Origin of the sequence: Metabacillus bambusae, from assembly GCF_017497975.1 — a bacterium.
GTDB classification, from domain to species: Bacteria; Bacillota; Bacilli; order Bacillales; family Bacillaceae; genus Metabacillus; species Metabacillus bambusae.
Genome location: NZ_JAGDEL010000034.1, coordinates 1 through 55,865, shown reverse-complemented (window position 1 = coordinate 55,865; position 55,865 = coordinate 1). Strand labels below are relative to the sequence as shown.

Annotated in this window: 48 protein-coding genes and 2 pseudogenes; 13 read left to right on the top strand and 37 right to left on the bottom strand. The window is 36.0% G+C overall.

All coding sequences use genetic code 11. From position 1 onward, the window contains the following. Window positions 1–106: 106 nt before the first annotated feature. On the bottom strand, window positions 107–814 hold the full coding sequence (locus I7822_RS27165) for a flavin-containing monooxygenase (RefSeq protein WP_207982180.1): 708 nt from the start codon (window positions 812–814) through the stop codon (window positions 107–109). Window positions 815–1,115: 301 nt separating this feature from the next. Here I7822_RS27165 and I7822_RS27160 point away from each other — a divergent pair, with 301 nt between their 5' ends. Both I7822_RS27160 and I7822_RS27155 read left to right on the top strand, forming a co-directional pair. Then, window positions 1,116–1,709, top strand: a complete 594-nt coding sequence (locus I7822_RS27160) for a DUF4352 domain-containing protein (protein WP_207982179.1) — start codon at window positions 1,116–1,118, stop codon at window positions 1,707–1,709. A gap of 635 nt (window positions 1,710–2,344) precedes the next feature. Next, window positions 2,345–2,890 (top strand): DUF420 domain-containing protein, encoded by a 546-nt coding sequence (locus tag I7822_RS27155; protein WP_207982178.1) that lies wholly within the window; start codon window positions 2,345–2,347, stop codon window positions 2,888–2,890. A gap of 298 nt (window positions 2,891–3,188) precedes the next feature. Here the strand turns inward: I7822_RS27155 and I7822_RS27150 are convergent, their stop codons facing one another. Both I7822_RS27150 and I7822_RS27145 read right to left on the bottom strand, forming a co-directional pair. Further along, window positions 3,189–4,076 (bottom strand): sugar phosphate isomerase/epimerase family protein, encoded by an 888-nt coding sequence (locus I7822_RS27150; protein WP_207982177.1) that lies wholly within the window; start codon window positions 4,074–4,076, stop codon window positions 3,189–3,191. A 24-nt stretch (window positions 4,077–4,100) separates the two neighbouring features. Further along, on the bottom strand, window positions 4,101–4,907 hold the full coding sequence (locus I7822_RS27145) for a phytanoyl-CoA dioxygenase family protein (protein WP_243459709.1): 807 nt from the start codon (window positions 4,905–4,907) through the stop codon (window positions 4,101–4,103). A 56-nt stretch (window positions 4,908–4,963) separates the two neighbouring features. Here I7822_RS27145 and I7822_RS27140 point away from each other — a divergent pair, with 56 nt between their 5' ends. Then, window positions 4,964–5,818: a helix-turn-helix domain-containing protein gene (locus I7822_RS27140; protein ID WP_207982175.1), complete on the top strand. Its 855-nt coding sequence runs from the start codon at window positions 4,964–4,966 to the stop codon at window positions 5,816–5,818. A gap of 207 nt (window positions 5,819–6,025) precedes the next feature. Here I7822_RS27140 and I7822_RS27135 read toward each other — a convergent pair whose 3' ends face one another. Next, window positions 6,026–6,352 carry a GNAT family N-acetyltransferase gene (locus tag I7822_RS27135; protein WP_307847902.1) on the bottom strand — a complete coding sequence of 109 codons (327 nt, stop codon included), beginning with the start codon at window positions 6,350–6,352 and terminating at the stop codon, window positions 6,026–6,028. Between the two features lie 271 nt (window positions 6,353–6,623). Here I7822_RS27135 and I7822_RS30860 point away from each other — a divergent pair, with 271 nt between their 5' ends. Then, window positions 6,624–6,857, top strand: coding sequence for a YczF family membrane protein (locus tag I7822_RS30860; protein WP_504739669.1), 234 nt, complete (start codon window positions 6,624–6,626; stop codon window positions 6,855–6,857). 16 nt (window positions 6,858–6,873) lie between these two features. Here I7822_RS30860 and I7822_RS27130 read toward each other — a convergent pair whose 3' ends face one another. The 7 genes from I7822_RS27130 to I7822_RS27100 all read right to left on the bottom strand — a co-directional run bounded on the left by I7822_RS27130 (window position 6,874) and on the right by I7822_RS27100 (window position 20,172). Beyond that, on the bottom strand, window positions 6,874–7,980 hold the full coding sequence (locus I7822_RS27130) for a GerAB/ArcD/ProY family transporter (protein WP_207982174.1): 1,107 nt from the start codon (window positions 7,978–7,980) through the stop codon (window positions 6,874–6,876). Between the two features lie 41 nt (window positions 7,981–8,021). Then, window positions 8,022–9,128, bottom strand: a complete 1,107-nt coding sequence (locus tag I7822_RS27125) for a GerAB/ArcD/ProY family transporter (RefSeq protein ID WP_207982173.1) — start codon at window positions 9,126–9,128, stop codon at window positions 8,022–8,024. Window positions 9,129–9,155: 27 nt separating this feature from the next. Further along, on the bottom strand, window positions 9,156–10,361 hold the full coding sequence (locus tag I7822_RS27120) for a Ger(x)C family spore germination protein (protein WP_207982172.1): 1,206 nt from the start codon (window positions 10,359–10,361) through the stop codon (window positions 9,156–9,158). Further along, entirely contained in the window at window positions 10,358–11,980 is a 1,623-nt protein-coding gene (locus I7822_RS27115; protein WP_207982171.1) for a spore germination protein, read from the bottom strand. The genes I7822_RS27120 and I7822_RS27115 overlap by 4 nt, the downstream gene beginning before the upstream one ends. Window positions 11,981–12,500: 520 nt before the next feature. After that, window positions 12,501–16,292: an S-layer protein gene (locus tag I7822_RS27110; RefSeq protein ID WP_207982170.1), complete on the bottom strand. Its 3,792-nt coding sequence runs from the start codon at window positions 16,290–16,292 to the stop codon at window positions 12,501–12,503. 897 nt (window positions 16,293–17,189) lie between these two features. Beyond that, complete coding sequence (locus tag I7822_RS27105; protein WP_207982169.1) at window positions 17,190–19,580, bottom strand: polyprenyl synthetase family protein; 2,391 nt, start codon at window positions 19,578–19,580, stop codon at window positions 17,190–17,192. Window positions 19,581–19,815: 235 nt separating this feature from the next. Further along, window positions 19,816–20,172, bottom strand: a complete 357-nt coding sequence (locus I7822_RS27100) for a winged helix-turn-helix transcriptional regulator (RefSeq protein WP_207982168.1) — start codon at window positions 20,170–20,172, stop codon at window positions 19,816–19,818. 126 nt (window positions 20,173–20,298) lie between these two features. On the opposite strand from I7822_RS27100, the gene I7822_RS27095 reads away from it, so the two are divergent. Continuing rightward, on the top strand, window positions 20,299–20,925 hold the full coding sequence (locus I7822_RS27095; protein WP_207982167.1) for a nitroreductase family protein: 627 nt from the start codon (window positions 20,299–20,301) through the stop codon (window positions 20,923–20,925). Window positions 20,926–21,168: 243 nt separating this feature from the next. On the opposite strand, the gene I7822_RS30065 is transcribed toward I7822_RS27095, so the two are convergent. Further along, the gene (locus I7822_RS30065; protein ID WP_243459708.1) at window positions 21,169–21,372 is read right to left on the bottom strand and encodes an SMI1/KNR4 family protein; all 204 of its coding nucleotides are present in this window, start codon (window positions 21,370–21,372) and stop codon (window positions 21,169–21,171) included. 284 nt (window positions 21,373–21,656) lie between these two features. Next, window positions 21,657–21,866: a T7SS effector LXG polymorphic toxin gene (locus I7822_RS27085; protein WP_207982166.1), complete on the bottom strand. Its 210-nt coding sequence runs from the start codon at window positions 21,864–21,866 to the stop codon at window positions 21,657–21,659. A gap of 365 nt (window positions 21,867–22,231) precedes the next feature. Here I7822_RS27085 and I7822_RS27080 point away from each other — a divergent pair, with 365 nt between their 5' ends. Next, window positions 22,232–22,696, top strand: coding sequence for a hypothetical protein (locus tag I7822_RS27080; RefSeq protein WP_207982165.1), 465 nt, complete (start codon window positions 22,232–22,234; stop codon window positions 22,694–22,696). A gap of 106 nt (window positions 22,697–22,802) precedes the next feature. Here I7822_RS27080 and I7822_RS27075 read toward each other — a convergent pair whose 3' ends face one another. From I7822_RS27075 to I7822_RS27060, 4 genes are all read right to left on the bottom strand, one after another. Continuing rightward, entirely contained in the window at window positions 22,803–23,450 is a 648-nt protein-coding gene (locus I7822_RS27075; protein ID WP_207982164.1) for a ThuA domain-containing protein, read from the bottom strand. Window positions 23,451–23,735: 285 nt separating this feature from the next. Beyond that, on the bottom strand, window positions 23,736–24,590 hold the full coding sequence (locus I7822_RS27070) for an HAD family hydrolase (RefSeq protein ID WP_207982163.1): 855 nt from the start codon (window positions 24,588–24,590) through the stop codon (window positions 23,736–23,738). 230 nt (window positions 24,591–24,820) lie between these two features. Further along, window positions 24,821–26,101: an MFS transporter gene (locus I7822_RS27065; protein WP_207982162.1), complete on the bottom strand. Its 1,281-nt coding sequence runs from the start codon at window positions 26,099–26,101 to the stop codon at window positions 24,821–24,823. A gap of 255 nt (window positions 26,102–26,356) precedes the next feature. After that, entirely contained in the window at window positions 26,357–27,358 is a 1,002-nt protein-coding gene (locus I7822_RS27060; RefSeq protein ID WP_207982161.1) for an LLM class flavin-dependent oxidoreductase, read from the bottom strand. Between the two features lie 535 nt (window positions 27,359–27,893). Between I7822_RS27060 and I7822_RS27055 the strand changes: the two genes are divergently transcribed. Beyond that, complete coding sequence (locus tag I7822_RS27055; RefSeq protein WP_207982160.1) at window positions 27,894–28,058, top strand: hypothetical protein; 165 nt, start codon at window positions 27,894–27,896, stop codon at window positions 28,056–28,058. Window positions 28,059–28,385: 327 nt separating this feature from the next. On the opposite strand, the gene I7822_RS27050 is transcribed toward I7822_RS27055, so the two are convergent. After that, window positions 28,386–28,619: a hypothetical protein gene (locus tag I7822_RS27050; protein WP_207982159.1), complete on the bottom strand. Its 234-nt coding sequence runs from the start codon at window positions 28,617–28,619 to the stop codon at window positions 28,386–28,388. A 486-nt stretch (window positions 28,620–29,105) separates the two neighbouring features. After that, a pseudogene (locus tag I7822_RS27045) lies at window positions 29,106–30,157 on the bottom strand (LLM class flavin-dependent oxidoreductase). 253 nt (window positions 30,158–30,410) lie between these two features. Between I7822_RS27045 and I7822_RS27040 the strand changes: the two are divergent. Further along, window positions 30,411–31,403, top strand: coding sequence for a glycoside hydrolase family 43 protein (locus I7822_RS27040; RefSeq protein ID WP_207982158.1), 993 nt, complete (start codon window positions 30,411–30,413; stop codon window positions 31,401–31,403). Between the two features lie 510 nt (window positions 31,404–31,913). Next, window positions 31,914–33,344 carry a Na+/H+ antiporter NhaC family protein gene (locus I7822_RS27035; protein ID WP_207982157.1) on the top strand — a complete coding sequence of 477 codons (1,431 nt, stop codon included), beginning with the start codon at window positions 31,914–31,916 and terminating at the stop codon, window positions 33,342–33,344. A 176-nt stretch (window positions 33,345–33,520) separates the two neighbouring features. Here I7822_RS27035 and I7822_RS27030 read toward each other — a convergent pair whose 3' ends face one another. From I7822_RS27030 to I7822_RS27000, 7 genes are all read right to left on the bottom strand, one after another. Then, complete coding sequence (locus tag I7822_RS27030) at window positions 33,521–34,168, bottom strand: DUF1266 domain-containing protein (RefSeq protein WP_207982156.1); 648 nt, start codon at window positions 34,166–34,168, stop codon at window positions 33,521–33,523. Between the two features lie 14 nt (window positions 34,169–34,182). Continuing rightward, window positions 34,183–35,685 (bottom strand): J domain-containing protein, encoded by a 1,503-nt coding sequence (locus I7822_RS27025; RefSeq protein WP_207982155.1) that lies wholly within the window; start codon window positions 35,683–35,685, stop codon window positions 34,183–34,185. Continuing rightward, complete coding sequence (locus I7822_RS27020; protein ID WP_207982154.1) at window positions 35,685–37,385, bottom strand: molecular chaperone HscC; 1,701 nt, start codon at window positions 37,383–37,385, stop codon at window positions 35,685–35,687. Before I7822_RS27020 ends, I7822_RS27025 begins: the two co-directional genes overlap by 1 nt. Before the next feature lie 343 nt (window positions 37,386–37,728). After that, window positions 37,729–38,568, bottom strand: a complete 840-nt coding sequence (pdxK, locus tag I7822_RS27015; protein WP_207982153.1) for a pyridoxine/pyridoxal/pyridoxamine kinase — start codon at window positions 38,566–38,568, stop codon at window positions 37,729–37,731. Between the two features lie 168 nt (window positions 38,569–38,736). Continuing rightward, on the bottom strand, window positions 38,737–39,288 hold the full coding sequence (locus I7822_RS27010; protein WP_207982152.1) for a hypothetical protein: 552 nt from the start codon (window positions 39,286–39,288) through the stop codon (window positions 38,737–38,739). A 139-nt stretch (window positions 39,289–39,427) separates the two neighbouring features. Beyond that, entirely contained in the window at window positions 39,428–39,775 is a 348-nt protein-coding gene (locus I7822_RS27005) for an ATP-binding protein (protein WP_307847901.1), read from the bottom strand. 108 nt (window positions 39,776–39,883) lie between these two features. Beyond that, entirely contained in the window at window positions 39,884–41,086 is a 1,203-nt protein-coding gene (locus tag I7822_RS27000; RefSeq protein ID WP_207982150.1) for a PAS domain S-box protein, read from the bottom strand. Between the two features lie 547 nt (window positions 41,087–41,633). Here I7822_RS27000 and I7822_RS26995 point away from each other — a divergent pair. Further along, window positions 41,634–42,500 carry a LysR family transcriptional regulator gene (locus I7822_RS26995; protein ID WP_207982149.1) on the top strand — a complete coding sequence of 289 codons (867 nt, stop codon included), beginning with the start codon at window positions 41,634–41,636 and terminating at the stop codon, window positions 42,498–42,500. 444 nt (window positions 42,501–42,944) lie between these two features. Here the strand turns inward: I7822_RS26995 and pckA are convergent, their stop codons facing one another. The 5 genes and pseudogenes from pckA to I7822_RS26970 form a co-directional block, all read right to left on the bottom strand. Next, window positions 42,945–44,531: a phosphoenolpyruvate carboxykinase (ATP) gene (gene pckA, locus I7822_RS26990; RefSeq protein WP_207982148.1), complete on the bottom strand. Its 1,587-nt coding sequence runs from the start codon at window positions 44,529–44,531 to the stop codon at window positions 42,945–42,947. Between the two features lie 310 nt (window positions 44,532–44,841). Then, window positions 44,842–45,870, bottom strand: coding sequence for a glyceraldehyde-3-phosphate dehydrogenase (locus I7822_RS26985; RefSeq protein WP_207982147.1), 1,029 nt, complete (start codon window positions 45,868–45,870; stop codon window positions 44,842–44,844). 344 nt (window positions 45,871–46,214) lie between these two features. Continuing rightward, window positions 46,215–46,430 (bottom strand): annotated as a pseudogene (locus tag I7822_RS26980) (acetate kinase); the annotation flags it as partial. A gap of 124 nt (window positions 46,431–46,554) precedes the next feature. Further along, window positions 46,555–46,737 carry a YolD-like family protein gene (locus I7822_RS26975; RefSeq protein ID WP_207982146.1) on the bottom strand — a complete coding sequence of 61 codons (183 nt, stop codon included), beginning with the start codon at window positions 46,735–46,737 and terminating at the stop codon, window positions 46,555–46,557. A 289-nt stretch (window positions 46,738–47,026) separates the two neighbouring features. Further along, window positions 47,027–48,370, bottom strand: a complete 1,344-nt coding sequence (locus I7822_RS26970) for a 2-hydroxycarboxylate transporter family protein (protein ID WP_207982145.1) — start codon at window positions 48,368–48,370, stop codon at window positions 47,027–47,029. A 398-nt stretch (window positions 48,371–48,768) separates the two neighbouring features. Between I7822_RS26970 and I7822_RS26965 the strand changes: the two genes are divergently transcribed. Continuing rightward, on the top strand, window positions 48,769–48,996 hold the full coding sequence (locus I7822_RS26965; protein WP_207982144.1) for a hypothetical protein: 228 nt from the start codon (window positions 48,769–48,771) through the stop codon (window positions 48,994–48,996). A 233-nt stretch (window positions 48,997–49,229) separates the two neighbouring features. On the opposite strand, the gene I7822_RS30060 is transcribed toward I7822_RS26965, so the two are convergent. Continuing rightward, window positions 49,230–49,349 carry a DUF402 domain-containing protein gene (locus I7822_RS30060; RefSeq protein WP_307847898.1) on the bottom strand — a complete coding sequence of 40 codons (120 nt, stop codon included), beginning with the start codon at window positions 49,347–49,349 and terminating at the stop codon, window positions 49,230–49,232. 157 nt (window positions 49,350–49,506) lie between these two features. On the opposite strand from I7822_RS30060, the gene I7822_RS26955 reads away from it, so the two are divergent. Further along, window positions 49,507–49,875, top strand: coding sequence for a CidA/LrgA family protein (locus I7822_RS26955; RefSeq protein ID WP_207982143.1), 369 nt, complete (start codon window positions 49,507–49,509; stop codon window positions 49,873–49,875). Then, on the top strand, window positions 49,872–50,567 hold the full coding sequence (locus I7822_RS26950) for an LrgB family protein (protein WP_207982142.1): 696 nt from the start codon (window positions 49,872–49,874) through the stop codon (window positions 50,565–50,567). Before I7822_RS26955 ends, I7822_RS26950 begins: the two co-directional genes overlap by 4 nt. Window positions 50,568–51,176: 609 nt before the next feature. Here I7822_RS26950 and I7822_RS26945 read toward each other — a convergent pair. The 5 genes from I7822_RS26945 to I7822_RS30355 form a co-directional block, all read right to left on the bottom strand. Beyond that, window positions 51,177–51,368: a YbxH family protein gene (locus tag I7822_RS26945; protein WP_207982141.1), complete on the bottom strand. Its 192-nt coding sequence runs from the start codon at window positions 51,366–51,368 to the stop codon at window positions 51,177–51,179. Between the two features lie 157 nt (window positions 51,369–51,525). Beyond that, a complete protein-coding gene (locus I7822_RS26940) occupies window positions 51,526–52,413 on the bottom strand; it encodes an RNA polymerase sigma-70 factor (RefSeq protein ID WP_207982140.1) in 888 nt (295 codons plus the stop codon). Window positions 52,414–52,427: 14 nt separating this feature from the next. Further along, the gene (locus I7822_RS26935) at window positions 52,428–53,726 is read right to left on the bottom strand and encodes a phytoene desaturase family protein (protein ID WP_207982139.1); all 1,299 of its coding nucleotides are present in this window, start codon (window positions 53,724–53,726) and stop codon (window positions 52,428–52,430) included. A gap of 326 nt (window positions 53,727–54,052) precedes the next feature. Continuing rightward, complete coding sequence (locus I7822_RS26930) at window positions 54,053–54,688, bottom strand: FMN-dependent NADH-azoreductase (protein ID WP_207982138.1); 636 nt, start codon at window positions 54,686–54,688, stop codon at window positions 54,053–54,055. Between the two features lie 421 nt (window positions 54,689–55,109). Beyond that, window positions 55,110–55,244 carry a hypothetical protein gene (locus I7822_RS30355; RefSeq protein ID WP_279382024.1) on the bottom strand — a complete coding sequence of 45 codons (135 nt, stop codon included), beginning with the start codon at window positions 55,242–55,244 and terminating at the stop codon, window positions 55,110–55,112. Window positions 55,245–55,865: the final 621 nt, after the last annotated feature.

Below are 55,865 nucleotides of genomic sequence, written 5' to 3'. Positions count from 1 at the left end.
AATTAATCGCTTTTAGCTTAATTTCTTTTGTATAGGTTGTTCTAATTTTCCCCATGAAAAAATCCCCTCCATAGAAGACAGTACAATCCTTTCTTTTTACTGTCCACTATAAGGGGATAATAACATTACCACGAATCCTTTTTCCGATAAATGATTCTGCAGTAGCATTTAATATCCCGAGTTTCTTGAACCACCAAAAAATACTCTTTCCAAAGAAAGATAAAGGTAGAAAACGAATTTCTTTGCTTATGGATAAATGCACCTCTCTCGAAGAAGAAAGCTCTACCGCAATTTGTGCACCAGAATTCCCTCCTCCAACTATAAGTGCATTTCCAGGTAGTAATTGGCTAGCATTTTTATATTCAGATGAATGAACTTGAAACACATTATTAGAAAGATTCCTTGAGATTAATGGAATGGAGGGTAATTGAAAAGGTCCAGTTGCAATGATAACCTGTTTTGAATGCAAGGTTTCTTTTTCCGTGATAATAATGAAGGTATTTTCTTGTTTTTCCAAAGATTGAACGTTCGTTTCCATTTGAATTGGTAACTCAAACGTCCTTGCATAAAGGTCCAAGTATTCAACAACTTCATTTTTAGTTGGAAACCCCTGAGGATCACCCTTTATTTGTAAACCAGGTAAAGAACTAAATTCTCTAATAGTAAATAATACTAAGGAATCATAACGATTCTTCCAAGTATCACCGATTTTCTTACTTTGATCTATTATTAAAAAGTTTTTCGTTTGCTTCAAAAGATGATATCCAATAGAAAGGCCAGCTTGACCTGCACCAATTATAATCACATCAAACATTTTTTATCTCCTTATACAATAAAAATGAATCAATTCTCTTAAAGATATACAATAACCATTTTAATCATTTAAAAAGGGATTTATATAGTAACATAAAAATATCCAATTAAATCCAATTCCTTAACTGTACCTATCATAACATGTTACTAATTTCTTCAGCTAACCCAATTTACTATAATTGTTTTATTATCTGCATAAATTATTGAAATTAATTAACAGCAAATTCTTAAATAATTTATTTCATTCCTGTAAAACCTATATGTAAGTCAAACATAATTCAAATTAGGAGTGTGACTTGAATATGGCAAAAGAAAGAATAAAGAAGCCTTTTTATAGACGTTGGTGGTTTTGGGCTATTGCGGTAATCTTGGTGATAGCTATCGCTACTGGTGGCGGTGAAGATGATACCGACTTAGCAAACGATGCTGGAGATGCTGCACCTCCAGAAACTGAAGAAGGAACAGATGCAGCTGAAGGTGAAAAGCAGGAAGAAACAAAAACATATAAAATTGGTGATGCCGTAAAAGTTGGCGATGTTGTATTTACTGTTCATGGGAAGTCAACTGCAAATAATGTTGGTGGCGAATTTGGACAAAACGCAAGCGGAACCTATTTAATTCTTGATGTCACAGTAAAAAATGAAGGAAAAGAAGCAATCATGACAGATTCATCCTTCTTTAAGTTACTTCAAGGGGATACAGAATATAATGCAGATGATTCTGCAACACTTTACGCGAATGAAGCAGGAAAAGGATTTTTCTTAGAAGAAATTAATCCAAATCTTGAAAATCGTGGGAAGGTTGTTTTTGATGTAGCTGATGCCAAAGCGGCATACCAGCTCCAAGTACAATCTGGTTTCTGGGGAACAGAAACACAAACAATTGACCTTCAATAATAGCCAATGGATCAGGATAAATAAACATATTCCTGGTCTTTTTTTAGTAAGATTTTTTTAGGGGTCGACGCACCCATACAGTACTCTCCAATGCCACTTCGATAAATCCCAAACTTCGAGGCATTACCACTGCCTATGCCACCAAAATGAACACCTCTCTTGTCGAGGTATCAGCATACCTGCAATAGTCATTTCAGACAAAGTCTCGATTGGGAATCGTTAAATAAATTGTTGTCGCTTTTCTTCTGATACTCCAATGTATTCTTCATCTAGTGTAAACTTATTTGCTGCTTCTATTAGTTTTTATATTGACATTCTAGCACGTCCGATCTACTTATAAGGTATTTGTTTACATAACTATTTTCCAGTAAACTATCTTTTGTTCTTATAAAATATTAAACGATTGAGGAATTTACACGTTTCTTATGAGAAAAAGGTAAATGAAAATGACATACTCAAACAACTTCATTCTAGCACTTGGTTACTTATGCTATAGGTTTAACTTTGCAACAAATTGATAAAATACTTTTTTGTCGAGATAATGACAAATTCGTTATTATAATAAAAATAATTTGATCTTTGCTATTTCTTTATTTATTCTTAAGAAAACCACTATTATTTTAGGAGCAAATAACATGAGTAATAATCATTCTGTGAAACAGCGAAATTACAATTCATTGATTTGGACCTTGTCAATTGTCATTGTAGGTGTGATAATCGGAACGTATTTTTTGCCCAAAAGCAATGATGGTAGCATTTTGGGAATAGAATTAACTGTATTACCGTTAATGAATGCCATTTTTAACACCTTTACATTTCTTTTTCTTATTCTTGCATTGATTACAATCAGGCAAAAAAACATTAATCTGCATCGCCGTTTCATTATCGCGGCATTCACGACAACATTTTTATTTTGTATTAGTTATTTGACCTACCATTCAATGGCTGAATCAACTAGCTATGGCGGGGAAGGATTATTAAAGAGTATCTACTATTTTGTTTTGATCACTCATATTTTCCTGGCGGCAGCAATTGTACCACTTGCACTTATTACGCTAGGAAGGGGCTTGAATATGCAAGTAGAAAAGCATCGGAAAATTGCTCGTTGGACGATGCCGATCTGGCTATATGTAAGCTTCACTGGTGTTTTGGTCTACTTCATGATATCACCCTATTATTAATTCCAGTATAAAGGTGTTCTTTTCATAATAAAAAGCTACAAACTTTTTATATTCAAAAAGATTGTAGCTTTTATTTATTACACTTAGAACTCAATAATCATACCTGAACTTATCGTAACTTACCTCAAGTAGTAGCACCATACCTCCACATTTCTGTCTACTTTTTAAAGCAGCCTCGCCTAATGATGAAGTCACCTCTTATGTGGCTACTCTTTTTTTAAATTGTCTATTTGATTGGGTACAGTTCATTCTAAATTTACACTCGTTTTTCTTAGTTACTTTTTATAAAGTTTACTTTCTATTCCTCTAACCCTTTCACACATTCTGCCCATTGTTCTTCGGCAATTCGTTTAAGTAATAGAGATTGCTCCCATCGATCGGAAATTTCCTCCATATTCCCTTTACTATAGCTGTTTTTCGTAATTGCATATCCTGGTGGACCCAATTCACATACGAATGGGAAAATATCTCCAACTCTCGCATCCATCAGCCATTTTTCCATCCCTTGTTTCCACCAACCTTTAAAACGATTCAGCATCGGATGCTCTCCATTTGGTCCAATATCTACTTGCACCTGTTCACCATTTGATACTCTCCCATGAATACACCCGCAACGCTGTAACAATTCATTTAAAAACGGCTCTGCTCTAAAGATATCCCCGACCATCTCTCCAGCGACAACATAGTGAGAAAAATCAATTGTGAGACTTAAATTAGGAATCGCTTTCACATAATCTACCGTGCGCAACAAATCCTGTGTAATTCTTCCTCTATGTGTTTCTACAAAATGAGGGGTACCAAACCGTTCAGCTTCCTCTGTTAACCCTTTTAGCAGCTGTACAGCCTCTTCACCGATAACAAAACTATCCATCACTTGCGAATTGACATGCTGAACGCCAAAGTCTTGTGCTTGCTTTAAAAGAATTGATAAATCTTCACGATTCCACGGATAGGCACTAATGCTAAAGCTAAGCTGATACTTTTCAAGTAAGTGGTGCCACTCCTCCTGTTTATCTTGAGGTGGAAGAAAACCATTAATCCCTGTAAAGCCTGCTTCGGCAATTTTTTCTACCTTTTCTTCTGTTATCCATTCTCGTACGCCATTTCCTATCCCATTCATCGCCCACCATGATTGTTGAATATCTAAACGTGGTGGAGCACTGCTTCCATTATTTATTTTATTCATCTTTCCACCTTTTCCTAATATAGGTTAATGTATTTCCGCTTGGGTAAATTCCGTACCACATGGATTCGATTCTGTCGTTTCAATATCCGTAACAGGCGTACCATCCTGTTTATACAGAGGTTTGTAGAAATTTCCTGCTTTTGTGGTGGAAATCCCAGCATAATGACAAATAAACGATCGGCGAAATTTGTCTTTTGAAGTATTTGGATAAGATCCATGAATTACATTCCCATTAAAAAACAACACATCGCCTGGCTCCAGGATTGCAGGTATTGGTTGGAGCCCATCTGGTATATCGACCTCTTCACGAGTAAACGATTTCTCTGGGTCAGCTCTATGAGGGCATTGAATTTCAGCATGCTGTGAATTAGGAACCACATATAGTCCACCGTTTTCTTCATTAGATGGATCAATTGCGGTCCAGGCTGCAATACATGTTCCTGGTTCCATCTTTAAATAAAAATTATCCTGATGAAGTGCCTGCCCCTTTGCACTTGGGGGCTTATAATAAAACATACTTTGTGCTGCAAGTGGCTCCTCTTCAAGTAGTTTTGTCAGAATTGAAAACAGCCTTACATCCAACAAGTACTTCATAGATAGTGAGTCGATTTTATGAGGGTGCATGATCCTTGGATACATCTTCAATATATCGCCTTTTGCTTCTTCCTCTGAAAGTGGTGAAAAATAACCCGGTATTGGTCCTTCGGAATGTATTTGCATAAACCGATTTTTTAACTGCTCAATTTCCTCGCTTGAAAATAGTCCTTTTACAATCAAATATCCTTCTGAATCAAACTGTTCTTTTTGTGCCTCTGTAATAATCTCCACCATCATCCACCTCTTTTTTATTAATAATTGCTATAATTAAATTATAGGGAGATCTCAAAATGAAAGGAATAGAGAGAATGACTATAAACCATAACAATCCTGCTATTTTTAAAAATGCTTCATCACCTGGGGTTCTTTTTTCAGATCATTATCATCAGTCAAATGAATACAAGGTCACTCGATCAAATGGAGCGAAAGAGTGGATAATAACGTTTACTCTTTCTGGGGAAGGTTTGTTTAGTGTGGACGGTCATGAACAGCATGTAAAAGCAGGTGATCTAGCCATTTTAAAACCAAAAACCGCTCATCAATATGGATCTAATAACAATCACTGGGAATTCTTTTGGGCTCATTTTCTTCCAAGACCTACTTGGATAGAATTACTTACTCTTCCTGAAACAACAAAAGGCTTTATCTATTTTCCAATTAATAATATACAGCTACAAGAACGTGTTAATAATAGCTTTCAGCGAATGATTCGTGATAATCGTTTGCTTCAAGAGTTTTCTTTGGAGTTATCGATGAATGCACTTGAAGAAATTTTATTGGCTATCAATCAATGGCTACAAACCACAAAAGCAAACAAAATAGATTACAGAGTGCAACAGGTTGTTCATATATTGAATGAAGAGTTAAGAGAGGCGCATACAATTCAATCCTTAGCTGATCATGTCTGTCTCTCCCCTTCACGACTATCCCACTTATTCCGAGAACAAGTCGGCACATCTATAATGGCAACACTTTTATCAATTAGATTGCGCCATGCAGCAAAACTACTAGAATTCACCCAGTTACCCATTTCCGAGATCGCAAATGAAGTAGGCTTTGCAAGCCCCTTCTATTTTACAAAACAATTTACTACTTGTTATGGGATGAATCCGTCGGCATATCGTAAAAGGCTGTTAGAGCATTAAGGGAGTGTTTTTTATAATTTTCGTAGTTTGTTAAACACATCTCCCTACATATCGAAACATTTCTTATAATGATTTTCATTTATGTTAAACTGTCCCATTTCAAGTTATTTCAAATCTAGGCGTTCAACTCAATCTTTTTTCTATAAAAAAGACTCTTATCTTAATTACTAATAAACACCTTATTATGGAATATTTAAGTATTTTCTATTAAACATTTTCTTTAACTCTATACCAATACTTATAAATTTCAGAGTATCCAATTTTTGAATATAGTCTTAATGCAGAGTCGTTATTCAATAGAACTGCTAGATAACTGTTTTTAGCTCCATTTTCTTTCCCCCATTTTAATAAATTCAATATCAACTGTTCGCCGAATCCTCGATTCCTAAAATTAATATCAGTTACAATATCATAAAGCCCTATGTACTCCCTTTCTATGACCCCAAGACCACAGGCAATCACATCTCCCTGATAATATAGCGATATACAGGAAATAGACGCGTTCCTAAATAAACGCGCCCTATAATAGAAGATTCTTCTTGTTCCATTTCTTCTAACTTCTTTTTTGTATATCTGTTAGTGGAAAGAAACCCCATCACCATCAATTCAAGAAATTTGTGCTACTCATTAAAAACTATAGAGGGATGAAATTTTCGTTTTAGGGTTAATTAGATTAGCTTGATAAGCATGTGGAGCTCCTACTAATGGGACCTATGTTTTTGATACCCCGGCAATGAATGAAATCGGCGAATAGTTATCATAATAATAAATGATATCAACAAAACAAAACGTATCGAATAGATAATTGGAGGCTGAGATCATCTTGCGAATATTCAATCTTTCTCTTATGCTTTTTATACTAAGTGTTTGCTTTGTTATAATGATGGATCTGCTAGTAAAATTGCCTCTCCATGTTTCCCTTACAAATATCATTTCTCCTTTCACATTCATGACAAATGATGAAATAGTTACCATTTCCCTGGTTATGCTTTATGTGTTATCAAAACCAATAGTTCTTCATTTCATAGAGAAAAGGTAACTGTTAAACGCATGCATCACCGATCAGATTTGAACCGTCTCCGTAATCCACCAACCAACAATAAGGCTAAAGGGATGACCGTTCCAAACAGAACAAAAACTGTCTGCAGGGCTAAATTCCCCTCCTCAATATGTTCTGCAAAACTGCCGGTAATCATCATTGAAATAAGTAAAATGAGAAGCCCTATAGGCAGAATGAGCTTCCGATAGTCCCGGATTTGAAACACATCTGCTGCTGCCATCACTCCCGCATAAAAAAAGATAGCGACTTTAAAAAAATCTCCGATAATCAATGTCAGAACGACAAATACGTCCAGTCTCTGAATAAACTCACCGATATTGATCAAACTTATCATGTACAACATGGGGAAGGTGGTCCGTCCGACGATATCTGTCCCGAGCACGGCGATATTCAGCGCACTGGAATAGCTGAGAATGAGTCCGCTAATCAACACAGCGGCGAACCCTGCCCGAACCCCCTTTTTCGGTTTATTCAAATAGGGTAGCAGCATTGTAAAGCAAATCACTTCACCGTGAGGGAATTCAATTGTCTGTTTCAATGAGGTTTTAATCACAGGGCCCCAACCATTGCCCAAGACCGGAAGCAGTCGGTTAATCTCGACTGTACCTGATAAAAGCAAAAGCAAGTTGCTCAGCAGTGCCAATATTACCAAAATGACTAAAAAAATTTGTGCCGTTCTTGCCAAAACTTCAATCCCCTTGTTTAAGACGTATGCGACCGATATGATTAAAACAGAACTGATCACGATTGTTGGCGTTTGATCCAACACCGAACTGACAAGCAAATCTCCTCCATCACGTACATCCCTTGCCGCTCCATAGAGAAAGAAAAGAATGTAAAACAGCCCTAAAGTCCATCCAATCCATTTGCCCAAAATCTCTCTCATGTAAGTGGTGAGTGGAAGATCTGGATAAAGACGAAAAAGTGAAGTATAAACAAAAAAAAGGAATAATCCGCCAGCAGCCCCCAGCAGAATGGCCAACCAAGCGTCTTTTTCCGCCATTATTCCCAAACTGACCACCAGTGCAGTCCCCATGTCAAACAATATAATTAACGAGAACAATTGCCCTGGACTAATTTTCGAGTTTTCCACTTTATCCACCGCCTTTTCCACTTCGATTTATTACCCTTTTCAAACTTTATTTATTTAAAATCATGATCAGATTTGAATTTTCCACGCACCATTGCTACCACTAATAAGAAGATCGGTATACCCACTCCAAACATCAAAAAAACAGTAACTAATAAAACGTCTCCTTCTTCGATTTGCTCCGCAAAGTTGCCGGAAAGCATCATTGATATAAATAAAATGATGATCCCGATCGGGTGAACGAGCTTCCGATAGTCCCGGATTTGAAACACATCTGAAGCCGCCATCACTCCAGCATAAAAAAAGATAGCGACTTTAAAAAAATCGCCGATAATTAACGTCAGAACAACAAATACGTCCAGTCTCTGAATAAACTCACCGATATTGATCAAACTGACCGTATACAACAGAGGGAAAGTGGCTCGTCCGGAAATATCAGTCCCGAGTACGGCGATATTTATTGCACTAGAGTAGCTGAGAATAAGCCCGCTAATCAACACAGCGGCGAATCCTGCCCGAATCCCCATTTGCGATTGATTCAAGTAAGGCAGCAGCATGGTGAAACAAATTAATTCTTCATACGGGAACTCAATTGTCTGTTTAAATGTTATTTTTAACACGGGACCCAACCCATTACCCAAAACCGGAAGCAGTCGGTCAATCTCGATTATTCCGGAAAAAAACATGAGGAAGTTACTCACCAGCGCCAATATCGCCAAAATAACCAAAAAAACTTGGGCCGTTCTTGCCAACACTTCAATTCCTTTGTTCAGGACGTACCCGATAGACAATATCATAACAACATTGACTACTAAAACTGGAGTTTGGTCCAACACTGAACTTATAAGCAAATCTCCTCCTTCACGTACATCCCTTGCTGCTCCATGGATAAAAAAAAGAATGTATAATAAACCCAAGGGCCATCCGAGCCATTTTCCCAGAATCACTCTCATGTAACCGGTGAGTGGAAGCCTAGGATATAAACGATAAAGTGAGGTGTAAACAAAAAATATAACCAATCCGCCTACTGAACCTAGTAGAATAGCCAACCAGGCATCTTTTTCCGCTTTTATTGCCAGAACACGTATTATCGCGGTTCCCATGTCAAACAGTACGATTAACGTAAACAATTGTCCCGGACTGATTTTCGCTTTTTCCACTTTATCCACCACCGTTTTCACTGCACATTATTTCTTTAGATCGAATAAATAAGGCTTAGTTATCTCCCCCGAACGCCGTACCTTCGATTCGACCTTCACCTCAACCTCGCATTTCGCAAAAATTTTGTCCCATTCCTTCTCCATCTTCTTCCACGCCTTAGGATTCGCCCTTTCAACCGCTTCCCCAAAACCCAGGACATCGGTCTCCAGATCTTGTGCCTCCTTGATTGCCCTTACCACTTCATCCTTCACTTTTTCATTCCACTGCTGTTCCAGTTTCCGAAGTTCCTCTGATTTTGATAAATTAATTGAACACATAGCTTCCATCACAGCGCCAGTTTCACGAATATTTATGCTTATTAATGGTTGTTCCCCCTTAATTTCTGCTTTGATTTTGGTCTTGGAGCTAATAATTTCAATCGAGATGGCATCCTTTTTATTTTCGCAGTCTAGGTTAACAATAGTACTATTCACTTTATTGTTAATCCATGAAATCCCCCGGGCTTCACCGTCTTCCATCCACTTCACCAGCTTGCCCTCTTTAAAGAGGGCCATACCGCTGACAGTCAATTCAGCAGGAACATCGGACTGCTCCAAAATCGATCTATTAGGTCCGATTTGAGTTTCTCCGCTGAGTTTTATTCCACTGACCACTGGGCCGCCTCCTTTGGTTAGCAACCCCCGGATGACATCATCGATCTCTACTTCGTAATTCTCTGCAAATACTTTTCCTGTTGTTTTTAGTTTTCCAAGGATAGCATTGGCTGGAATGTTTTCAATCGGAGTGAGAGTCTTCAAGATCGTCTCCGCGTCTGAGTCCCTCGCGATAAAAACTCTCGTCGTTAAGCGTGGTTCAGGATCCCGTTCCATCAAATCAAACACCTCTTCCATTCCTTCTCTTGCCAATTCTTCCCCAATAATCAAATCCCTCATATGTTGACCACTGATCCTTCGAGGCACTTTTTTCGATGCTTTTCTGACTGCTTCCAGTAAGGTTTTTCCTGTGCCGGAGTATACAACAACCGGTACAACTCCACCTCCTCCTTTTTGTCCCGCGATTTCTCTGGCGTTTACAATCTGAAACGAGAAGCGGTATTCGTCTTGATGCGGTACTTTATCGATTCCCATAGCCAAGGGAAACGCCAATTCATTTAGCTCACGATAATTCCAACAACCTGCCAAGGAAAACATACAAAGAATCATTAGTGAAAGAACCCCCGTTCTAATTTTCACGATGTTCTCATCCCTTCTGATGTTTTATCGTTTTGATCGGATAAAGGATCCTTATCCTTTTGCAAGGAGGACATTTGATTAGAGTCAAATAAACGAGGACGCGTAATCGCCGACTTAAAAGGCGAACGCCAAATCGTATCCTTTTGATGCTTTAGACCAAACGGAGCGAACGGAGATAAATACGGAATTCCAAAAGATCGTAAACTAGTCATGTGAGCTACTAGTAGAATCACAGCTATGATAATCCCGTAAAAACCCAAGGTGGACGCTGCAAGCATCATAGGAAACCGAATCAACCTAGCTGTGGTAGTGAGGGTAAAACCAGGCATGGTAAAACTTGCAATTCCCGTTAAAGAAACGATGATTACCATCATTGCAGTCACTACACCTGCTTGGACTGCCGCTTGCCCCAGTACTACAGCCCCGACGATGGAGACCGCTTGTCCTACGGCCCGAGGCATGCGAGTGCCAGCCTCCCGCATAATTTCAAATGCAATCTCCATCAATAATGCTTCTATAACAACAGGAAACGGAACCCCTTCGCGCTGGGCCAATAAGTTAATCACCAGAGGCGTCGGAACCATTTCGTGATGATAGGCAGTCACCGCAATATATATGGACGGCAACAATATTACAATAAAAAAACTTAAATAGCGGATAATTCTCATAAATACAGTAAAATCGAACCTTTGGTAGTAATCCTCCGCAGCTTTAAAAAATTGCGAAAAGGTGGTCGGTAAAATTAAGGTGTTTGGAGTTCCGTCAACCAACACCGCAATCCGCCCCTCTAGTAAATTGCCTGCAACCACATCTGGCCGCTCCGAATTATAAACAGTCGGAAAGGGTGTATATGTCTGATCCTGAACCAACTCTTCGATGTATCCCGACTCTAGGATGGCATCTATTCTAATGTCTTTTAAGCGTCGTCTCATTTCTTCCACAAGCTGATCTTCTGCAATTCCTTTAAGGTACATGATGGCAACTTCGGTCTGTGATATATTACCGATTCGCATTGATTCTAACCAAAGATTCGGGCTTTTCATTCTCCGACGTATCAGAGAAATATTGGTTCCGATTGATTCAGTAAAACTATCTTTTGGACCACGAATATTTATCTCAGATTCGGGTTCCGATATACTTCTTTGCTCGCCGCCCCGAAGATTTCCGGTGATGCAACTGTTGAAGCCATTGACCAAGACGATGATGTCTCCTGATAAAATGGAATACATCATGCTATTCCAGTCACTCTGAACTTTTACATCGCCAACAGTCAATGCTCTAGTCTTGATAAAGTCAAAGATATTCTGTGAATCGACCGATTGCGGTAATGCGTCATCAACGGGGTCGATCAATAAAGAACGTGCTACAAAATCATTGATTTTCTCCTTATCGGTCAGGCCTTCCATGTAGACGGCCGCAACCTGATTTTGTGAACCTCTTGCTATTTGAAACGTACGGACAATTACATCTGGACTATTTCCAAGGTCTTTCTTGATCTGGTGTAACATTTGATCCAGGTCTTGCTGAAGCTTATGGTTTCCCTCCTGAAACCCCATCTCATGGATAATTTCTTTTTTCTTATGTTTCTTTTTAGATCGAAAGAACCATTTTGATATCATTAAAATACTCCTTTTAATGTAAGTTGTATTAATTATCATTATTCGATATTTTTGGGAAATTATACAAAAAGAAACTCCTTAATATAAGAGTTATTGCCCTCACTTATACTAATAAAATAATGGGTACTATAATTCTTCCAGAATGTCGAAATCAGGCAAATTTACGAGGGCACTGAAAAACTTACGCTTTTGAATTAGTAATTGTTTTTTTACAAAAAAAGATCACTTCCTATTTGATTTTTGAATCGGAAGTGATCTTTTTCTTTTATATATTATTTACTTTTCTACTTTAAGCAGTGTAAAAAATTCGTTTGAGGATGACTGTGAAAATGGCGGTTGCTCCTTGGATCTCCATCCCCAAAAAGACCAACCTGTATAATCTGTTGCTAAATTACTTTGAGAGAGTCCATATTTCCATTCATCAATATTTACGCTGCCCTGAACAGATAATAAACGGTATAAATAACGATAAGGTAATCTACAACTTTTTAAATCAGGAATATCTATAACTCTTTCATAGCTAGTTTTCAGTTAATCCATCAACTGCTGACTGTAAGGATGTTTGTGCAGCAACCACTTTCTCTAATGTGCTTTGTGGATTTTTTAATACTGACTTAGCTTCCAAAAGTGCTTTATGGAACACTTTCCAGCTTTCCTTCGTATAGTTTTTATGGTCTTTTTCTTTATTTTCATCATACAATTGCTGAAGTTTTTCTTTATTCACTTCAACTTTATTTTTTCCTGTAAGAACATCAATACCATCTAAAACAAAAGTCCCACCTTTCACAACAACCTTAGCAGTATGTTTGGCATTTTTAAGGCCTCGAATGTTATAGGATGTTTGTCTGTCTCCTTTAGAATAAATTCTAAAATCCTCATCAATTAATTGATCGTCGATATACACATCAATTAATGCATCTGGAGTCGCTCCGAATAAATTGAAGCCTGATCCTTCAAAATCGAAGATCATACTGCTAGTACTACTAGTCGGGTCAGGGGTATGGTAGATATTGACCCCATGGTAATCCATGTAGGTTTCTATTCTTTCATTATCTTTTAGTGAAACTTTTAACGTATGAGGTTTTTCCTCAAGTCCTCTAACGGAATACCTCACTCCATCAGCATTTACCCTAAAGTTACCCATATCAACACCATCTAGTTCAAAATTATATTTTTGCTCTTCTACACCCCTAGACAGGTAATCAATACCTGTACCCGTAAAGTTAATTAAAATATACGGATTATCATCAAAGTTCGCCCAAGCATTTGTATTATTTGAACCCCAATCATTGTTCTTTCTAAATGCATAAACTGTATTCTCTTCATTCCCTATTTGTGATTCATCATCTTTTATTTTAACAATATCATTAGCGCCTAATTTCTTAACGACTTGTATAGGATCACTAGTCTCAATTTCTACTTTGGTAAAGCTAATATACTTATCTTTTGCTATTACTTTAAGTGTGTGTTCTTTGTCTTCAAGATCTTCTGAAGACCAGACAATCTTATGAATTTCACTATTATTTAAATAGTTTGCTTCACCGACTAATTCTCCATCTAAATAGATATCACCTGTTCCATTTGACGGATTCACTATACCATATAGCCTAATTTTAGTGCCCTTAAATTTAATTTCAAAGGATTCACCCTTTGATCCCCAGGCATTTACACTGTTTGATCCCCAACTTTCGGTATATAATACTTTGTTCAACGTTCCTTGTACTGTTGTTGAGTCGTTGAATCCTACAGTTACCCCGTTCCAAACTGGAATATCTGTTTTAGCAGTCATTAGCGTACGGTTATGATGGGCATATCCTGTTTGTGAATAATTCCAATTACCAACATACCCAATTGGATTCCATTTATCAGTATTGTTTAAAGCTTCTTCTTCGGTATCATATTTCTTACCTTGTGCACTGTCGTATTTATCTGATTCATATGAGTATCCTTTAACTGTATCTATACGTAAGTTATCGAAAAGGGTTTCATAATAGCCTGACCCTATTACAACTCTTCCAGCCATTACAGTTGAATCCTCATCCGTATAGGTTGCAATTTCTTCTCCATCTAGATAAAGTGTGAATACATTTTCTTTCGCTTCAAATGCTAAATTATGCCAAACATTATTATTAAAGGCTTCAACAGTCCCACTATTTACAACTTTCCCAAGTTTAAGAATTTCATATTTGCCATCTGAATACACTCGTGCATTGTAAGGTGCATGTGAATCTGAACCTCCTGCTTTAACTTGTCTTAACCCAATTAAAGCATAGTTACTTCTGCCTTCTACTTCAGGTGTATGTGTATCTAATAAAAAGTCATAAGAAACTTTATAATTTACCCAGCGGAAATCACCGAGAGTGGCGTTTGGATTACTGTTTGAAGCTGATCCATCTTTACCGCCCCAAACTGCCCAATCTGCTCCAATGATGTCATGTATGATTTTTTGCTGAAGCATATTTCCATGAGCCTTTGCATCCGGAATATGCAGATCAGTACGTACTGCACTTCCACTAGATTGCTGTTTCGTTGCTTTTTTAACAACTTCAAAAGCGCCAGTCTGGTCAGTTGTATAACGTGGTGTACCTCCACGACGATCAACATAATCTCTGCCTTTTTCATCAACAGAATATTTATCGTATTCAAAATCATCCTTATATGGTAATGGCATTATTGTGTCTTTAGATAAATCAACTGGTTGTGATTGATATTCAAAGTCTTCTATTTCTGATTCCTTATCTAATGTTGTAATGGTCACAATTGAATACGGTTTTACTTCAACTTCATATTCACCATCTTTTGGTATGATTTTGTTGACATTTTTAAACCAATTTGCATCATAACTTTGTCCTTTATCTGCCCCGCGTGTTTCCCAAACATAAATTGGTGCATTCTCTTTTCCATTAAGGTTTTTCGTATTAATCTTATATTTACGTGTTTGCTTTGTATTATTTGCAAAAACTGTTGTATAGTCATCAGTTTCTGGATCTTTTAATGTTAGATAATTATGAGTACTTGTATCAACATCTACACCACCGTCGAAGAAATTCCCATCACTAAATGTCGCATCTTTAACATACATCCAGCGTTCATTTTCAGGTGTGTTGTGATCATCATATCCAACAAAGTTCATCACATGACGAACTCCTTGTAACCCACCATCTACTTCATAAAAACCAGACCATGGATCATACGCACTAATCAAGTGTTTCGGATTATAGGAAGAACCTTCATAAAAGGCTGCAACTGATGGTTGAAAATCAAATGAAACGGCATTTAAAGGATTGCTGCCTGCTCCTGTCCATGAATATACCGAAATAATACGCGAAGTTACATCGATTATTCCCGCTTTTCCGCCAAGCCCATTATAATTCGGCTCCATATTTTCACGATAACGCGCATTGATCATTGGTGCAATTCCCTCAGATACCCAAACTTCTTTTGGTTTTTTGCCTTCAGCAATCAATTTGTTTTGTAATTGAGTTAGTTCATTTGAACCAGTTAGACCATAATGGGAACTGATTACATCAATTTCATCAATCAAATCTGGATGATCAAGCAGTGTACGACTTATTGTTTTCGTATCACGATAGCCATCTGCTGCAACAAGTTTAATATCTTTGTAGTCTGAGTCATAATTTGACTCTTCTTTGATTTTTGAAGTAAAATATTTTAACCATTCAAGTTCATTTCTACCATTATTTTGTGCTCTTTCATTTTGAGAAATTCCGATATAATCTAGTTTAAACCCATACTCTTCATAAACTGCATCTATCGTCTTTTTATACCATTGATATCGATTTTCATATTCATTTTTTTCAGCGCCATTCCATGTGAATCGTGGTTCACCCCAGCGTAAAATTTCGGTTGTGATATCTGGGTTGATTGATTTTGCATCAGCTGCAAATTGGAAGCCTGCTCCTCTGAGAACATTCGCTGGTTCATCTGCATAACGCATCGTTGCAGGCTCAGTTCCTGAAGATGAATTAACATCACCACCTAGCTCAACTTTAACGTGCGTTAGTCCAGCCCCTGTTTCTTTATTAAACAGCTGATTCATTATTTCCCAATATTTTTCCGAATGCTCTTCTTTGTAATCTAGCATCAAGCGTGATGTATTATTAGCAGTTACCGTTCCATATCCTTTAAATCGGTTATATTTATCTATATTGTTTCCATCAATTGTAATGGTTTTTGTGATCTCTTCAGCTTTAGATTCATTTGCATCCATAAAGGCAAAAGACCCAAATAGAGTGGAAGCAACAGCTAAAGATCCGATAACCTTTTTTAATTTTTTTCTTTTACTCCCCATTTTTATATTAATCTTTCCTTTCCCTTCGCACAGACATAAAACGAGATGAATCGTTTCGCATACTGCGGTTATTATATATCATTCACATAGTTTAATAGCTACAACTGTTGATAATCATAATAGAAAAAGATCAAACAGAATAAGAGCGCTTTCATTTTTATTGTAAACTTGATTACTTTTAATTCCCCCCTTTCTTTTAGAGTTAATTGTTCAATTCCTTCTGCTATTTAATTCTAAATTCATCACCTCCTTTTTAGGCAATCTAACCTACCTAAGTCCTTTAAACTACTAATTTCATTTGTTTATTCATATTGCATAATTCCAATAAAAGATTTTTAAAATTTATTTAAATTTGTTATGATTTCTTTGAAGTTGTATTAATTTATCTGAGGTTGAACTAAGTAATGTGGTGACTTACTTAATGTATTTCTAAGGAGGTTTGATAAGCTGAATTTGTTCATTTCAATTAAATATGAAATGTTAATAGAAAAGGAAGTTCTCACACTAGTTCTAATCCTTTTTTCATTCCAGAGTAAAACAATGTTCTCTTATGCATTCATTCTAATAATCTTAGTTGTTAGTTCTTATATTGTTTACGCTTTCATTATTTCATATTTTCTTTCGTTTTTTATACTATTATATTTACTTCATTTGATGTTTTTTTTACATCTTTGGCATGTTTTATATAAAACGAATAAAAAACGGCGTTCCACTTTCACTCCGAAAAATCTTGATTCACAGATATTGTTCCACATAGAAAAATATCAGAAAAAAAGCCCACTTTCCAAAAGGAAATAGGCTTAGAATTGTGTTAGAACTAACTTTGCAAGACATTTAATATTAGTGTCTTTTTGAGAGACTAACGATATTCACCTTAAATTAAGAACAAACACTTAACTAATGGTCCCGGTTTACAATATAATTTAGTAAATGCTTAAGAAAAGTGGTATTGCGTGGCACCTCTTGCAACGTTTCAATTGCAAGACAGTAATGTTCCCACATCGCTTTTCTTGCACCATCAAGACCTAGGATTGACACGAAAGTCGAATTGTTGTTTTCAGCATCTTTGCCAATCCGTTTACCGAGTAAGGCCAGTTCTCCTTCAACATCAAGCAGGTCATCTTTAACTTGAAACGCAATACCGGCATGGTAGGCGAATTTTCTTAAGTGTTCAATTTCCAACTCTGGTGCATCAGCGAGAATAGCAGGCATAAGGAGGGAAGCTTCGAATGCGATGCCAGTTTTATAAAAGCTCATCAAATTTAATTGTTCCAGTGTTAATAGTTTCCCTTTGGCATCCAAGTCCATCGCTTGTCCCTTACACATATCCTCTGTTATTTGGGCGGAATATTGAATCAATTTAAGCACAGTTTTCGTATCAAACTGATCAAGAGAAGCTTGTTCCCCAATCGCCTTCTGAGTCAGAAAGAGACCGGTTAATTCCGCTATGGAAATGTTATATACCTGATGTAGGGTTGGACGACCTCTACGGATGGACGCATTATCCTGGGAAGGCAGATCATCGAAGATTAGGGATGCAGTATGCATATATTCCAACGATCTTAAAAGTGGTACAATTGCAGAACTCTTTAATCCATATTCGTTAATACCCATGACCCAAGTGATGATTGGTCTCAATCGCTTTCCATCACCCTCAAGGCTGTAATTTGCAGCATCAATGATTGGCTCTTTCATCAATGCATCATTATCGGTTTTAGGAATTTTCAAGATGTTGTTGATCTGTTTGCGTACGGTTTCGATCATATCTACAAAGTCTTCCCGCTCTTTCCGTTCATTTTTCAGAATGGTCATTATATGGTCTCGGAGCAGCTTATCAAAGAAATCCACATCATCCGCTTTTCGAACCATACTTTGAATAACCCGATTGAATTGTGGATTTCCAGAAGCAAATAGCTCCATTACTTCCGTATATTTTTTTGCTCCCATTCGTTCTTTAAAGCGTTTCAGACCATTTATCGCACGATCTAAAATCACTTCACAGGTTTTGGTATCTGAATGATACACGTTATGGATCAAATTGGCGATAACCGTCCAGTATAATTCAAAGGGGTTTATTAGATCCAAACGTTTATCGTGGTATGTCATATAATAAGTATAGGGTGTTACCGCACCATCATGCATGTCATCGAACATATCTGCAAAATCATCAGCAAGCTGGTTGTAAATGCCATAAAAGAAGGTTCGGTTATCAAACCCCTCATCCTCAGGAGCATTGATTACTGAACGGGCAATCAATCGCGATGAAGAGGATTTTAAAATGATAGGGAGATAGAGCTCTTCATTGGTATAATTTGAATTGGCTAGATACTTTACACGGTCCACTTCCTGAGAATTAAAAAACACATAGGATTGCTCGAGAAAGTTATTTCTTGTCTCTTGTGGCTGATGTGCCTTAATATATTCAAAAGCGTCGCGGAGTTCCGAATGAATATATCTGATCAAATCGCTGTTTTTTCCAGTCCACTCGCCCAATTCCGGCACTGATCCTGTAATTAGAGTGGTACGTATTAAATCGGAATATTGTTTTTCCTCTTTATCAGATAAGACTTTGGCATCGAGAAGATCGTCAATGAAGGGATAGGTCAGACCATAGGAATAGCCTAGCCTTATCGCTTTATCTAGTCTCTGAGTCCGTTCCTCCTGCGAAATCTCAGCGCTCATCTCTTCAAGTTCATGCATAATGACACCAGCAATGATTTTAATTAATTTTCGCTGGGCGTGCTCAGCATCCATTTCCTTAGGAATATTGGAGGATACTGTCTTTAATTTGTTTAGCACCCAAATCAAAGTGGACTCAATGCCTTCCTTCTGAGCCTCCCGATACAACCCGGCCATGCTAAACGTCTCGGTTTTGTCTCCTCGTACTTTTGTGGTGGAATGAGTCAGGTGATTCTTTAAACTATCAACTACACGCTGAATTCTTTTTTGTGTATCTGGTGAGTCCAGAGCTTTGGCCAAATCCCGCATGAAAATATATGAAATGCTTCGATCTAGATAATTATCTAGTTTTCCAGTGTAATTTAGCCATTGGATATAATTCTGATACCCTTTGGAATCAGGTTTTCCTGTTTTACGCGAAAATAGGGATAAAAATGTATGGTGAATATGGTTTTGTTTCCAGGATTGGAAATCTTTTGTTAGGGTAGGAACATAGCTCTTTTGCAAGAGCTGCTCAGAAAGTGATTTAAAATATTGTGCCGCCTTCTGCTCAGCCAGCCGATAGCATGCATCGGCATTTTTTATTAACTCTTCATTCATTTTATCCATTCCCTCTGCTTTAAGTTCTTATATATATGTATACAATATCATTCAAACCTATATTAATTATCCACTTATTTTTCTTTAAAACTAAAAAAGTATTTTTAACTTTAACAAAAAAGAAGCCGACTTTTTATATTTTAGTTTACATAATAATACTTACTTTAGTAAACTCCCTAAAGGATTTTGTATGACAAAAATGGTCTCGGGACAAAAGGATAGGTTTTTGTCACTATAAAGTCATCTATCTTTCTTCATGGTTACAACAAATTTGTTCTTCTTGATTAATATCTCTTATAATTGCATACCCATTACCCCATTCACACATCGTGTTTAATACAGGTACAAATGTTTTACCTAACTCTGTTAAACTATATTCAACTTTTGGTGGTACCTCTTTATATACTTCTCTATGGACAAGCCCATCTCTTTCCAACTGCTTCAGCTGTTCTGTTAAGACTTTTTGTGTAATTCCCGGCATTAACTCATAAAATTCTTTTGTTCGAATTGCTTTTTGACTTAAGAAAAAAAGTATTAAGCATTTCCATCTTCCGCCTACTATATTCATAAAAATATTGATTCCTGTATTATATTTAACCATGATCTGTGTTCCTCCTAAATAGGCACTTAAAAGTGGCTAACCCACATTAATGTGCGTTATTTTCTCATTAATTATTGCCCACTATAATAAAAGGTGCAACAAATAAAACCTTCGGAGTTGATATGAATGAGTGTAAAAGATATTTTAAGAAAAAGACGTTCCGTTAGACATTTTGACCCAAGTTATAAAATTAGTTCTGAAATTATCACCAATTTAATAGAAAGTGCAAGTAAGTCACCTAATGGAAATAATATTCAAGCAACTAGATACTTAGTTATTGAAGATCCAAATTTACGAGATTTATTGTTACCTATAGCATTTAATCAACAACAGGTAGTTGAAGCCTCAGTATTAATCGTTATGCTGGGTGATTATCAAGCTTTTGATAAGGATAATATCATTAAGATACATGAGGAAGGGTTTCAAGCAGGTTATTTTAATGAGGAATTAAGAGATTTTCTTGCAAATGCTGCCATTAACTACTATGCTGATAAATCAAATGAAGATTTGAAGCTAGAATTGACAAGAGACGTAAGCCTTGCATCAATGTCATTAATTTTATTAGCAAATGAAGCAGGTTTTGAAACGATCACGATGTCGGGTTATAATTCTAAACACCTAAAGGAAGCTTTAACTATTTCTGATAGATATTTAGACGTTATGCTTATAGCGATTGGTAAAGGTACTAAAGCTGGTCATAAAACGGTAAGACATGATGTGAATAAAGTGATACATAAAAACAAAATAGGGTAATTATTTCCTCGGTTCAGTGTTCCCATGACCTATGAACAAAAGCGCAAGCGCCTTGAACAGCCTCGGGCAAATAAGACGCTTAAGATTATACGGTGTTCTTTACCTTCAATTCTTTTGTGGCTATAGACCCAATAGGGGCTAGGCGCTGGAGCTGGATGCTAAGCGCTTATCCATAGTAAAAGAATTTTATAATTTCCTAGACAAAAATAAAAAGCGCCAAAATATCTGGCGCTTCTTGTTATATTACTCCACCTTATAAATAAATTCACTAAATGTATTAGCTACAAAATATGTTATTGGCTTTAATTCAGCTGATTCTTCATGATTCCAAATAACAACCTTTGGTTTTTCTCTATCATCCCTAAAATCCAAACATACAAAGTCACCAGCAAACAAAACAGCAATTGGTAAAATATCTGCACCTATCAAATCTTCAATATCAGTCAATCTATCTTCAAGTTGTGTTAATGTAACAACAATATCATAAATTCCTAATTTATTATCTCTAGGAGTCTTTAATAAACATAAAAAGCGATCTATTGCATATTCGTGTTATTACATTTAAAAGCTCCATCTATTGGTCCTCCCCCATTATTTTCTTTCATAAAATCAACAAAATCTTTTGGAAGTTTTACTCTTCAAAATTTCTCTTTTATATCAAACAATTCATCTGTTGGCAACGGTAGAGCTATAGTCGACTTATCTATTTTCATAAATTCCTCCTTAATAAATCATCTAGGGGCTTCTGCCCACATACCAGTTGTCCTACCACCATTATGCTGCGTAATTTGTGCTTGGTAAAAGCGTTTGAACTGATCATCAAGATTCACGATGTCATTGCATTTCCTTTTTACCTGTTCCAACTGCTCCCTTAGTTTTTTGTATGCTTGTGACCTAGCTTCCATTGTATGTACTAATGTATTTGTATCTAGTACCTTCACGTGATCTTCATATCCTTCTTAAAGCTTCTGTAATTAAACTACTGACTTTTATTGGGGCAAATTTATGTATTATTGTTCAGATTCACTATGTGATTTTTGTTACTATTTACCAATATTATAGATTGTAAAATAATACATACATAAATCTAGATTACAGAGAAAAACAGAACTATTTACCTGCACATCGAAACTTATATATTATAAAACTTAAATTAAAAATATTTCCTTCGTTTTAAAGCGTTGACCGAGAAAATGAAGAGATATTTAGGAAGTTTGAGATTTAAAAAAGCTTACAAAGAATGGAGACCTAGGGAATTGTCACGCCCACCTTCATTACCTCATAGGATATGATTGGGGGTGATGTAGTGAAAAAATGGTTAAAGGCAGTCATTCTGATTTATCTCTCATTCTTGTTTTTTGGGAGCTTTTTAGCTGTTGGGGGATTATGGGTGGGGGCTTTTGAACAATCGCTGCCATTCATTTCTGACATCGAAATCTTTTTGTATTATTTCTTCGCTGGCGCAATTGGGGGATCATTGCGACACCTTTATATGTTTTGCTCTCATTATATGAAAGATGAGTTACATGATTATCGAGAGTGGATTATGTACATTTTTTATCCAATTTTTGCAACAGGAACAGCTGTAGTTGCTGTCACAATTATCCAAAGTGGTATCTTTTCAATTGAATTCACAGAATATGAAGACACCCCTTATGCCCATATAAGCATTGCGTTCTTTGTTGGCTTTGGTTTCAATAGGTTTTTAAATAAGCTGAATGCTGTTTCAAAGAATATTTTCAAAACAAACAACAATCATAAGAACAGTTAGTAATTTAGCTGGTTAATGGTGGTTTACCAATAACAGAAAAAAGCCCAAAAACAAAACGTGAAAGCATTTGTTTTTGGGTTTTCATTTAGTAAAACCACTACACGATCTACAGAGATAACATCCATTTTATTTTTTCCGCTAACAAGCTTGAGACGTTTTCATTAACCATCCCTTCTCTAGTATGGGCTGGAGTAAAGCAGCATATTTTCCCTTTGCCAAAGGAATGCTTCCAGCCTGCGATCGAATCCCCATCGACACCTGTACTCCAGAGGTCAACTTCTGTATTTGCTGTATCACAGTGGACAAAATACTGTTCATCTGAAAGGGAAAATGTATTCTCTCCACTTTCTTCATTTTCCTTCAACATGTATGTAACCTCTTGAAGTCCTGGTGGATGATAATTAAAACATCCTCGCAACATATGAATATAGTTGCTTTCACTAGAATATCCAGCCATTCCAGCATGCCAAGCTAGGACACTTCCTCCCTCTTCTACGTAGTTTACGAGCTTCGTATCCAATTCTTCTGTTAACCAAGTGATCACAATTTCATCCCTTGGGTTTAGTTGGTCCATTTTCGCATTGATAAATAAGTCTGGTATCACATCGAGCACTTGTGAAACTTCCTTATGTGTGATGTACTGAAGGTTAATTTCATCATTGTTTGGTAATCTCTTCATTGCTGCTTCTAAACCAGCCTTTGCATCATCTGCAGCATGCCAGTAATCCCCTAGTAATGCGACAATTTTCTTCATTCTTTTTCACACCTTACCAATTCAATTTATTACCTTGATAATCAATGTACTTTTCAATAACAATTCCCTGAACAAAAGCGCAAGCGCCTTGATCAGCCCCGACAAGCATAAGATGATTTAGAATAGAAGGCGTTCTTTGCCTTCAATTCTAAATTAGCTTATGGCCTCGAGGGGCTAGGCGCTGGAGCTGGATGTCGTGCGCTTATCCACAGTCCAAGAATTTTATAATTTCCCAAACGACAAGCAATTTCGGTTCTTGGGGACTGTCCCTCACTAGATTAATATTTACAGTTTAAATGTCGATTTTAAATAATGATATACCCCATCTTCATCACATGTGAAATCTGTTACTTCATCAGCTATTTCTTTGATGTGATCTGGTGCATTTTTCATCGCAACGGCATGATCAACAAATTGTAGCATCGGGATATCATTGTCACTATCACCAATCGCCATAACTCCATCCTCAGACAAATCCAAGTGCTTTAACATCTGTTTAATTCCTGTTGCCTTGTTCACGTTTGCAACCATCAATTCTACATTGTGTTCTGAAGATATAGAAGTAGAAAAATCGATAACTCGCTTTAATTGTTCAAGCTCATTTTTCCAACTATTTATATGTTCTTTCGTTCTCGCAAAGAAGTAAAACTTCGAAAATCGATTTCCCTCTATGGTATCTGTCCAAGCAATCTCTTCTTTAATCGCTTCTTTACGTGATAGCCACTCATTAATACCCACACTGTCTGGCTTTGGCTCTCTTATTTCATCCTCAACATATTGTTGATCTTGTTTTAAGGTCATTCGGGATGCTCCATATGGGAAAAGCTCATAGTATACCTTGTTTTTTCTCGCTTTTTCAATAACGGTTTCAACCAATTCAAGTGATAGGGAATGTTCAAAAACGACTTCCTTCCCTAAGTATCCCGCCATACCATTCGAAGTAACGAATCCATCCACTTGAAAGCCTTCAGGAACTACTCCTTCTATTTCATCAAACGATCTTCCTGTCGCAATAAAAACATTTATTCCTTTTTTTCGTATGGCATCAATGATTTCTTTTGTATGTATGCTTACCTTATTTTGATGATTTAATATTGTTCCATCCATGTCTAAGAATATTACCTTAGTTCTTTTTCCCACTATGATTCCTCCTGCTTTTGAAAAAGTTTACTAGATAAGTATACACTTTTTTACTACATCCTACCTTGTACTTCTTCATTAACCTAAAATAGCTAATATTAAAAAAGGAACTTTCTGGTAACCTGAAAGTCCCTTTTTTACAGCGTAACCACCTAATTTATTTATTAGGAAAAAAGAGGTTAAAGCTAAAGAATAGTGTTTGGAGAAAGATCATACTAATAAAGTTTAATCTAAACGCTTAATTCCTTTGTTTGTGTTATTTCCTTAGACTGCTCCTTAATGAGAATTCCTCCAATTAAACCAATTATTGAAAAGATGACTGGGATAAAAAACCCATAAAGATAACCAACATTACTTTCTGCAAAATGAAAATGGTCCAATACTTTTCCAAAAATGCTCGGTAATAGGACGGCACTTAAAAATCCTCCCATATTCGCAAATCCCGAGGCAACACCGACCTCTTTTACATCAAAAGACTGACGAACAACCGCAAATGTTAGGGCGCTTGCTCCATTTCCATATCCTATCAATAAAAAAAGCAGCATAAGGATAATGAGTGGCGGCTTTCCGCTAAATAAAAGAAAAGCAGCCCAGCTCAGAAAAATAAGCAAATGCACAGTAATATAAGGTTTTTTAATTGATTGCATGCGACTTGAAATCCAACTTGTTAAAGGCGCACCAATTAATGCCCCAATAAGGCCAATCATAATAAATTGACTTGCACCGGAGCGTGTCATATCAAATACATCCATGCCATATGGCACTGCCCATGAACCTATGAATCCTACATATGTTCCTACAGCACCAAAGTGACAGAAAAATACTGCCCATGCTTGACGATTCGAAAAAATGCGGTTCAATATAACAAGCGTTTTCTCACGTTTAAGCTCAGGTTTAACTGAAGATGAACTCGTTACAGCATTGTTTTGGATCATTCGTTTTGGATATTTAACGAGGACGAAATAGAGTAGAATTCCACAAAGACATAAAATAATTCCCATTGTAAAAAATGACGCTCTCCACCCTGTTAAGGCAATCCAGATTGAAAAAGGTACTGTTGCCATCAAGAATCCGAGGCTCCCAGTCATTCCTGCCATACCAAGTAATTTAATAAATTCATTTCCTTTAAACCACTGGCTTAAAATTAAAACTACATTCACCCAAATTGTCGCATCTCCCGTTCCTACTATTAATCTAGCAAGAAATAAAATAGATTCATTAGGTGCTAGACTATAAAGTAACGTACCTACACCAGTTAGGAGTGTCCCTACAATCAGAAAGAGATTAGGCCCAAAACGATCTGACAATATTCCTATCGGAACTTGCAATCCAGCATATGCAAAAAATTGTATACTAGCAAGCAACCCAATGGTTGACGCTGTTACATTGAAATCTTTCATCAATTGATCTGATATTAATCCTGGTGCCGTTCTTTGACTTACTATAATAAAATAAGTAAACAATACAGTGGCAAAAACGATCCATCTGAACTTGCTATTTTGTTTGTCCATTTGTCTGTACTCCTGTTAGCTTAGATTCCCCTTTTTTAATTATACTCTAGTTTTATCTAGTTAGCATCGAGGTTCTGATTGCCTAAGCTTGACTTCATTTCAAATTGACTTAACCTAACACCCTACTTCTGAGTTATTTTTACATATTTTATGAGTACCAATCGTTTGTAGCCTTGTTTAAAATAGATAAGGAGGTGGTTTCTTGAATAAAAGCAGATCTTATCACGTTGATAAGATCTGCTTGTTATTTATTCTTTATTTGCCATCGACCACTTCTTTTAAAATTTCATAAGAACGTTTTTGTTTATCAGGATTATAAATATACGAAACAGCCATGATTTCGTCGACGTTATATTTTTCTTGAAAACGTGACAGTTGTTCACGGATTGAATCTTTTCCTCCCATTAATGTCATGCTTGACATTGAAGTAGCCATTTCTTTTTCGGGCTGACTCCAAATATGATCCATGGTATCAACTGGAGGTCGTAACGGTGTTTGAGAGCCACGTACAACATTTAAGAAAAATTGCTGCATAGTTGTTGATTCAAATTTAGCCTCTTCATCAGTTTCTGCTGCAATTACATTTAGACAAACCATCATATATGGAGCGTCTAGATATTCAGAGGGCTGGAATCGATTACGGTAAATCGAGATGGCTTCTTCCATATATCTTGGTGCAAAGTGAGAAGCAAATACATATGGCAAGCCTAATTTCGCCGCTAAATAAGCTGAATCTGTTGAAGAACCAAGGATATAAATCGGTATATTCGAATCAACACCAGGATAAGCTTTTACAAAACCTTGATGCTCCTCAGGGCCAAAAAACGTAAGCAAGGCATTTACATCATCAGGAAATGTATAGACAGAATCATTTTGCGATCTTCTAAGGGCACTTGCAGTCTTCATATCTGTTCCGGGTGCTCGACCAAGACCCAAGTCCAATCGATTTGGATAGATAGCTGCCATGGTTCCAAATTGTTCGGCCACTACCAAAGGTGAATGGTTCGGCAGCATGATTCCACCAGACCCAACACGTATGTGATCTGTATGTTCTAATGTATGTTTAATTAAAATCGAAGTAGCCGAACTCACCAGTGTAGGTGTATTATGATGCTCAGCAATCCAATATCGTTTATAGCCCATTTTTTCAGTCGCCTGAGCTAAATCGACCAACGCTTCAATTGAAGCTTTAGCCCCTTGCCCTTCTCGAATAGGAGCAAGATTTAAGACTGATACGGGTATTTGTATATTTGACATGTTACTTTATCCTTTCTTATTCAAAATTCCATACTATCGTAACAATTAAAACTGTGGAAACAAACTTTTTTGCTTGGAGATAAATACGGTCATAAGGTCCTTCGTTTATCATTCCCAACTTAAGACCTTGATTATTTACCATTTCTCTAGTAAGGATAGTAACTAAGTAACATCATTTTGCTATCCGACTTTAAGGATAAATTGCCCCCATAAATTAATAAAAGGTTGCTGTTTAAAAAACAACAGCAACCTTTAACTATTATCACACTAAAGAACAAAAGCTCAAGCGCCTTGAACAGCCTCGGGCAAATAAGACGCATAAGAATAGAAGGTGTTTTCTTTACCTTCAATTCTTATGTGGCTTATGACCTCGAGGGGCTAGGCGCTGGAGCTAGATGCCAAGCGCTTATCCACAGTACAAGAATTTTATAATTTCCAAGATAATAAAAAATAAGGATAAAATAAACATTTTGCAAAATACTATGCATTAGATATCTACCTATTCCAAACTAAACTAATTTCAGGAGTGAAAAAAATGACTAACAAAGACGAGTATCAACAAGATTCAATTAAATTTAGTATCTGGAATACAAATACGGAAAAAGTACATTTAGAGCATGATCTCACAAACAGATCAAAGGCATTTAAAAACTCTCTGAATAATTTAGGCCAGGCATCACAGTTAGATGATCTTAAATAATTTATCATTAATAATAATGATTAATTGATTTGCTGCAGCTATGTCTATTTTTTCTCTTACTAGCCATCCTCTACCCTCATTGATGAGATCAATTACCAACCTATCTCATCATTCTCAACAACAGAAAATAATTCAGTTCCTCTGGAAAAATTTTAGCCAATCACGTAAATCGGGATGCCCTGTAAATTAACTCCCTCATTTTATATTAAAAAGCCTTAGTCCTAAACTTAGAACTAAGGCTTTGAATCATGGCTCTATTTAAGAAGATTTGCTATTAAAGAATTAACACAAAAACATAAATCTAAAAGCACATAAAAATTACTAGACTTATGAAGCAGAAAGTCCATTTTGTTTTTGCATTTCTATCAATTCATCATTTAACGTAGTCATTTTCTCTTCAATATATTGTTTTAAAAGCAAATCTAGTTTAATTGAAGATGATATATATTCACCATTAGCCGGACCTTTTTTAGAGTACAATTCACTTAAAGACGTTTTTAGATTATATATTTCCAATAATAGATCCATATTTTCATTTTGGACATGATTAACCGCTTTCATTACGCACCTCATCGTTTTATTTTATACAATGAATTTGGAAATGGTTATTTTAGTCAAATACACTAATCATCACTGATGTACATACCATTATTCCAAAACCTTTACGATCTTATCATAGTCATTTATGCGTGAGAATACGAAAGTGAAATGTTGAAAAATTTAGAAAAGTCATTTGAAGTATTGATATAATTGTTTATTTCAAAAGAATATTATTAAATGAAAGATCTAGTGTTGGTAGTTAACGGTTCCCTCTTTAAAGCGAAATAAATAGGAAGAATTCATTGTTTTATTCCGATAGTATTCAATCGAAAAATAAAAATTTTCAAAAAATAGATTTCTTGGACATTTCTTAACAATTATTCGTTATTAATTCTGCTCATTCCTTAAACTAGTAAACGAAAATAGTGACTAATATGTGTCTAAATGCTATTACATAATTGAAAAAAGCCGACATATAAAATTGTAGGCTTTTTTCACTCATTGTCATTATTCACTTTCCATTTCCCATTTAGCAATTTCCTCTCGAACCATTGGCGCTACCTCTTTTCCCAACAGTTCAATAGCCTCATCACATCATTATGTGGCATCGTGCCAACAGGTACGTGCAGCATAAAGCGTGTAATGCCAACGTTCTTTCGAAGGTGAATGATTTTTTCGGCAACAGTCTCCGGATTTCCTACGTACAAGGCGCCTTCAAAGCTGCGCGCGTCATCAAAGCTTGATCGGTTATATGGCCCCCACCCACGCTCACGTCCTAGCTTGTTCATAACTTGCTGGGTTGAAGGGAAAAATTTGTCGGCCGCTACTTGGGTATCGTTCGCAATGAAACCGTGTGAATGTGATGCAACTGGTAACTTGGATAGATCATGGCCTGCGTGAGCGGCAGCCTTCTTATAGAGCTGCACGAGTGGCTCGAACTGAAGTGGACGACCACCAATAATCGCTAGAACCAGCGGAAGTCCAAGCAAGCCTGCGCGGATTACTGATTCTTGATTACCACCACTGCCAATCCACACAGGTAAAGGATTCTGTACTGGACGTGGATACACACCAAGATTATTGATAGCCGGACGGTGCCCACCTCTCCAAGTTACCTTCTCAGATTCTCTTATTTTTAATAATAACTCAAGATTCTCTTCAAACAACTCATCATAATCCTTTAACTCATACCCGAAAAGAGGAAACGATTCAATAAAGGAACCTCGGCCCGCCATAATCTCTGCACGACCATCCGATATCGCGTCAAGTGTAGCAAAATCCTGAAACACTCGCACTGGATCAGCAGAAGAGAGTACCGTAACTGCACTTGTCAGACGGATTCGTTTGGTCTGTGACGCAGCAGCAGAAAGGATGACTGCAGGAGAAGAAGCCGCAAAATCCTCCCGATGGTGTTCCCCCACACCAAAGACATCTAGTCCAACATGATCTGCTAAAACAATTTCCTCGACAACTTCACGTATACGTTGTGCATGACTTATCACTTCACCAGTTTGTACATCTGGTGTTGTCTCTACAAACGTGCTCACACCTATCTCCACTAAAACCACTCCTACTTCATGTTTTTGTATAATTCATATTACAACAAGAATTAGTCGTTGACTAACAATTGCTACTCTTATTTCTATACAGCCCTATATACCTTCATGGTTGTTCCTATTATCAATAGCTATACTTTTTACATTAGAAAATGATGAATGATAGACAAATTTAAATTGAATGATAGATTAACATTGATATAATAGAATTAAAGCGCTTACTATTACAATTTTTACTAGATAAGGAGAAAAGAACATGGAAAAACTTACAAAACCTAATCATCCTTTAGTCGAACACATTTATACTGCTGATCCTTCTGCACATGTTTTTGAAGGTAAAATCTATATTTATCCTTCACATGATCTTGACCATGATGGTCCATCAAATGATAATGGTGACCAATATGCTATGGAAGATTATCATGTCCTATCCATGGAAAATGTTGAATCAGCATGTGTTGATCACGGAGAAGTACTTCACCTCAAAGATATTCCTTGGGCAAAGAAACAATTGTGGGCACCAGACGCAGCTTATAAAAACAACACGTATTATTTATTTTTCCCAGCAAAGGATCAAAATGATATTTTCAGAATAGGTGTAGCGACAAGTTCAAGCCCTGCTGGACCTTTCGCACCTCAAGAAAATTACATACCTGGTAGTTTTAGTATTGATCCCGCTGTTCTAGTAGATGATAACGATAAGGCATATGTTTATTTTGGTGGTCTTTGGGGTGGACAATTAGAAAAATGGCAAACAGGTACCTTTGATCCAAATGCTGAAGGTCCTGCTGAATCAGAACCTGCTTTAGGACCCATCATAGCTGAATTAAGTGAAGATATGCTAAGTTTTAAAGGAAAGCCCGAAGAGATCAAAATTGTTGATGAAGATGGTAAGCCAATCCTTGCTGGTGATGAAGACAGAAGATTCTTTGAAGGTCCATGGGTTCATAAATATAATGGCTATTATTATTTATCCTATTCAACAGGAACTACACATTGTATTGTTTATGCAATAAGCGAAAATCCACAAGGTCCTTATGTGTACAAAGGAAAAATACTTACTCCTGTAGAAGGTTGGACGACCCATCACTCCATCGTTAAATTTGAGGATAAATGGTATTTATTTTATCATGATTGCTCTTTATCAGGTGGAGTTAACCACAAGCGTAGTGTGAAATACACCGAATTAACATATAACGAAGATGGTACGATTCAGACGATCGATCCTTATCAAACAATAAATGGTTAAAATGTAATAAAACTAATTAGATTCACAGATTAATATCAGGTCAGCTATGTATTTTATTAGGATCGCCACACTTTATAAGGTGTGGTGATCAAATTCCTTCATAATGGTCTATTTCTCCCCCTAAAAATTTGGCTGCTAAATGATTTTTGCACTTTGTTGATTGGGAGCGGAAGGCGTGAGACTCCTGCGGGAGTGCGAGCCCAAGGGAGACTCATGCACGTGCATAGCACCGAGGAGGCTCCCAATGCCGCCCGCGGAAAGCGAACGCCTGCAGCGGAAATCAACAACCAAGTTTAACAGAGCCATAAAGTTAAATGTTATAGCTTCATTATTACTTTCTCCTGATGGCTCATTTAATTCTCAGAGACTATTTTTTAAAACTGTTTCTTGCTGAAAACAACATATAGGTATCAAGCTTTTTTATCCAAGTCTAAGCATTCATAATTAAGTTCATTGAATGAATACTCCAAATAACGGGAAAAATTGTAACAGAGTTAGGAGGAACAGATTTTGGAACATACTTGGCTTTCTCTTTTACCATTTCTTATTGTCATTTCAATGTCTATATGGCTAAAAAATATTTTACCAGGTCTTGTAGTTGGACTTCTTGTTGGTTCGATGATTGTTACATCTGACTTTTTGACGGGGTCACAGCAATCAGTATCGTATATCGTTACTACATTGTCTGAAGAAACAAATATTAAAATCATCGGGTTTCTATATTTATTTGGCGGTTTAGTAGGAATGATGAACATATCAGGTGGTATTAAGGGGATTTCGGAATGGGTTGGCACTAGAATAAAGACAGAGCGCGGATTGTTGAAACTTATTTGGCTTACACTCCCTTTTACTTTTATGATGCCAATGTTCCGAATCATGATGATTGGTCCTATCGTCAAATCTTTGATCAAAAAAATGAACCTATCAAAGCAAAAGGTGGGTCTGATAATGGATATTTCAACAGAGTCTATTATCGTCCTTTTACCAGTAGCTACGGCATTTGTCGGATTTATGGTATCTTTAGTCGGAGCTGGCATTCAAGAGCTTCATCTAGAAATGTCACCATACCGAGTCTTCTTACTTAGCATTTTGTTTAACTTTTTTGCAATTGTGATGTTGGTTATTGGTATCCTTCAAACATTCTGGAATCCTACTAAAAAAACAAATGATTCCACCAAAAATAGCGTTCAAGTACAAGTAGATGAAGATGAGCACGAATTTCACCGAGTTGGTATTAAGAGAGAATTATCACTGGTAAAAGCACAACCGTGGAATTTGATTATCCCTGTCTTTTTGCTCCTAGGATTATCATTATTTCTTTTATGGCAAGATGGTATGGCAAAAGGAGCGCAAACCCTTTTTGAAGCTCTGTCAATGGCGGACGCAACATTTGTCATGTTACTAGCCGTTTTCATCACACTAATCATAACTTTTATTTTTTACATCGTGCGCCGACAGCAATTACACGAAATTTTGTACCATTTTTATGATGGCGGAAATCAAATGATGGAGGCCATTAGTCTGCTTGTTTTGATTTGGGCACTAACACTTTCTGCTGAGGATCTTGGTTTTTCAGATTTCATTAGTTCAACCTTAGGAGCATTTTTACCAGCTTTTATGACACCTGCAACGATCTTTTTGATTGGTTCAATTGTCGGTTACTTTATTGGATCATCATGGGGAACATGGGGATTATTTATGCCATTAGGATTGACATTAGCTGTTTCAACTGGTGCTTCAGTTCCATTATCTGTAGGTGCCGTTTTTGCAAGTGGTGCATTTGGTGCATTAACTTCACCATTGGGTGATACGACTATTACGACTGCATCGATTCTAGATTTGTCTATTGTCGACTACGCTCGTTATAAACTAAAAATTTCCGCTATAGGTGGAGCTATCGCGATCGTTCTTTATCTTGTCAGTGGTTTTTTTGTTGTTTGAATATGGAATTTTGGTACCGGACACCTTCTAAATTCAAGTCTTTATTATTCTAAGAGTCAGGCACCATTCCATTACCTTGAACTTTTGAATGTATGAGATTGAAGTAAAAAACCACACTTTATTAAGACGATCTCCAATTGGAACACCGCCATATAGTTGTTCAAATTAAAGCTTCCTTATATTTCAATATCCCATTTCACTTTGTGAAGAGGACTATACTTTGATGCAATTAATTTTGAAATGAAATCCTTTCGGTATTTCATATATGATGATAATTTTTCTTCATCTTCTTGATTATTAAATTGGAGTCCAACGAAATAGGCAGAAAGATACTCCATCCAGCTTGAATAGGAGTTCTGAGCGAGAAGTGCTGCTTTCATCATATAGTCCCTAGCTTCCTCTTTCGTAAAGTAGCCTAGCTTCATTCCAAAGCGACTGAATAAAATACAGTTTGCAAAGTCGAATGCACCTATATTTTCAGCAGGAAGTCTCCGATAATACTGGTTTGTTAGTGACATTTTTACTTTTTTTTCATTATTCAATGATTGAATATAGTCCTCCCGCTCATATTCTGGAATCATTAATAGTTCATTTCTGCATATTATAAAATCTTCTCTTCGTCCTTCATAGATCAACCAATCTAATATTATTTTCAATTGATTTGTATTATCAAGATTTCTTTGTTTTAACATACCCTTCATATATCGTTTACTGTCAGTGAAACGTTGGTTTACAGCGGCATAATATGTAGGGTAACAAACCGTTGTTAAGCCATAAAGATAATCCGTAACCGCTTTGTTCTCTTTACGAGTTAATGAAGCCATTTCAACCTTCCTTTCTAATAGCGCACAGCCCGATGGATCCTGATTGCCTCTTTAATCATAAAGAATAGTATGATGTACCACAGAAATACACATAGCATTACTTGCAAACCTTGTAAAGAATCTAGTTGCATGTCGCCCATGATGAGAACAATCGGTATTAAGAATGATGACACAATCGGGTGAAAGTCCAGCATATTTCCTAAACTATTCCATACTATTGCTGCTAGAACGAATAAAATAATGACTCTTATTCTTATGAGATAAAACAAATAGGCAGTAAGCTTTGTGACAATGGAACATCCCATTAGATCTCTTTTTATTAACTTTATAGGAGGACGCTTATTTTTAGCGCGCTGACTACTGGATTCGTTATACATAATGCTATGTATCCTAGCCAAATATGTCTCTACCTCAAGATCATATTGTTCTATTTCTTGAATTTGCTTAAATATCTCTCTAGATCGATTGAGATCGCCTTTTCTAAAGTAATTTTTCCCTTGTAGAATCAGTGTATCTAGATGTTCTGGCTTCATCGACAGGATTTTCTCACACTGTTCAATTGACTCATCCAGTTGCTTCGTTTTATGTAAGATTGTAGCGAGATAAATACGTGCTTCGATATCCTTCAAATTAAGCTGCAAATTTCGATTAAACGCTTGACTCGCGGCTTCAAAGCGATTTGTACGAAATATTATATCTCCATACATGCGCAATAATCCAAGATCATTAGGGAAAATATCTAAAGCCTTTTTCATACATTCCTCGGCTTTAGTAAGTTTATTAGTACTTAATGCATCGATTGCTTCTTCCCGATAATGAAGAAATGAATCATAGTTAATATCCTCTGCTTCCAGTAATATGTGATAATCAAACCCAGGACTGTCATCTAGTTGTTTTTTATAATAATCGAAAAACGTATCAGAAACCTGATCTTGAAAGGCCCTTACACTGGCCTGTATTTCATCCCTCCATTGAAAACTATTTTCAAGAAGCCGCCAAATATTTTTCGGTAAATAATGATGCTCTACAAAAAAATCAAGTAATGAAAAGCTTAATTTTCGTTTTAATTCAAGATTCCAAATGACGTCAGAGTTCAACAACTCTGCCCAATTATCAATCACGATACGAGAAGGAAAATCATAATAGAGCGTTTCGACTTTACGCATAAATTCATCCACCATTGCCTCTTTTTTATGAAAGCTCTCAGCAAAATGGTCCACAGCAACAAAAGTAGACGGATTGATTAATTCGTCAGTATCTGATTGGATAACATTTTCCTCATGGATCAAAATGTTATCCATGTATTTGTCAATATTGTTTTGTCCTTCTGCTGCCTGTTTCTTCTTCCTTCCTATTTCCTTCTGATGCTTCATGATCATGTCATATGCTTCTCTTAATCTTTGATAGCCTTCTGGATCATCTTCAGGATGATAGACTTTTAATTTTTTAGCATATGCTTTTTTAATGATGGAAGGGTTATCTGTCGGTTCAATTCCGAGTAATTCCCAGGATGTCATTAATAATCCTGCCACCTTTCCAAGGAATCTAGCTCATTTTTCAAAGAGTGTGCTGCCTTTTTGATATCCATTTCGTTTTGTGAAGCGAGAACACGTTCAAATCTCTCTATGACAAATGATATTTTCTTTCTTCTTTCGCCCAAAGCTTCTTCATATAATCGTTCACCTTTTGCAAGTAAAAGCCTATTTTCAGTTCGTTCTCTTGGGTGAATTTTGATCGATTTAAGCTCCTCAAATCTTGCCTGAATCTCCTGTTCAGAAAGATTACCTGGATTTTGTTCCACAATCATACTCTTCTTCTGCTCGGTACTAATAATCGTAACCTCCACCTCTAATAAACCGTTCAGATCATACGTATATCGGACATCGATCGCTTGATCACCCGCTGCTGCAGGTGGTACATTTACCGTTAGTTCACCTATCTTAAGATTGTTTTCTACTAATCTATTTTCTCCTTGATACACGCTAATTCGAATTTGTGTTTGTAAATCATGCAATGTAAACAATCTTTCAACCTTGCTTACAGGTATCGGTGTATTCCGTTCAATAATTGGTAGAAAATGTCCAGGCTCATATTCTTCGTTTCTTCTATATTTCGAAACTTCAATTCCAAGTGTATAGGGACATACATCTGTTAATATCATTTCCTGTAATGCTTCATTTCTCTCTTTAAGTGCTACTTGAATTGCTGCACCTAGGGCAACAGCTTCATCAGGATTAATATTCGAGAAAGGAAGTCGCCCGAACATTTTACTTACAATTGATTTAATAATTGGCATTTTCGTAGCTCCGCCAATTAATATGACTGCATCTATTTCATCAACAGAAAGTGATGCATCTCTTAAAGCACGTTCGATTGGTAGACGCATCTTTAAGATTAATGGCCTCGAAATTTTTTCAAATAAAGGTCGGTCAATTGTAAGTTCATATTGACTATTTTGAAAAGAGAATGTCATTTTACCTGCATTTCCTTTTCCAAGTTCTCGTTTGCAAATCTCAGCTTGTTTAAATAATGAAGAACGATCACTTGCTTCAAGTGCTTCAGGGTCAATTTTTTGCGATTCAATAAAATAGGAAAACAGCAAGCTAGTAAAATCTTCACCACCTAGAAAGTTATCCCCAGCAATTGATTTAACTTCCATAATTCCTTCGAATAGCTCTAGTATCGATACGTCAAACGTTCCACCACCTAAATCAAACACAAGAAATTTTGTATCAGATTCTTTTTGATGTAATCCATAGGCGATTGCAGCTGCTGTTGGCTCACTAATAAGTCTCTCTACCTTTAGTCCTGCAAGCTCTGCAGCTTTCTTAGTAGCTTTCCGCTGTGCATCATTAAAATAGGCTGGTACACTAATTACAGCATCTGTCACTTCCCTACCAAAAAAAGCCTCAGCATCACCTTTCAAAGCTTGAAGAATAAAAGAAGAAAGCTCTTCTGGAGAAAATGAATAGTCTCCTAATGTATAGGATTTTTCAGTGCCCATATAACGTTTAAAAGCAGAAACCGTTAATTGAGGATGGGTAATTAACCGTTCTTTTGCAATTTGTCCTACTAAAAGTTCACCATTATCATCGACACTTATAATCGATGGTGTAAGATGTTCTCCAAGAACATTTGGGATGATTACAGGTCCAGTTTCAGACCAAAATGCAACTAAACTATTTGATGTTCCTAAATCTATTCCGATCGTTGTCATCAACTATTACCTCACTTTGAAAAATTCCATGTCAACATATGGTTACTAATAGTAAATTATTCCATGATTTTATATTGTAATAGGAATTTTATGTAGTCAAGCAGTACTGTATAATTCAGGAAAAAAGTAATAGGTCTACCGAGGATTGTAGGTGAAATGTCACTTGTATTGCATGAAACTACCTGAATGAGTATTTTCTAAAAAAGGCAAGGAATATATTAAAAATGTTGCGCTAGTACAATTGCATTCCAACTAAAAAAAGCCTAGTTCCTGGATAAAGAACTAAGGCTTTAGCTTCTTATGAAGTTCGATTTGAACGAACATTAAAGGTCATTTTACTCTTTTATTTAGCAAATTGCTCTGATTCTAAACGACCTGCACCATACAAACGATAGGCACCGTGCATTGTAGGGCCAACATACTCATTTAGCTTCCAGCCATAACGAATCGCTTCTGTGATAAACGCTTTTGCTACATCAATTGCTTCTAATACAGATTTTCCTTTTGCTAGCTCTGCTGTAATCGCAGAAGAAAATGTACAGCCTGCCCCGTGAATATATGTCGTGTCAATTCGTTCATTTTCATAGAGCTTAAATTCCTTGCCATCAAATAATAAATCAACTGCATTTTCATGCTGTAATTTGCTGCCGCCTTTGATCAGCACAAATTTAGCACCTAGTTCATTTATTTTGACAGCAGCATTCTTCATATCATCGATCGTTCTGATTGGACCTGTTTTGGCTAACTGACTCGCTTCGAACAGATTAGGTGTCACTACTGTTGCGAGTGGTACCATCACTTCTCGTAATGCGTCAGCTGTTTCGGGATTAAGAACCTCGTCTTCTCCTTTACAGACCATAACGGGATCGATGACTACGTTATTTAGTCCAGCTTCCTTGATTCTCTTTGCTGCTGTTTCAATTGTTTCAACTGTGCCAAGCATACCTGTTTTCACTGCATCAATTCCCACTGAAAGGGCTGTATCTAGTTGTGCCTCTAGTGCATCAATTGCAATTGGAAATACACTATGATGCCAGTGATTTTTCGGATCCATTGTCGCAATGACAGTTAATGAAGTCATTCCGTATACACCAAGCTCCTGAAATGTTTTTAGATCTGCTTGTATTCCTGCGCCACCACTGGTATCAGATCCAGCAATTGTTAATGCTTTTTTTATTGTCATGTTATGTGCCTCCCTGTTGTAACGAAAAAAAGATTTAGATAGAAAGAATTTTTTATACAAAGCAAATACTGTTTCGTGATTACTATCCTATCATTGAAATATGATAACTCTATTTTCCCGTGAAGTCATCCGATTTTAATTATTTCGCTCCTACAATTCAAGGTTTCTTTAAGCCTTTTTCCAAACAGTTGCATACTTTTTCTGGTATTTTGAATCCTCTTCTTTATCAATTAAATCCAAAGCCATTTGCTTTATTTTTTCATCCCTTGTTTCATTAAATAAGTTTCTGAGGCCCTGAATGATGTCAAAACGGATCAATGTGTAGTTTTTTTCATCTACACAGCTGACAAACCTGTCCATAAGCTTTGTTAAAACCATTTCCTTTTGTTCAGGACCAGCGAGCCCTACCTTCCAAATCGATTGCAGGCTATGTCTTGCTGTAACAAATTTTTTATCTTTCGTCACTTCCCAAATTGCAGGGAAATCTTCCAGCATCCTTTCCTCGGGATCACTTATTGCCAAGTTACAGAGGAATTGTGCAGCTCTAGATCTTTGATGGTTATCTGGATGTATCAAATCCTTCTTCAATTGATTCCATACATCATAAGCCCAATCTACCTTTTGTGTAGTTGCAGCGATAATTTGATTGAAAGCATCGTATTGAGCATTTTTATCTGGGGATTGTAAGTTTTCGAAGTAGGCTTGAATGGTAGAATTCATTTCTTCTCTCCTTCTACTGATTTTTTACTAATAAAACCATTTAACCCCAAAGACAACCCGGTGTAAAGGTGGTTGAAAACTACACTCGTTTTAAAGACATAAAAACATCCAGTTTAGCAACCGGATGTTTTTATCTTAATTAAATCTTTACATTATCTATGTTAATTGGTAAAGATACTTCAACAGATGTACCTTTATTTGGTTCACTTGAAATATTAATCGTGCCCCCATGATTTTCAATAATTTTAAAGCATACCATTAATCCAAGTCCTGTACCTTCCTCTTTTGTTGTGAAAAAGGGTTCCCCTAGTTTTTGAATTTGCTCTGTGGGTATACCGATACCTTGATCTAGAATAATGATACTCAAAGCATTAGGAGCCGTTCGCTTAAGGTTTACCGTTATTTCTCCTCCATTTGGCATTGCTTCAATAGAATTTTTCAAGAGATTAATAATCACTTGTTTTAGTTGATTCGGTTCACCTGTAATGAGCGAATGATCTACATCTAAATCTGATAAAATCTGGACATTGTTTATTTTTGCCTGGGTATCTAGCAGCGAAACAATTGTTTGTACGATAATCCTAATATCGATTAATTAATAGTTAATTCCTTGTGGCTTAGAAAGAATGAGAAATTCACTAACGATCATGTTTATACGATCTAATTCAGTTAACATGATCTCAATATAGTTTTTATCAATATCTTGTTTTAAAAATTGGATAAAACCTCTAAGCGTAGTCAAAGGATTTCGGATTTCATGGGCAACTCCTGCAGCAAGTTGACCAACTGCTGATAGCTTATCAGACCTTCTGATCATTTCCTCTGCTAATTTTGCATCAGTGATGTCTTTTGCAATTTCAAATATCCCGTTAAATTCATTATCTGTAATGATAGGAAGCATTTTCATCTGAACGATACGTTTACTTCCATCTTTGTTGATCAGTGATAGGGTCATTTCCCTTGTTTCATTTCGGTTTACACTTTTAAAATACTTCATATACTTATCATTGTCTTCTGGTACAATGATTGACTCCCAATTCATATGTTTGAGTTCTTCCAAACTATAACCTAGTAAATTTTCAGCAGCTTTATTTGCATCGATTAAATGTCGTTCTAGACAAAAAGTAAAAATCGCTTCAGAATTATGTTCAAATAAAGATTTATATCGTTGTTCGGTTTCTTCTAAACGCTTTACTAGTAGTTTACGATTTTGTTCTTGGGTATAATGAAGTAAATCCCCTATTTTTTTCCGTTCATTAATATCGATATCGATTCCATTTATTTTTATGAGGTTCCTTTTTGAATCGAAAATGGGTGTAATCCGTTTTTGAATCCATTTCACTTCACCGTTTGGAAGTAAAATGCGATATTCTCTCATTCCACCTTTTCCTGCTAAAATCGCTCGTTCAAACTCAAGGACTTGTTCAAGATCTTCCTGATAAACAACTTCTTTCCATAATTGGAAATTTTGTTTAAATTCATCTGCTGAATAACCATATAATTGCTTCACTTTTGAAGAAACCATCATATGATCGGTACGCAGATCATATGAGAAAATAACTGCATCCACACTATTAAAAAGCTGGTTCAATTCATGCTCTTTTTCCTTTAGTTCCTTAGCGTAATACCTCGACTTATCAACTTGTAATCCTACCCACCATACCGGGACGATAAAAATAGCATTAATCAACCATTCAGATAATGGAATATAACCAAATTTCAAGTAGGAAATGATTTTAAAAACCATTCCAGAAATAACCAAAATACTTAGAGACCAAATTCTTCCTGAATACTTCACTTTACTAACTCCTACACTATGATAAATAACCTGATTTTTGTATTTCATTAATTCATTATTAAAACTGTATTTATAGTACCATATTCCTGTCTTCGATGTCTTCTATCCTTTTATTATCTCTTTTTCAAGTTCGTGTCTTTCTTTCTCATATCACCATTTTTATTTTTAGCTCTGTTAAAAGCTTACTGTTGATTTTGACACTTTGTTGATTGGAACGTATACGTGAGACTCCTGCGGGAGTGCAAGTCCAAGGGAGGCTCACTCAGGTGCAAAGCACCGAGGAGGCTCCCGGGCCGCCCTCGGAAAGCGAACGCCTGCAGCGGAAATCAACAACCAAGTTTAACAGAGCCTTATTTTTATATAAAACTTCTTATTCGATTGACATTTCTTTAATATGAGTAAATGCTGAATTATCCAAGCTTTCCTCACATAGTTGTCCTATAACGACCTTAATAAATTGTCATTTGAGAAAAATATTTTATAATAGGATGGACCATGCCATTTGAAGGCAATGTTAATTGAAATATTAAAATTGGAGGTGTATTTATTGGAGCTACGGCAATTAACCTATTTTCTTGAGGTTGCTAAACATAAAAGCATCACTAAAGCGTCTGAAGCATTACATATCTCACAACCAGCATTAAGTAAAATGATCAAAAGTCTTGAAGAAGAATTAGATATGACACTCATTATCCGTACTAATAAAACGAGTGAGCTAACAGATGGTGGTTTCGTTGTGATGGAATATGCCCAAAAAGTGTTATCACAAATCGATGAAATGTCGATTACGTTAAATGATTTGACAAGTTTAAAAAGAGGTTCGATTAGCATTGGATTACCCCCAATTATTGGGAGTCTCTACTTTCCAAGTGTCATGGCAGAATTCCATCAAAGGTATCCAAATATTTCAATTAACATTACAGAATATGGAGCTGCTAAGGTTGTTAAAGGTGTTGAGGAAAGTGAATTCGAGCTTGGGGTGGCTGTACTTCCAGTTGATGAAAACGAATTTAACATCTATCCAATTGTCGAGGATGAAATGAAATTATTAATCCATCATAACCATAGTCTAGCAAACCGTGATGTTATCCACTTACATGAATTAAAGAATGAAGAATTTATTTTCTATCATGAGGACTTTGCACTGCATGATATTATGTGGAAGAAATTCATTGCTGAAGGATTTGAGCCTAAAATACTATTTAAAAGTTCGCAATGGGATTTTATGTCTGAAATGGTTGGAGCAAATCTAGGGGTGACGATCTTACCTGAATCCATTTGTAATCGAGTTGAGAACAAGCAAGTTAAAATTATTAAATTGGAACCTGTTACACCATGGAATTTAGCTGTTATTACAAAGAAGAACAAGTATATTTCTTATGCGGCGAGAACATTTATTGAATTTTTCCTTTAATCTTCATCATACAACGAAATCATTTCTTGATTGACCTTGTTCCCAGTACTTTTTAGATTAAATTAGGTACCATTAACATTAACAGAAAGCTTTGATGTTTGTGCTTCAATTGAATTAGTTGTTGATTATAAAATTGAAGATTTTTACACATTTAAAGTATTTTTTCGTAAATTACAAACAGTCAAAAATAATCATGAATGAAAAGGTACATGATTTTATTGATTATGGAGTTATAAATAGCAATAAATCAAAAAAGTTAACAATTAAACTTCCAAATTTATCACAAGGTAGATATGAAATTTTAGTTTCAACAGTACTAATCTGCTTTCTGTTTTATAAATATTAACGAATAATAGGGGTGTCCAATAAGTCGAATATTCGACTTTAGGACGCCCCTTTTGTGCTTTATCTCCTTTAGAACTGAATAGACAGCTCCGCTTTTCGTTATACCAAAGGTCCACCCAGCTCTACAATCTCTTCAGAAACGCTTGTGAACTTTTTGAAGTTTTCTTTGAACTTGCCGGCAAGATCTAATGCTTTTGCTTTATAAGATTCTTTGTCAGCCCAAGTTTTTTCTGGTATTAATACGTCATCCGGAACACCTGGAACATGGAGCGGAATTTCAAGACCAAAGATGTCATTCTTTCCAGTTTCCGCGTTGTCTAATTCGCCGTTAAGGGCTGCTTGCACCATTGCGCGTGTGTAGGATAGATTCATACGTTGACCTACGCCATATTCGCCACCAGTCCAGCCTGTGTTCACTAAAAATACGTTTGCATTGTGCTTTTCAATTTTTTCTCCAAGCATTTCTGCATATCGAGATGCGTTAAGCGGTAAGAATGGAGAACCGAAGCATGTGGAAAACGTTACTTGCGGAGATGTAATACCCCGCTCTGTTCCTGCTAGCTTACTTGTGTATCCACTTAAGAAATGGTACATGGCTTGTTCTTTGGATAACTTGCTGATTGGAGGCAATACGCCGAATGCATCTGCTGTTAAGAACACAATTGTATTTGGGTGTCCGCCAACGCTTGGAAGCATGATATTATCTATTGCGTCAATTGGATACGCAGCACGTGTATTTTCAGTTAGGGATACATCGTTGTAATTCGCAAGACTAGTATTCTCGTCAATCATAACATTTTCTAATACAGAACCGAATGTAATCGCTTTAAAGATTTGAGGTTCCTTCTCCCGAGATAGGTTCACGGTTTTTGCATAACAGCCGCCTTCAATATTAAACACGCCGTTATCAGACCAGCCGTGCTCATCATCACCGATTAGCATGCGGTTTGGATCTGCAGATAGGGTTGTCTTTCCTGTTCCGGATAAACCGAAGAACAATGCCACATCGCCCTCTTCACCTACGTTTGCAGAACAGTGCATGGATAGAATATCTTGTTCTGGCAACAAGTAGTTCATAATAGAGAAAATGGATTTCTTCATTTCACCTGCATACTCAGTACCGCCGATTAGTACAATACGCTTTTCAAAAGAAACGATGATGAACGCTTCAGAATTTGTACCGTCAAGAATTGGATTTGCTTTGAATGTTGGAGCAGAAACGATTGTAAATTGTGCATCGTGTTTAGGAAGTTCAATCTCTGTCGGACGAATAAACAATTGATGTGCAAATAAGTTATGCCAAGCGTATTCATTTATAACTTGAATTGGAAGACGGTAGCTGTGATCCGCTCCGGCAAAGCCTTTAAATACGAAGATTTCTTCTTTTTCTTTTAAGTATTCTAATACCCTTATGTACAGATTATCAAAATGCTGTTGGGAAATTGGTTGGTTTACAGTGCCCCAATCAATTTTATCTTCAGTGGATGCTTCTTTCACAATGAATTTATCTTTAGGAGAACGTCCTGTGTATTTACCTGTTGAAACGGAAACAGCCCCGGTAGTAGTTAATTTTCCTTCTTCTCTCTTTACTACTTTTCCGACTAGCTGCGGAACACTTAATTGAACTTGTGCATTGCTTCCATTTAATAACTCGTTTAATTCAATTTGAACGTTCACAGTACTCATATACATACCATCCTTTTGTCTTTTTTATGAAAACTTCTCTATCTCTTATAAACGGTATAACAGATTAACTTAAATAATGTACACTATTTATAGAGGTATAATTTGCGAATTCTCGTAGAAAAGATGAACTTAAGCATTTCAGAAGTCTTCTGACCACGGATCACCAAAATCTTATTATTCATCAGGCGCTACACCTTTTAAAGAAATAAATGGGCAGTGTCTTCTTCCTAAGTTATCTAATCTTCAACTAAATTTCTCTCAGGGTTTATTTTTGGTATTGGAAAAATAATGACTTGAATTATATTGGTATTTAAATATGTTGCATATCTTTCCGGCTAGCATACCGATCTGCTACTAGCTTTACGAGATCTACTACGCGGCAGGAGTAGCCCCACTCGTTATCATACCAAGCAAGAACCTTGACCTTACGGGTTCCCATAACGATTGTAGATAAACCATCAATAATAGCTGAATTTGGATTTGTATTAAAATCTACAGACACAAGCGGTGCATTACAGAATTCTATAATACCCTTCAATGATCCATTCGCCGCAGTTTGGAAGGCATTATTAATTTGTTCCACTGTCACATCACAATTTACGTCTACTACAAGGTCTACAAGCGATACATTTGGAGTAGGAACTCGTAGGGCCATACCATGCAATTTGCCAGATAAATGTGGTAGTACCTTTGCTAATGCCTTAGCAGCACCTGTTGTAGTCGGAATAATGGATTGTGCGCAAGCTCGTGCTCTACGTAAATCCTTATGTGGATTATCGATATTATTTTGGTCATTTGTATATGCATGTACCGTGGTCATTAAGCCGTTCTCAATGCCGAATTTTTCATCTAACACCTTTACGACTGGAGCAAGACAATTGGTTGTACAGGAGGCATTAGAAATAACATCGTGTTTTGTAATATCTAATTGCCTGTCATTTACACCAACCACAATAGTAACATCTTCATTTTTACCTGGAGCTGTTAAAATGACCTTCTTTGCCCCTGCTTCTAGGTGCAGACTTGCTTGTTCTTTTGCATTAAATTTTCCAGTTGCTTCAATCACAACATCTATGCCTAGTTCCTTCCAGGGAAGCTCTTGCGGATTACGATGATTAAGAAGCTGAACCAACTTACCATCCACCAATAAGTGATTTTGCAAAACTTCTATTGTACCGTCAAACTTCCCGTGTACGGTGTCATACTTAATAAGGTGTGCTAACGTGTCTGCCGGATAGCTCGCATTAATCGCTACAACCTGAAATGAGCTTTCTTTTATCGCTTGACGAAATACCATTCTTCCAATACGGCCAAACCCGTTAATAGCAACACTAATCATACTAATAAATCCCCCTTAATTGAGTTATACTATATTTCTATTAATCTATAATTAGTATATCATATTTAAAAATATATTCATCACATATTTGTTTTTTTTATAAAATAAATCATTCTATAGCACACCAACCCACTAAAAATGCGCTTTAATTGTATCTTTATTCGAGCACTGACCCAATCCTATAGCAAAACTTGCCTCCACCCCTTGGATAGACGACAATAGATAGAACTGTCCATCTCTTTATCAATAACCCTCTCATCTTTCCTGCTTATTGAACGGTAAATGAATCATCATCTACTGTCCTCCATTCTCCATTGGGTAAGGTATGCTAAAAATCATTATTTTTCACCACCATGTACAACACGATGACCGATTCCTTCAATTTCATTTAACGATTCAATAATACATAGATTTTCCCCATTCACTAAGATAGTGAATACTCCCTTATCTAAACCGATACGTTCTACTAACCCAGCTGTTAGTACTTTTTCATTTGGCATTTCAAATAATTGGAATTTCAAAGAGGAGCTACCTGCATTAATTGCAATCATTTTTGACATTATGTTTACGGCTCCTTTTATCTAAGCCACTTTGTTTAGGAAACCCTTCGATTATCTAGCAAGGGGTTTTGAGTGGTAGCTTAGAGCTGATTTTAAAAAATGAAACAATCTATTTTTCTATCAATTAATGTATCTCCTTAATACTAGATAAATAAATGGAGAAAACCTTTTGTTGTTCATCCTTTAAAGTGAGAGTTTGTTGATGTAAATCAAGTTTACAGACACGACCCTTGCATGTTTCAAAAGAACCGTTCTGAAAATAAGTAATAGTGATAAAGCAATTTTTAGTTAATTCTTTTAAAAACATCTTTTTACCGCCTATCTTACTAATTGTCTATATGAATAAATATAATAATTGATTGACCAGGAAGAGCATTCTACGTTTGGTTTAATGGACTCTTATTTATAATAGTAGAAATCGGTAAACACTTACATTAATGTTATCAGTTCACAACTTAATGTGAAGGCTTTCATGAACTGTTAAGTTGTGATTAAAGTTTTATACAATATCAGTACTTTTTCTTCAACTAATGCTACTAGGTGCCTTTTGATTTTTCCACTACACTATTGATAGTTAGTACTCTTTAACAGAGTTTTTAACTTAATAATTTCATTAACAATGTTGCTAATATAACAGTGGCAGCACCGCCAAGTCTTGTTGCAACTTGTGCAAACGGCATTAATGACATACGGTTGGACGCTGATAAAATAGCTACATCACCTGTTCCGCCTAGTCCGCTGTGACAGCCTGTTACAATCGCCGAATCGACAGGAAACATATTCATCATTTTCCCAACAATATACCCCGTCCCTACCATGGCAATAACAACGACAGAACAAATGACTACATAGACCGGCGTTACAATTTTCACTACATCTTCTAATGGGATAAAGAGGATACCTAACCCAACCATAAGTGGCCATGTTAAACTTGTTGAAACAAACTTATATAAATGATAGGCTCCTTGTTCCATTTTTGCAGGCATCACTTTCAAACATTTTACCAGTGTTGCAGCTACAATCATGAGTACAGGACCAGGAATTCCAAGGAATTTATGCGCGAGACTGCCAAAGATGAAGAAACTGCAGGCAATTAATAATCCGGCACCCATTAGCGAGAAATCAACAGGTTTATTTATATTTGTTTCCTGTGAAATCCCATCGCCGCCTTTTGCTTTCACTAATACACCATTTCCAGTTAGTTCAGGTCTTTTCTCCCCTAGACGTTTCATTAAACCTGCACAAATAATCGCAACAATATTTCCAATGACAGCAGCAGGAATCATTTGGGATACAAAGCTTTCAGCAGATGAACCTAAAATTTGCGAGTATGCTAGGGAAAGCGGTAAGATTCCCTCTCCAATTCCACCGCCAATAATTGGTACGACAATATAGAAAAATGTATGTTTCATGTCATACCCAAACAATGATCCAACTAAAACTCCTGCTACTATTGCAGCAAGTGTTCCTAATACGAGTGGAATAAACATTCGAGTAAACCCTTGTACTAAGACTTTTCGGTTCATTCCAAGGATACTTCCTGCAACTAAACAAGATATATACAGATAAAGGAAATTAGATGTTTTCATCAAGGTTGTTACCGCTTCCATTGCAGCCGGATTAATCAAATTATAAAATACCATAATAGAAGGAATTAAGAGTGCTAGTATTGCAGGGCCGCCAATATCCTTCAATATAGGAATTTTTAATCCGAGATCCCCAAGTAAAATTCCCATAATCATGATGACAGCAAAACCGCCAATCATATCAGGTGGGAGCTGATTATATACAGATGCTCCATAAATAATAAGTGCTAATGCTACATAAAGAGGTAAAGGAATAACTCCTACTTTCAACTCTTTAAGTTTCATAAAAAGAGATTTATTTTCCACTTTCTCTCCAACAATCGGAAGCGTTTGCAATTTTTCCGCTGTATTCATATAATGACCTCCTGTTCCTTTATTAACTTAATATTATTGATTTTTATAAAACTTCATAGATTTTGTAACTTTTTAAAGACATTTTGTAATTAAAAAAATTAATTTTATGTTAAATGCGATTTACGACTCTATTTTCAAAAGGAAACTTCGTAATTGTTTTATCTGAAAGTATTGTTGGTGGAAAGACCATCGTTTATTTTCCGCCTCCTCCATATGAGGAGCCTTTTTATTTATCAAAGGTGAAATTTAACTTTCTACAGGATATCTTACGGAGAAGTTAGTGAAAAAAGGAACTAGGAGGATTATGGGGAATTTACGTGAAGGTAATAAATATGAAAGGCAACTAATTCAATTACATGATGGTACTTATACTGGGGAAACAAAGGAATCATCTTGAAGTGCAACCTGATAATACATTAACTATTACTGCAACATATGTTGAGGCACCATATTTTGAATTGACACTTTTGAAGATGGGTACTTATTCGATAAAATCCTTAGCAAATAATATGTATCTTTCTGTATCAGCTAATCTTGGTAGTGCTATTGAATCATTAAATAAAGGGAATAAAAATACTTCAATAAATAAGTTGAATTCAGTTAATAATCAGGTCAATGCACAATAAGGTAAGTCAATAAAAACTCACCAAGCCAATGAACTTAATAAGCTAATTGAAGATACAATTCACGTATTAATTCAATACTACTAGATTAACTATTCCCTCTGTTATGAATATACAAGTTTCAAGGCTCTCGAACCTTTTGGTTTGGGGGTCTTTTTTATGCCTTAGTTTGGTTATGGCCTATTATAAATTGTTGTTGTTCCTTCTTGTTAAACAATAATTCCCTTTAATAAAGCCTATTCGAGCAGCTGATCAGCATCTTTTTTAGATACTTCTTCAGAAGGTAATAAAATAATATCTAAATATAAATCATCCATCCAAGGAGTATCTTTTTCTACTTCATTTCTATGGCAAATATCTATATACCATCATAACTAAAAGTTATGTGTGTAATAAAATTTATGTATTATACGAATAGCAAAAAGCATAGTACTATGTTTATTAACAACAAATCACTGGTTATGTAAAGGAGCTATACTATGCTCCTTCCTCAGTAAAGGAAGGATTTTATATATGAAAATCATCACCATTATTTTACAAATTTTATTTATCCATTTATTTCTTTTTATTGGTGCGAGTGTGAAGGCATTTACTTCCATCCCTCTCCCTGCCTCAATGATTGGATTGGTTTTCCTTTTAGGAGCGTTGTTTTTTAAAATCGTGAAACTCGAATGGATTGAAAAAGGCGGCAACTGGTTATTGGCAGAATTACTTCTTTTCTTCATTCCATCTGCAGTAGGAATTGTTAATTATGATGAGATATTAAGTTGGCAAGGAATTGAAACTGTCTTGTTAATTGGCTTAAGTACCTTCATTGTTATGGCAGCGACTGCTTATACATCTGATTTTATTCATAAGAGAAAAGGTCGTGTATCAGGATGAGTGTTCTTTTATTTACGACTATCACGTTTATAATATACAAACTTACAAAATTCAGTTATAAAAAATGGGCTTTTCCACTTTTCCACCCGTTATTAATTTGTCCTATTTTCATAATCGTTTTAATCTACTTATTTCATATTCCAGCTGATCATTATACACAAGGGTCTAAATGGATTACACATATGTTAGGACCTGCAACAGTAGCTTTTGCAATCCCGATTTACAAACATTTTCACTTAGTGAAAAAATATATTGGAAATATTATTTTAAGTGTAACTGTGGGAACATTAGTTGCGATCTTCTCATCCTTCGCTTTGTCAATGTTGCTTAATTTAAATCCTGAATTTATTATTAGTATCCTACCAAGATCTATTACTACCCCGATAGCAATTGAAGTATCTAAAGAAATCGGTGGTTTACCAACCTTAACAACGATTTTTGTTATCCTAACTGGAATTATCGGTGGTATAATTGGCCCGTTTGAAATTAAATGGTTATCGATAAAATCTCCAATTGCAAAAGGCTTAGCTCTAGGTATGAGTGCACATGGAGTTGGCACATCAAAAGCAATGGAATACGGTGAGCAAGAAGCCACATTTTCCACGATTGCGATGATCTTTGCTGCTTGGATTACGATGGCTTGGGGTAGCTTGCTGATTCCGCTTTTAATCAATCTTGCCCATATTAATTGATGAGTTCATTTCTAATGAAAAGGCTCTTTTAAACGTGGTTGTTGATTTACGCTGTATGCATACGCATTCCGCTCCAATCAACAAAAAACAACAGTGAGCTTTAACAGAGCTAATAAAAAAAGCAGTCTAAATTAATCTTTAGGCTGCTTTTCATGTTTAAGCTATATGTTCTATGAGAATAACGTGTACGATTTTGTAAAAGACTGATTCTAATAGAAGATTTCTTTTTTAATTTGCTGTGGATCATTTGATACACAATGCATTTTTTAAGATCTTGTTTTTACTGTTATAATGGCTGTTCCATAACTATCCATTGATTTACCATATTGTTTCAATGCGTTTGAGATGAATTTAATCATTTTTTCCATTTTGTCCGTCCCTCTTCAGCTTTTACTTTCATTATGTATGTGTTGCTAAAAGAAAACAAAGTCGCTGAAAACGGAAACAACATTCATGTTAGCGAGAACATTTCTCTTGTAAGCGTATAAAGTATGGATTTTTCATATAATTTCGCCTGTTTTCTTTGTTTTTCATACGAAGCCATGTAACCGAAGGAGACTTTAGCTCCTTCGGTTACATGCTAATTTTTATAAAAAGTTTAAACAAAATTTATATTTCCCGCTGATCACAGTAGGAATCAATAAGCTGTTCAATTTGCTCAAGCTGAGGAAATTCTCCTGAAAAGGTAAATTTTATTTCTTCTAGAAACTCTCCTTTGTTATATACATGAATAGCGCCTTTTTGATTGATGACACTATACTCGGGCTCAAACCGATACCCATTCCGTTCCACTGCACCCATTTATAAAACAACTCCTTAACTCTAAATTATTGATATCACTATTACTATTTCACGAATGTGCTTATAAAACTCTTAGAATGCAATAATTCTTTTGTTTCATGAAAAATCAAGATGAAAACATTTAAATAATGATGTAGTTGCATTTGATTCGAAAGCGTTAGACCTCTACCCTAAGATGCTTTAATTTATCAGGATTTCTAATGATAAAAATTTTCTGGATGTGATCTCCACTCGAAAAATCAAAACAAATGACGCTATCTGGTATCATGTTGTCCTCAATTATAATTCCTGTTTGCCCGTTGATGTTCATTATTTTTACAGTGTTCGTTTTTTGATCAAGGAATTTTCTGACTAAACCTACTATAAAATGAGCAACCCTATTGCTTGAGACAATTGGTACGACAGCTGCTTTAACTTTACCTCCACCATCTGAAATAAGAACGGCATCTTCGCTAAGTAGTTGTAATAAAAGGTCGATATTCCCTGTTTTTGAAGCAAAAATAAACTGATGGACTAGTTGATTTAATTTTTCGGATTGTTCACTTTGTTGTGAGTGAAGATTATCTTTAAGATTTAACTTCTTCTTTGCTCTACTTAATATTTTCCGACAATTCGCTTCCTCTTTGCCAATCAAACTAGATAACTCGTAATATTTGAAGTCAAAAGCCTCTTTTAGAATAAATATTATGCGTTCAATAGGGTTCAATTGTTCCATTAAAGTAAGAAGGGCATAATTTATTCTATCGTGGTGTAAGACATTGAGCATAGGATCATTTTCATTGTCCATAACTAACGGCTCAGGAAGCCATGGTCCAGTGTATACTTCTCTTTTCTTCTGGGCTGATTTCAAAAGATCTATAGAACGGTTCGTTACCATTTTGCATAAATAAGCTTTGATATTTACTATTTTTATAGGATCAACATTTTGAATATCAATGAAAATATCATGGACAATATCCTCTGCATCACTTACCGAGCCAATCATACGATAAGCAACCGAAAAAAGCAGGGGCTTATATAAGGTATAAAACTGTTCAACCTCCATATTTGGCACATCCTTTATATACATATCTTGATTATCCTGGTGGCCGCTTGTTTAGCACTTGCAAACGTACAATCAACAAGCATGCCCACTGAACCAACCCAATCCCCGGCAATAAAAAAACCTGGAATTGGTGACACCGGATCAGGCCTCCCATATACCCCGTTTTTATTAGCGTATACTAAACTGTTTGAAGCTATTAACCTAGGAAGATACCGTTTATAAACAACAAGCTTTTCCCACCCTGGTTGCATACGACTCATTAATTGTTCTAGTTCATCTCTATCCCGTATTTCATCTTGTAAATTGTCACAAGCTAAATATTTCATGACATGAATCACTGCATATTGATTATGATGAGATAATTTAGCTGTATTGGAATGGACGGAAAAATAAAGTGGTTGATCCATGCTCAATGCAAATGTGTTTTTGGGTTTAGGGAGATTCTTTAAAACTACGTCCATACAAGCAACCCGAACTGGTAACATCGCGTTTAGAAAATTCACGTCTAAAGATTGTTCATGTTCAGCTAATATTGATGCTGTATCACTTGGACTAGCAGTTGAAAGAACAGTTTTTGCAAAAACGGATTCTTTCTCTTTTATCACAACTTCCAACTGAGGAAATTTCCCGTTAACTCGTTGGACAGAATAGCCTGAAACCATTTCTACCCCTAAGGACCTAGCTCTTTCCTTAAGAGATTCAATAATCATTTGCCACCCATCATGTAAATAAACAGCCTTTCCCAGTTGGAGCTGTCTTATAGCAGCACCTGCACTCATATACTCAGGATCATGACAATAAGTTGCTAAACGAGCTAATGTCCGAATAAACATTCTAACTTGTTCAGCTTTGAAGCTAAGCTGTAGCCATTCATTTAAGGTCGTGTTTTGAAGTTCAGCTGTATCAATTTTTTGATAACCTGTAACAAAACGGATTAATTCTTTTTTTTCGCTCCAGTTAAATAAACGGCTTTTCAAAAGTTTTAAGGGACTAATTGGTGCATCATAACTTTTACTCTGGTAAAAGACATCACCATGTAAAGACGGGCTAGCACCCTTAAGATCGATGCCCAGTTCAGTCAATATTTCCAAACTATTCCCTTTTGAATACAGAGCATGCGGCCCCAAATTTAAAAGCGCACCTTTCTTTTCTTCCGTAATGGCTCGGCCCCCGTACTTGTTCGACTTTTCTAGCAATAAAACGGATTTTCCAGATTGAGCGATAAAATTAGCAGCAGTAAGTCCAGCAATACCACCACCTATAACAACACAGTCCCATGTTTTACCCACTGTATTTTCCAACGAATATCCCATTATGATCAACCTCCTGTTTACCAAACAGGACGATTTGCTAAATGATTTTGTGACACAAAATCATGGCAATTGATAATCTTTCGTTCATTACTCTATAGTTTACATTCTCTGATTGGAAATCGTATCCCTTTAAATAACATGTGAATTTTTTTTTACAATTACAATTCTTCAAATGATTGAACTTACTATGTTTTTATGAAATTCTTAAATCTCCAACAGCTTCCAAATAATTACCTAGATAAAGGGAATAGAGCTATTGTAGATAGAAATGATTTCCACAATAACCGATATAAAAAAGCCAACATTTGTTGGCTCCCTTAGTCATTCTAAAAAGTATGGGCAATATCTTTAGCTCGTGCAATTGCGTTTGCTTTAATTTCTTCTGCTTTATCAGGCATTGCAGCATGACCTTCAACGAATAAGCCTTCAAATGAAGGTACTCCATAGAATTGCATGATAATATTTAAATAGCGGTGACCCATTTCCATTTCAGCTGCAGGTCCTTCGGAATAAATTCCTCCTCGAGCTTGTATATGGAGAGCCTTTTTATCAGTTAATAGACCAACTGGTCCTTGTTCTGTATATTTAAATGTTTTGCCCGCAACCGATACTGAATCAATATACGCCTTCAGTACTGGTGGGAAAGAAAAATTCCACAAAGGTGAAACAAAAACATATTTGTCAGCAGAAATAAATTGTTCACATAGTTCAGATAGTCTACTTACTTTTGCTTTCTCATCTGATGAAAGCTCATCAAATCCCTTTCCAGATTGAAGTTTACCCCAACCACTAAAAACATCGACATCAATTTGAGGAATATTCTCTTTATAGAGATCAACATTTACTATCTCATCGTTTGGGTTTGCTTCTTTGTAAGCATCAATAAAAGCCTTTCCAACAGCCATACTGTAAGACTGCGTGTCATCATGTGGATGAGCTGTTATGTACAATATTTTTGTCATTTTGTACTCCCTTTCTTTCTAATTTGTGCATTCTAGTTTGTGTAGATAAATAAGAATATATACTTTATCTTCAATTGAAGTATATTTATTCCGAGCTAAATTTTTATAAGAATGCAAACACATAGTAACTGTTTTTATAAAAGCTGTTTTCGCAAACTTTGTTGCTATTTACCAAGTAATGCGTTCTGGTTGATTGAAGCGAGAGATGCACGCTTTCCGCGAGCGGGCAGTGAGCCTCCTCAGAGTATTCGCCTCTGTATAAGTCTCACCTGTCCCGCTGCTCATGCAGGAGTCTCGCACTTCATCTCTAATCATATGAATTAGTTTTTGTTTTTAAAGCAACAATCTCTTAGAAAACTGCCCATAAAAAAAGGGATGTACTTTTTAAAGTACCACCCCTTTTTATGTAGTATTAATTCATTTAGTGACTAATATAAGGATTTCCACTTATATTTTTTCTCATTTCATCAGTTAATTCAAATGCTTCATTTGCTTCACTTTCAATAACATCAACATTTTGAATGCTTCCATCATAATGTAGTGGTTTACTTTCCATGTCATTTCACCCCCATCCAAAGTATTGTATTCATCATTTTACTAGTTACTTATTCCTAATAATAGGGTTTATTTTGAAAAAATATTAAAGTTTAATATCTGATTATCCATATTAGCAACTTATGCGAGACTTTCCCTATATACGGTACTCCAACTATTCAAAGTTGCTGCGATTTATGTATCTTCTTAGATTTATTTTACTTCCGGAATCATTCTACTTATTGAGATATTGTATTTGTGGTTTGTTAAGTTTGCATTTTTCTATTTGCATTATTTAAAATCTTGAGGGTTGAACTTTCTAATTTTTATATTTGATATAAGTTTATCCAAAATGGGGTCCGATATTCCTAATCATTTAAATTATCATTTGTTTAGGTTTCTATGTGAAGATTTATTCCATTTTAGATTACATAAAACATAACTATAGAAGTTCACAAGGTAAGATAATCGAAATAGTAAAGTTTGATTTAGACAGAAAAAAGAGTAGGTTCCAAATAATATGGTACCTATAGAAAGGACACTTATAAAAGAGTGTTTCATCTATAGGTATTTTTTTATATACTTTAATTTCAAGATAATGGGGATTAGGGGACAACATGAGTAAAATAACATTTTCAACTAA

What these genes read in the sequence shown, in the direction of transcription:
- I7822_RS27165 (WP_207982180.1), bottom strand. Translation starts at nt 814, where the DNA reads ATGTTTGATGTGATTATAATTGGTGCAGGTCAAGCTGGCCTTTCTATT.
- I7822_RS27160 (WP_207982179.1), top strand. Translation starts at nt 1,116, where the DNA reads ATGGCAAAAGAAAGAATAAAGAAGCCTTTTTATAGACGTTGGTGGTTT.
- I7822_RS27155 (WP_207982178.1), top strand. Translation starts at nt 2,345, where the DNA reads ATGAGTAATAATCATTCTGTGAAACAGCGAAATTACAATTCATTGATT.
- I7822_RS27150 (WP_207982177.1), bottom strand. Translation starts at nt 4,076, where the DNA reads ATGAATAAAATAAATAATGGAAGCAGTGCTCCACCACGTTTAGATATT.
- I7822_RS27145 (WP_243459709.1), bottom strand. Translation starts at nt 4,907, where the DNA reads ATGGTGGAGATTATTACAGAGGCACAAAAAGAACAGTTTGATTCAGAA.
- I7822_RS27140 (WP_207982175.1), top strand. Translation starts at nt 4,964, where the DNA reads ATGAAAGGAATAGAGAGAATGACTATAAACCATAACAATCCTGCTATT.
- I7822_RS27115 (WP_207982171.1), bottom strand. Translation starts at nt 11,980, where the DNA reads ATGATATCAAAATGGTTCTTTCGATCTAAAAAGAAACATAAGAAAAAA.
- I7822_RS27110 (WP_207982170.1), bottom strand. Translation starts at nt 16,292, where the DNA reads ATGGGGAGTAAAAGAAAAAAATTAAAAAAGGTTATCGGATCTTTAGCT.
- I7822_RS27105 (WP_207982169.1), bottom strand. Translation starts at nt 19,580, where the DNA reads ATGGATAAAATGAATGAAGAGTTAATAAAAAATGCCGATGCATGCTAT.
- I7822_RS27100 (WP_207982168.1), bottom strand. Translation starts at nt 20,172, where the DNA reads ATGGTTAAATATAATACAGGAATCAATATTTTTATGAATATAGTAGGC.
- I7822_RS27095 (WP_207982167.1), top strand. Translation starts at nt 20,299, where the DNA reads ATGAGTGTAAAAGATATTTTAAGAAAAAGACGTTCCGTTAGACATTTT.
- I7822_RS27075 (WP_207982164.1), bottom strand. Translation starts at nt 23,450, where the DNA reads ATGAAGAAAATTGTCGCATTACTAGGGGATTACTGGCATGCTGCAGAT.
- I7822_RS27065 (WP_207982162.1), bottom strand. Translation starts at nt 26,101, where the DNA reads ATGGACAAACAAAATAGCAAGTTCAGATGGATCGTTTTTGCCACTGTA.
- I7822_RS27060 (WP_207982161.1), bottom strand. Translation starts at nt 27,358, where the DNA reads ATGTCAAATATACAAATACCCGTATCAGTCTTAAATCTTGCTCCTATT.
- I7822_RS27055 (WP_207982160.1), top strand. Translation starts at nt 27,894, where the DNA reads ATGACTAACAAAGACGAGTATCAACAAGATTCAATTAAATTTAGTATC.
- I7822_RS27050 (WP_207982159.1), bottom strand. Translation starts at nt 28,619, where the DNA reads ATGAAAGCGGTTAATCATGTCCAAAATGAAAATATGGATCTATTATTG.
- I7822_RS27040 (WP_207982158.1), top strand. Translation starts at nt 30,411, where the DNA reads ATGGAAAAACTTACAAAACCTAATCATCCTTTAGTCGAACACATTTAT.
- I7822_RS27030 (WP_207982156.1), bottom strand. Translation starts at nt 34,168, where the DNA reads ATGGCTTCATTAACTCGTAAAGAGAACAAAGCGGTTACGGATTATCTT.
- I7822_RS27025 (WP_207982155.1), bottom strand. Translation starts at nt 35,685, where the DNA reads ATGACATCCTGGGAATTACTCGGAATTGAACCGACAGATAACCCTTCC.
- I7822_RS27020 (WP_207982154.1), bottom strand. Translation starts at nt 37,385, where the DNA reads ATGACAACGATCGGAATAGATTTAGGAACATCAAATAGTTTAGTTGCA.
- pdxK (WP_207982153.1), bottom strand. Translation starts at nt 38,568, where the DNA reads ATGACAATAAAAAAAGCATTAACAATTGCTGGATCTGATACCAGTGGT.
- I7822_RS27010 (WP_207982152.1), bottom strand. Translation starts at nt 39,288, where the DNA reads ATGAATTCTACCATTCAAGCCTACTTCGAAAACTTACAATCCCCAGAT.
- pckA (WP_207982148.1), bottom strand. Translation starts at nt 44,531, where the DNA reads ATGAGTACTGTGAACGTTCAAATTGAATTAAACGAGTTATTAAATGGA.
- I7822_RS26985 (WP_207982147.1), bottom strand. Translation starts at nt 45,870, where the DNA reads ATGATTAGTGTTGCTATTAACGGGTTTGGCCGTATTGGAAGAATGGTA.
- I7822_RS26975 (WP_207982146.1), bottom strand. Translation starts at nt 46,737, where the DNA reads ATGTTTTTAAAAGAATTAACTAAAAATTGCTTTATCACTATTACTTAT.
- I7822_RS26970 (WP_207982145.1), bottom strand. Translation starts at nt 48,370, where the DNA reads ATGAATACAGCGGAAAAATTGCAAACGCTTCCGATTGTTGGAGAGAAA.
- I7822_RS26955 (WP_207982143.1), top strand. Translation starts at nt 49,507, where the DNA reads ATGAAAATCATCACCATTATTTTACAAATTTTATTTATCCATTTATTT.
- I7822_RS26950 (WP_207982142.1), top strand. Translation starts at nt 49,872, where the DNA reads ATGAGTGTTCTTTTATTTACGACTATCACGTTTATAATATACAAACTT.
- I7822_RS26945 (WP_207982141.1), bottom strand. Translation starts at nt 51,368, where the DNA reads ATGGGTGCAGTGGAACGGAATGGGTATCGGTTTGAGCCCGAGTATAGT.
- I7822_RS26940 (WP_207982140.1), bottom strand. Translation starts at nt 52,413, where the DNA reads ATGGAGGTTGAACAGTTTTATACCTTATATAAGCCCCTGCTTTTTTCG.
- I7822_RS26935 (WP_207982139.1), bottom strand. Translation starts at nt 53,726, where the DNA reads ATGGGATATTCGTTGGAAAATACAGTGGGTAAAACATGGGACTGTGTT.
- I7822_RS26930 (WP_207982138.1), bottom strand. Translation starts at nt 54,688, where the DNA reads ATGACAAAAATATTGTACATAACAGCTCATCCACATGATGACACGCAG.
- I7822_RS30355 (WP_279382024.1), bottom strand. Translation starts at nt 55,244, where the DNA reads ATGGAAAGTAAACCACTACATTATGATGGAAGCATTCAAAATGTTGAT.